The following is a 55,568-nucleotide window of genomic DNA, read 5'->3' on the forward strand; positions in this document are numbered from 1 at the left end:
CCACTAAGGCCGAAGCCTTCGTTCGACTTGCATGTGTTAGGCATGCCGCCAGCGTTCGTTCTGAGCCAGGATCAAACTCTCAGGTTCAGATCGCGACCGAAGCCACGACTGACAGGACCGCCTGAAGCGATCTCCTGAAACGTCGATACTGTTACAGTTTCTCTGCTCAAAAGATGCACAGACGATCCTCAATGTGCCGATCCCCATCAGGAACCCCGCACCCCAAGGCCGCAACGGCTACCAACTGCCGCCGCCTGCGCATCCCTTCTCACAACACGGTATTAACTTGTCAAAGAACCCGCCCGATGCAGAAACCGAAGGCCTCACCGAACCCCTGGGGTTCAGGTGACAAGCACCGGTTTGTCGGGCTTCCCGTTTCGCGGTACCAGTCGCTGCCGTTTCGGCGGCGCCGGCGTCGTTCGCGTCGGGAGGCGTCTTATATGCGGCCTCCCCCAAACCGCGCAAGCACTTTTTTCGTCAGATGGCAAAAAAGCGAAGCCGAATTGAGGGCCGCAAATTATCGGCCACCTAAGCAATGCGCAGCATTTCCCGCAGCTCCGCAATGCGCATATCGATACGGGCGCGTTCCGCCTCCAACCGTGCCAGTTCGGTTCGCTCGGCGGCAAGGTCGGGCAGCGTGACCGCGCGCAGCTGCTTCTTGAAGTTGATGATGTCCTGGCGGCGGATGTCCGGCCGGAACAGCCCCTGAGCGGCGGCTTGTTCACGCTCCTCCGGGTTCAGGAGGACCATCTCATAGACGGTCGCGTAGCTGGGCGGCAGGCTGTCGGTCGGCAGCAGTCCGTCGTCGATGGCGGCCGCAACCTTCATCAGCCGGTTGGCAGTGCTGTATCTGAAGGGAAGGTCGCGATCCACCATCGCCATGAATTCGCCATGCTCCAGCACGGTCTTGGCGTGGTTGAGATAACGGCCGATCGCCAGGAAATTCTCCTCCGCCTCGGTCCAGAGGCTGAGGATCACGTCGGCGAAATTCGCACGGGTGCGAAGTCTGCCCGGGGCCGGCCGCCGCGACAGACGCGGAGCCGGTGCCTCCGACGGAGTGAGGATGTCCGATACCTCGTCGGCGGTGACGATGCGCGGAGTCAGCTTCCTAGCCATGGATCAGGTCTTCCACGCTTGCCGCCAGTTCGGCGAAGTCGGTGCGCACATTGGCATCGTCCAACGGCAGGCCGGCGAAGGAATAGTTCTGGTAGGCGGTACGCAACGGGATTTCCGCCGGCAGCAGCGGCACCTTCAGAGCGGAGAGCTGTTCGCGGGCAAAGCCAGCGGCCTGGGCACGGCGGTTCACCTGCATCAGCACGACCGCAGCCGGGATGCGCGCCTGCGGGTCGCGGCGCTGTGCCATCTTCTGCTCCGCGATCACATGCTGATAGGTGCGGGCGGCCTCCAGCGCATCCTTGAGGTCGGGGCGCGACGGGATGAGCACCGCATTGGCGACACCGATGGAATGCACCAGCCCACGCGCCAGCACGCCGGCGACGTCGATGACGACCCAGTCCGCCCGCTGTTCGGCCTCGGTCGCTGCTTCGATGATGTCGTCCTCGTCGACAGTGGTGCAAGCGATCGGCGCCCCGGCCGCCTTGATCCACTGGGTCAGGTTGCGGTTCGGATCGATGTCCAACAGCTCTACCTTGCGGCCGGCCCGGCGCCAGTGGTCAGCGAGGCAGAGCGACAGGGTCGTCTTTCCCGGCCCGCCCTTCGTGCTGGCTGACGTGATGATCGGCATTGCTTCCCACCCTGGCTGAAGGTCAGGCCCGCAAGCTGCGCCAGAGGGGCGGCCAAAGTCAACGTACCCCATCGGCGGTAACAGCGTGCCTGACCCGGAGTGTGCCCCCCGCAGTCGGACGGTATTGTACCCAGCCTTCCCCATCGGAAGCCGCCCGACCAACTCGTTGCGGTGAAACAGATAAACTGCCGATGAGAAAAAATACGAGCCGGGCCGGCACGTGTCTTTTTCCACGCCGAAAAATAATAGCGGCACGATTTCCTGGTTTTCCCTTGCATTGCGGCTGACAAGCGCCCACATTCGGTTGGTCGAAGTTGCTCTGGGTTATGTGTTTTTCAGCTTTCAGAAGGCTGAACTTCCTGCCTTAGGTGAATTTGATGCTTGGCTCATGTTGAGCTTGGCAACCTGGGAAAGGACACTGCCCCATGGCCAACGGTACTGTTAAGTGGTTCAATTCGACCAAGGGTTTCGGTTTCATCCAGCCGGAAGACGGCTCCGATGACGTTTTCGTCCATATCTCCGCCGTCGAGCGTGCGGGGATGGGCAACCTGAACGAGGGCCAGAAGCTGTCGTTCGAATCCGTTCGCGATCCGCGCCGCGGCAAGGTTTCGGCCGAGAACCTGCGTGCGCTCTGAGCGCAGCGGAACGGTACGATCCTGATGCGATCCAGAAGGGCGGCCTCGGGCCGCCCTTTTGCTTTTCGCCCCTGCACTTTTCTCCCGGGTCCGGGACCGGAGTGGGCATGCCCCAGAAGAAAGCCGTTCCGACATCGCCCGCGGGTTCCGCCGATCCCTGGATGCGTGTCGCCCATATGGCCGGGCGGCTGGCAGCCACCGCCGGCACCGCTTGTTCCTCGAACCCGCACCCGCCCGACAGCGGCCTGGCGCGGTGCTGGTCCGCCGGCTGGGACAGCACAGGCCCCGCCCCGGCGTCACGGCAGGAAGAGCCCCGGCACAGGCTGCGGTCTCCCTCCCGGCCATTGTCCCCTCCCCCGCAACCAAAGCAGGATTGCAGCATGATCGACCTGATCGACAGACTCCCGGCCATGGCCGACGCCGACCTGACCACGCTGGCCTCCAATGCGGAGCGGCTTGCCCTCAATGGGACGCCGAAGCAGCGGACAGCGGCCGACGCCGCCCTGCCCGCCATCCGGGCGGAAGTTGCCGCACGGAAGGAGAAGCTGGCAACCCTTCCCTCCACGCGCGCGCCGCGCCGGAGCAAGAAGGTCGCGGCGACGGTAGACGCTCCCCAGTAGATGGTACACCCTCAGCCACGGGATTCTTGACCGGCGTAGCGTCTACCCCTACCCTCCCGCCCGGCTCATGTCGGGGAGGTGACGGTGAAGGGCGAGGAGTTGCGGACCTACCGCGAGGCGAAGGGGCTGTCGCAGTCCGAATTCGCCGTCTGGCTGAACGAACGGCTTCAGCGCCGCTACGACAAGCAGAAGGTCAGCCGCTGGGAGAATGATGCCGAGCGCATCCCGGCGGCGCTCGACGCGCTGATCAGGCGCGACGCGGCCGGCGTCGAGAAGCTGGGCGGCCCGGCGCTGGTCGTCGTCGTGGCGAACCAGAAGGGCGGCTGCGCCAAGACGGTGTCCGCCGTCAACATCGCCTCCGCCCTCGCCCTCCAGGGCTATGCGACGATGCTGATCGATTGCGATCCGCAGGCCAATGCCACGCAGCATCTCGGCATCGACTCCTACACGTTGGAGGCCGATGCCAAGACCCTCTACTACGTCATGCACGGCGACCTCGAATTGCGGGACATCCTGGTCACCGTCGAGGAAAGCGGACTGCGGGTCGCCCCCTCCTCCATCCGGCTGGCCGAGACGGAGGTCGAGCTGGGTAAGGAAGCCGGCGGCGACTTCATCATGAAGGAGAAGATCGCCGCGGCGAAGCGGACCTTCGACTTCATCATCATCGACACGCCGCCCAACATCGGCGAACTGACGAAGAACGCCATGGTGGCCGCCCACACCGCCATCATCCCCTGCCAGACGGAAAAGTTCAGCCTGCTGGGCATGGGCTTTCTGCTGGAGAATGTCGCCAAGATCCGGCGCCGGATGAACACCGCCCTGTCGGTTCTGGGCATCGTCCCGACGATCTACAAACAGCGCGAGCGCAACGACCGCGAGGTTCTGGAGCAGATCCAGGAGCAGTACAGTCCGCATCTGCGGGTGTTCGATCCCGTGCCGAAGGCCTCGGTCTATGCCCAGGCGACCTCGGTCGGCCGCGCCGCGGTAGAGGCGATGCCCGACGTCGCCGGTGCCGCCGTCTACCGCGACGTCGCCGCCGCCCTGGTCGAGGAACGCATCATCCGCATCAAGGAGGTCGAACGTGTCGCGTAGTCTGTTGGGGAAGGCGCAGAAATCCGCCCAGAGCGCCAACAGCACGGCCGCCGCCCGCGTTAAGGATGCGCTGTTCGGCCTCAGCCGCCATGCCCCCCATCTGGTCGAAGTGCCGGTGGACCGCATCGCTCCCAACCCGAACCAGCCGCGGCGCGAGTTCGACGAAGAGGAATTGCAGGGGCTCGCGGCCTCCATCGAACGTCATGGGCTGCAGCAGCCGATCGGCGTGCGCCAGATCGCTGACGACCGCTGGCAGCTGGTCTATGGCGAGCGGCGGCTGCGGGCGATGAGGCTGCTCGGACGGGAAACCATCTTCGGCATCCTGTTCACCGGCGACGACGACGAGGAAATCGCCATCGTCGAAAACCTGCAGCGGAGCGATCTGAACCCGCTGGAGGAATCCGACGCCCTGTTCCGTCTGGCGGAGCGGCATGGATATTCGCACCGGCAGCTTGCCGACGCGCTGGGCCGCAAGAAGACCTACGTCACCATGATGCTGTCGTTCCAGCGCCTGGCGCCGGCTATCCGTGCCGACTACGCCGCTTTGCGCCCGACCAAGTCGAAGCTGGAGGCACTGGCGGCGATCGAGGACCAGGACGAGCAGGTGCGGGCCTGGGAGAAGCTGAAGCGGTCGGATGCGGGCGCCCCGCCCTCCCCCGCAGTTGATCTTGTTTCAGCCTCGCCGGAGATGGCGGCGAAACGCGCATCGGTCAGCGCACCGGCCGGCGTGGCGTCCAGCGCGCTGCCCAAGCGTGCGGCGAAGCCGGTGTTCCAGGCGCGTGACGTGCTGAAGGAACTGCAGGAAAAGCCGCAGCGACTGTCGGAAACCGACCGTCAGGCTTTGCTGGAAATGCGGGCGGCCATCGACGCCGTACTCGAAGCCGCCACCAATTGAAGCTGGTCGGAATCCGACCACCTTGCGTGGCTTATGCAGGTGGTCGGATTCCGACCAGCAGGATCACCGCGGGGCAGGGGCGGGCAGGGTCATTCCGCCGTCCGATCCGTCATCCGCGCCCGTGCTCGCCAGCCAATGACCGATGGGCTTCTGTGGATTGTCCGACGCCTCGCTCCAACCGGGCGGGACGCCCTGCATGTCGGGCAGGCGGTGGGCGATACCCTTGTGGCAGTCGATGCAGGTGCGCTCGCCGCTGAACAGATATTGTTCGTGGATGCGCGCCGCCCGCGCCCCCTGCTTGGTGATGTCCATGGAGTCCGCGCTGTGACAGTTGCGGCATTCCAGCGAGTTGTTGGACTTCAGACGCGCCCATTCATGCTCCGCCAGTTCCCGGCGCATGGCGACGAACTTGTCGCGGGTGTCGATGGTGCCGAAGATCTTGCCCCAGACCTCCTTCGACGCCTGCATCTTGCGGGCGATCTTGTCGGTCCATTCATGCGGGACATGGCAGTCGGGGCAGGTCGCCCGCACACCAGACCGGTTGGTGAAGTGGATGGTCTGCTTCATCTCCTCATAGACGTTCGACTGCATCTCGTGGCAGCTGATGCAGAAGGCCTCGGTGTTGGTGGCCTCCAATGCGGTGTTGAAGCCGCCCCAGAAGAAAACGCCGGCCAGGAAGCCGCCCAGAGTCAGAAATCCCAGGCTGAGGGTGCGGCTGGGGCGGGAAATGGTCTGCCACGCCCGCCGCACCGAAACCGGAATGCGCGCCTTCATCGACGGTCTCCCCGGTCGGATGGCCGGCTGACCAGGGTGTCGAGGTCGGTGAAGGTGTTGGGGACGATGGGCTGCGCCGTCGTCTGCGGCACATGGCACTGCATGCAGAAATAGCGCCGTGGCGCGACGGCACCCAGCGTCTGGCCGTCACGGTCGACGTAATGGGTGATGCTGACCATCGGCGCCTGCACCGCCTCGGTGAAGCGGCGGCTGTGGCAGGTCAGGCACTGGTTGTTGTTCAGCGTAATCTGGTAATCGCGGACATTGTGCGGGATCACCGGCGGCTGTTCGGGGTAGTTGCGGGCGACCCGGCGGTCGTCGGTGACGTCGGGCGGGATCGGCGGGGTGTTGTTCTGCTCGACGAAGTTCACCGGCGGCCGGAAGGGCGAATCCAGCCGGCGCGGTTCGGCATTACCGCCGGCGCTTTGGGCCGACAGCATGGCCGGCACGAGGAAGGGGAGCACCGCCAGGGCGGCGAGGTGATGGGGACGCATGGCTCAACTCCTCCCTCAGACCGCGACGATCTTGACGGCGCACTTCTTGAAGTCGGACTGCTTGCTGATCGGGTCGGTGGCGTCCAGCGTGCACTTGTTGATCAGCCGGGCAGAGTCGAACCAGGGTACGAAGACCACGCCGCGCGGCGGCTTGTTGCGCCCGCGCGTCTCCACCCGCGTCTGCATCTCGCCGCGCCGGGACATCACCTTCACCTCCGACCCGCGGCGCAGGCCGCGCGCCTTGGCGTCGTCCGGATGCATGAAGACCAGCGCCATCGGCATCGCCTTGTACAGCTCCGGCACCCGCATCGTCATCGATCCGCTGTGCCAGTGCTCCAGCACGCGCCCCGTGACCAGCCACAGGTCGAAATCCTTGTCTGGTTCCTCGGCCGGTGGTTCGTAGGGGAAGGCAAAGATGTTGGCCTTGCCGTCCGGGTTGCCATAGAAGCGGACGTCCTCGCCCGGCTTGACGAAGGGGTCCAACCCCTCGCGGTAGCGCCAGCGCGTCTCCTTGCCGTCCACCACCGGCCATCGCAGTCCGCGCACCTGATGGTAGGTGTCGAAGGGCGCCAGATCATGGCCGTGGCCGCGGCCGAAACCGGCATATTCCTCGAACAGCCCCTTCTGGACGTAGAAGCCGAAATCCTTGGACTCGTCATTGGCGTAGTCGGCATTCACCTCCGACAGGGGGAAGCGGTCGACTTGGCCGTTGCGGAACAGCACGTCGAACAGCGTCTTGCCGCGATAGGAAGGATTGGCGTCCAGGACCTCCGCCGGCCAAACCTCGTCCGTGGTGAAGCGCTTCGAGAACTCCATCAGCTGCCAGAGATCGGATCGCGCCTCGCCCGGTGCGGTGACCAGCTGGTGCCAGAAATGGGTGCGGCGCTCGGCATTCCCGTAGGCGCCTTCTTTCTCCACCCACATGGCCGCCGGCAGGATCAGGTCGGCGGCCGAGGCGGTGACGGTGGGATAGGCGTCGGACACCACGATGAAATTCTCGGGATTGCGGTATCCGGGATAGGTCTCGTTGGCGCTGTTGGGGGCTGCCTGCAGATTGTTGTTCACCATGATCCAGTAAGCGTTGAGCTTGCCGTCCTTGAGCATGCGGTCCTGCTGGACGGCGTGGTAGCCGATCTTGGCCGGCAGCAGGTCCTTGGGCAGCTTCCATGCCTGCTCGGTGTGAGCGCGGTGGGTGGGGTTGGCGACCTGCATGTCGGCGGGCAGGCGATGGGAGAAGGTTCCGACCTCTCGCGCGGTGCCGCAGGCGGACGGCTGGCCGGTCAGCGAGAAGGGGCTGTTGCCGGGCTCGGAGATTTTCCCGGTCAGCAGATGGACATTGTAGACCATGTGGTTCACCCACACGCCGCGGACATGCTGGTTGAACCCCATGGTCCACAGCGACATGACCTTGGTCTTCGGGTCGGCATACATCTCGGCCAGCGCCAGCAGCCTTTCCTTCGGCACCTTAGTCAGCTCGGCGGTGTAGTCCAGCGTGTAGGTGCTGACGAACTTGGCGAAGGCGTCGAAGTCGATGGGTTTGGAATCCGCCGGGTCCTTGGCGTTCGCCGCCCGCACCTCCAGCACGCTTTCCGGGCGGAGGCCATAGCCGATGTCCTTTTGCCCCAGGCGGAAGTTGCAGTGCTTCTCGATGAACTCCTTATTCACCCGGTTGGTCTGGATGATGTGGTTGGCGATATAGTTCAGGATCGCCAGATCGGTTCCCGGCTCGAAGATCATCGGGATGTCGGCCAGCTCGAAGCTGCGGTGCTCGAAGGTCGACAGCACCGCCACCTTCACATGGCTGTGCGCCAGCCGGCGATCGGTGATGCGCGTCCACAGGATGGGGTGCATCTCCGCCATGTTGGAGCCCCAGAGGACGAAGGCGTCGGCATGTTCGAAATCGTCGTAGCAGCCCATCGGCTCGTCCATGCCGAAGGTGCGGATGAAGGCGACGGCGGCCGACGCCATGCAGTGGCGGGCGTTGGGGTCCAGGTTGTTGGTGCGGAAACCGGCGCGCATCAGCTTGGACGCCGCATAGCCCTCCCAGATCGTCCATTGGCCGGACCCGAACATGCCGACCGCATCCGGCCCCTTGGCCTTCAGCACGCGCTTCCACTGGCTGGCCATCTCGTCGAAGGCCCGGTCCCAGGAAACCGGCTGGAACTCGCCGTCCTTATGATACTTGCCGTCGCGCATGCGCAGCAGCGGCTGGGTCAGGCGGTCCTGGCCATACATGATCTTGGACAGGAAATAGCCCTTCACGCAGTTCAGGCCGCGGTTCACCTCCGCCTGCATGTCGCCGTGGGTGGCGACGACGCGGTTGTCCTTGGTCGCGACCATCACGCCGCAGCCGGTGCCGCAGAAGCGGCAGGGCGCCTTCGACCATTTCAGCGCCGTGTCCTCGCCCGCAACCATCGAACTCTGGGCGGCGGCCGGCAGGCTGATGCCGCCTGCGGCAGCGGCGGCGGCCACCGCCTGGGCCTTGATGAAATCGCGACGGTCCAACATGGGCGTTCCCCCTTTTCTTCTGGCATTCGGTTCAGGCGGGCAGGGCAGGGCGGATCAGGGTTCGGAAGGCACAACGCCCTCCCCATGGTCGACGTGGTGGAAGACCATGACCGCGGAGAACACGCCGTCCATCAGATGCAGCGCGGTCATGCGGTCGGCGATCCAGCCCTCATGCGGTCCTTCGACGGTGACCACCATCTTGCCGGGCTGTTCGATGTGAAGCTCCGTCCCGGGCATGGCCGCGATCGCCGCGCGGACCGTCGGCTGGCGGTCGTGGCGCACATGCAGCAGCAGCGAGGCGATGTGGAGTTCGCCGGCGGGCGCCAATCCAGTGGTGTCATCGAACGGCATGGGCTGGGCTCCCGGTCTGGTGGTCGAGGGTCACGGCACCGGCCGGACAGGCGGCGACGCAGGCGCCGCAGCCGGTGCAGGCAGCATCGTCGATGCGCGCATGGGCGGCCCCGCCCGCGGCGGGGAGGAAGCGGATGGCACCTTCCGGACAGGCGTCCTGGCAGCTGCGGCACACCACCCGCCGCACCGCCAGACAATCGTCCGTGACGGTCGCGCGTAGCGCCCAGGGTGCGGCGGTCCGATCGAAGATCGGCTCGGCACAGGCATCGGCGCAGGCGCCGCAGAAGCTGCATTCGCCGCGCGTGAAGTCGACTTCCGGATAGCCGCCGTCGCCTGGACGCAGGATCGCTTCCGGGCAGGCGTCGGCACAGGCGCCGCAGCGGGTGCAGAGCGCGGCGATGTAATCGGGACGCGACCATGGAGGATGGATCGGTGCAGGGCCGGTTGCCGGACGGCCCCGCAGGAAGCTCCGCCGTCCCCTGTCGATGGCATCGGCGGCCATGGGGGTGGCCTCCGTCAAACCGGCGGCGGACCGGGCGGACCCAGGATCATCTGCGACATCCAGACGGCGAAGCCATAGCCGCCGACGACAGCGATCGACAGCACCGGCCAGATGAACACGGCCAGCAGCAGGAACATCGCGATCTCGCGCCTGCGAACCCCCGGATCGACCGGCGGAACTGGTTCCGGCGAAAGGCGGGGATCGACAGAGTTGGAAGCATCGGTGCGGCGGGCTGGGCTGGGCTGTCGGGCTGCGCTCATGGAATGCGGCCTTCCGCTTTATCTCGGGCTGACCATTCCAACCGCAAATTGCCGGAAACGTCTCGCAATGGCGCCTTGCCCCTATGAGGTATGCCATCGGAGAGTCGGCAACTTCCTCTCGCGCCTGCGGAAAAGGCACTCCCCCCCAACTCACACTTTCCCTCAAAAGCTGTTGATCTGGCGCAATTCGCACAGCGGTCCGCCAAACTCTTGACCGCGGTCAAGAACTCCTCCGCCACCGCGCGCTTTCATGCCTCCCGAGACACCAATGCCAAGGGGCGAAAGCCGGAGGATGGCCGTCGTGAGGTTCGCGCGCTTACAACGTCGGGTGGGATCGGCCCTTGGATCGGCCATTATCGCCGTCCTTCTGCTGCTGACCGGCATCGCCGCGGCGCATGCCGCCGACAGCGGCCGGCTGCTGCCCTATCTGGCGAAGCTCCAGCCCGCCGACCTCGTTCCCGGCGCCGACCGCTTCGGCGCACCGGCCGCCAACGCCCCCACCGTCCCCGTCTACAAGGGCGATGCCGTGGTCGGCCATGCCTATCTCACCTCCGACTTCGTCAACACCACCGGCTATTCGGGCCGGCCCATCGACGTTGTGGTCGGGCTGACGCCGGACGGCACGGTGACGGGCGCGCGGCTGATGGACCATCACGAGCCCATCGTGCTGATCGGCATTCCGCCAGCCCGCATCAACGGCTTCATCGACGGGTATGTCGGCAAGAACGTGCTGGCGCTCGCCACCCAGAGCGCCGCCAGCCCGCCGGTGGACATCGTGTCGGGCGCCACCGTGACGGTGATGGTCATCGGCGATTCGATCATCCGCTCGGGCAAGAAGGTGATGACCGCCCTCGGCAAGACCGTGGCGGAGGCGGCCCCCACGGTGACGAAGACCATCGACCTGTCGAAAGACGCGGTGGAGGACTGGGCGACCCTGATCGGCGACGGCTCGGTCCGCCGCCTGACGCTGACGGTGGGGGAGGTGAACGCCGCCTTCGAGCGCACCGGCAAGGCCGAAGCCATCGCCCGCGCCGAACCCGGCAATTCCGACGACACCTTCATCGACCTCTACGCCGCCCTGGTGACCATCCCCTCCATCGGCCGCTCGCTGCTGGGCGATGCGGAGTACGAGGCGCTGACCAAGCGGCTGAAGCCGGGCCAGCAGGCGGTGTGGGTGGCGGGGCAGGGGCGCTATTCCTTCAAGGGCTCGGGCTATGTCCGCGGCGGCATCTTCGACCGGGTCGAGATGGTGCAGCATGAGGGCTCCATCCGCTTCCGCGACAAGATGCACAAGCGCATGGGCAGCACCGCCGCGGCCGGCGCCCCCGATTTCCCGGAAATCGGCCTGTTCATCCTGCCGGAAGGCACCGAGTTCAATCCGGCCGAGCCGTGGCGCCTGCAGCTTCTGGTGCAGCGGGCCGTCGCAGCACTGGACAAGGTGTTCGTCACCTTCGACCTTGGCTACCAGCCGCCCGACAAATACCTGAAGACCGAAAAGCCGGCCGCCGCGGCTACCGCCATTCCCGACCAGTCCGCCAGCCACAGCGCCGCCATCCAGGCCGCCGGCGCCGAGGCGGCGGAGGACGCCGCCGAAACGCCGCTGTGGCAGCGCATCTGGCAGAACCGGCGGGTCGACATCGCGATCCTGTCCGCCGCCATCCTGCTGCTGACCGGCATCTTCTTCTTCCAAGACCAGCTGACGAAGCGCCCGGCGCTGTATGAGCGGGTGCGGACGGCCTATCTCGTCTTCACGCTGGTCTGGCTCGGCTGGTACGCCACGGCGCAGCTGTCGGTGGTCAATGTCCTGACCTTCGCCAACGCCCTGCGCACCGATTTCCGCTGGGACTATTTCATGATGGACCCGCTGGTGTTCATCCTGTGGTTCTCGGTGGCGGCGTCTCTGCTGTTCTGGGGCCGGGGCGCCTTCTGCGGCTGGCTCTGCCCGTTCGGCGCGCTGCAGGAACTGGCGTCGAAGGCGGCAAAAAGGATCGGCATCCGCCAGATCACCGTGCCCTTCGCCCTGCACCAGCGCCTGTGGCCGATCAAGTACATCATCTTCCTGCTGCTGTTCGGCTTTTCGCTGCAATCGCTGGCGACGGCGGAGAAGGCGGCGGAGATCGAACCGTTCAAGACGGCCATCATCCTGCATTTCATCCGCGACTGGTGGTTCGTGGCATTCGCCGTGGCCCTGCTGGCCGCCGGTCTGGTCATCGAGCGCTTCTTCTGCCGCTATCTCTGCCCGCTGGGCGCGGCGCTGGCGATCCCCGGCCGGCTGCGGATGTTCGACTGGCTGCGCCGCTACAAGGAATGCGGCAGCCCGTGCCAGCGCTGCGGCAACGAATGCCCGGTGCAGGCCATCCATCCAGACGGCACGATCAACCCCAACGAATGCATCCAGTGCCTGCACTGCCAGATGCTCTACCACCACGACCACAAATGCCCGGTCATGATCCAGAAGCGGCAGAAGCGCGAGAAGTGGCAGGCGGCCGAGGCCAAGGCTGCGGCGGAGAAGGAAGCCGCCAATCCCGCCGCCGCCCAATCTGCCGCCCGAACCGCCGTTGCCACCGCCGATCCGGCCACCGGCCGGCTGACGCTGCGGCCCCACGGGCCCTGACCGCCATCCCCTCCTCATTCCCATAACCGGACCCGGTCGCAACGGGTCTTATGACAGCCCCGAAGCGGGGTCAGCGAAGGAGCAGACCATGTCGAACGAGACGAACAACACGGCAGGCGTCAACCGCCGTGCCCTTCTGGGCGGAACGGCGAAGGCGGCGGCGCTCGCCGGCCTGACCGGTGCCGTGGGCGGTGCCGCCGCCGGCGGCATTGCCGGGAACGCGCTGTTCGGCGCCTCCGCTGCCCTGGCGGCGACCCCGCAGGCCGGCCACCAGAGCGTCGAGGTGAAGCCCGGCGATCTCGACGAATATTACGTCTTCCATTCCGGCGGCCATTCCGGCGAGGTCCGCATCATGGGCCTGCCGTCGATGCGCGAACTGATGCGCATTCCGGTGTTCAACCGCTGCTCCGCCACCGGCTGGGGCCTGACCAACGAGAGCCGGAAGATCCTCACCGCCAACCTGACGGAAGAGACCAAGGCCTTCCTGTCCAAGCGCGGCGGCGAGTACCTGAACGGCGACCTGCACCACCCGCACATGTCCTTCACCGACGGGACCTATGACGGGCGCTACATCTTCGCCAACGACAAGGCGAACAGCCGGGTGACGCGCATCCGCTGCGACATCATGAAGCCGGACGTCATCCTCGAGATCCCCAACGCCTCGGCGATCCACGGCCTGCGCCTGCAGAAGTATCCGCGCACCGGCTATGTCTTCTGCAACGGCGAGCAGCGCGTGCCGACGCCGAACGATGGCAAGATCCTGGACGAGCCGAAGAAGTACCGGTCGCACTTCACCGCCATCGACGGCGATTCGATGAAGATCGCCTGGCAGGTGTGGGTCGACGGCAACCTGGACAACACCGACGCCGACTATCAGGGTAAATACGTCTTCTCGACCTGCTACAACTCCGAGGAAGGGGTGACGACGGCCGAGATGACGGCCAACGAGCAGGATTGGCTGGTCGTCTTCAACATCAAGCGCATCGAAGAGGCGGTGAAGGCCGGCAAGGTGGAGGTCATCAACGGCGTGCCGATCGTCGACGGCCGCCACGGCAGCGCCTACACCCGCTACATCCCGATCCCCAACAGCCCGCACGGCGTCAACACCGCCCCAGACGGCATCCACGTCACCGTGAACGGCAAGCTGTCGCCGACCGTCTCGGTCATGGACGTGCGCAAGCTGGACGAGCTGTTCGAGGACAAGATCAAGCCGCGCGACGTGATCGTCGCCGAACCGCAGGTCGGCCTCGGCCCGCTCCACACCGCCTATGACGGTCGCGGCAACGCCTACACCACCCTGTTCCTCGACAGCCAGGTGGTGAAGTGGAACATCGACAAGGCCAAGCGCGCCTTCAAGGGCGAAAAGGTCGATCCCATCGTCCAGAAGCTGGACGTGCATTACCAGCCGGGCCACCTGCATTCCTCCATGGGCCAGACCAAGGAGGCCGACGGCAAGTGGCTGATCGTGCTGAACAAGTTCTCCAAGGACCGTTTCCTCAACGTCGGTCCGATGAAGCCGGAGAACGACCAGCTGATCGACATCTCCGGCGACGAGATGAAGCTGGTGCATGACGGCCCCACCTTCGCCGAGCCGCACGACACGCTGATCGTCCACCGCTCCAAGGTCAACCCGAAGAGCATCTACACCCGCGACGACAAGATGTGGGAAGACGCCCGCATCCAGGCGAAGAAGGACGGGGTGGACCTGGACAACGACACCAAGGTGATCCGCGACGGCAACAAGGTCCGCGTCTACATGTGGAGCCGCGCCCCGGCCTTCGGCATCGAGGAGTTCACGGTGAAGCAGGGTGACGAGGTGACGGTCTACATCTCCAACATGGACGATGTGGACGACCTGACCCACGGCTTCACCATGACCAACCACGGCGTCTGCATGGAGATCAGCCCGCAGCAGACCGCGTCGGTCACCTTCACCGCCGACCGTCCGGGCGTGCACTGGTACTATTGCCAGTGGTTCTGCCACGCCCTGCACATGGAGATGGGCGGCCGCATGTTGGTCGAGCCGCGTTCGACCTGATCGGGGTTCAGTACCTATCCCTCGCGGAAGATTTCCCTCTCCCCCCGGGGAGAGGGGATCCGCCCCAAACAGGACCCTCCCCATGCTCCTCCGCACGGCGACCATCCTCGGCACGGTTCTGCTCGGCTCCCCCGCGCTGGCCGCCACCATCACGGTGGCTCCGGGCGAGCTGACCGCCGCCATCGCCGCAGCGAGCCCCGGCGACACGCTGCGGCTCGCCGCCGGCCGGCACAGCGGCCCGGTGAAGGTCGACAAGCCGCTGACCCTGGAAGGCGAACCCGGCGCCGTGCTGGACGGGGAAGGGAAGGGCAGCGTCGTCACCGTCACCGCCCCCGACGTCACGATCCGCGGGCTGGAGCTGCGCGACACCGGCACCAGCCTGTTCGATCAGCATTCCGGCATCTTCCTGAGCAAGACCGCCAAGCGGGCGGTGGTGGAGGACAACCGGCTGCGCGACACGCTGATCGGCATCTATGTCTGGGGGGCCGACGACAGCCTCGTCCGCCGCAACGACGTCACCGGCCGCACTGACCTGCGCGTGTCGGAGCGCGGCAACGGCATCCAGATCTGGAACGCGCCAGGCACCCGCGTGCTCGACAACAGCGTGCGCGACGCCCGCGACGGCATCTTCACCACCACCTCGCGCAAGAACCTGTTCGCCGGCAACCGGTTCGAACGGGTCCGCTTCGCCGTCCACTACATGTACACCAACGACTCCGAGGTGTCGGGCAACGTCTCGATCGGCAGCAGCGTCGGCTACGCCATCATGTATTCCAACAATCTGGTGGTGAAGGACAACCGATCGGTCGCCGACCGGGAGCACGGCTTCCTGCTGAACGCCGCCAACAGCGCGCAGTTCACGAACAACAGCGTCGCCGGCCGCTTCGCCGGCGCCGTGTCCGACAGCGGCGAGGCGCTGGCCGACAACGACATCCCCCATGACAGCGAAGCGATGGACGGCCGGCTGCGCAGCGGCACCTGGAAATGCGTCTTCATCTACAACGCCAACAAGAACCGCTTTGCCGGCAACAGGTTCGAGGGCTGCGAGATCGGCGTTCATTTCACCGCCGGGTCGGAGCGCAACAGCATGACCGGCAACGCCTTCATCGGCAACCGCACCCAGGTGAAGTATGTCGGCACCCGCTTCCTCGACTGGTCGGAGAAGGGGCGGGGCAACTACTGGTCCGACAATGCCGCCTTCGACCTGAACGGCGACGGCATCTCCGACGAGCCCTATCGCCCCAACGACGTGGTCGACCGCGTGATGTGGGCCTATCCGGCGGCCAAGCTGCTGATGAACAGCCCCGGCGTCCAAGTGATCCGCTGGGCGCAGAAGCAGTTCCCGGCCCTGCATCCCGGCGGCGTGATCGACAGCGCCCCGCTGATGGCGCCTCCCTCCATGCCCACACCCGTTCAATCCGCCGAAAGGAAACAGCCATGACCGACTTCACCGCAGAGGTGCGGGGCGTCACCAAGCGCTATGGCGAGACCGAGGCGGTGCGCGGTGTGGACCTGACGCTGGCGCCCGGCGAATGTGTTGCGATGGTCGGCCACAACGGCGCCGGCAAAAGCTCTCTCATCAAGCTGATGCTCGGCCTGACCACCCCAACGGCGGGCAGCATCCGCGTGCTGGGCGGCGATCCGGCCAGCGCCGCCTGCTCCCCCATCCGCCGCCAGATCGGCTTCCTGCCGGAAAACGTCGCCTTCCACCCCAACATGACCGGGCGGGAGACGCTGGACTTCTACGCCCGGCTGAAAGGCGCATCGCGCCGCGACAACGACGCGCTGTTCGAGAAAGTCGGGCTGGAGCCCGCCGCGATCAGGCGCCGCGTCTCCACCTATTCCAAGGGCATGCGTCAGCGCCTGGCATTGGCCCAGGCCCTGCTCGGCGGCCCGAAGCTGCTGTTCCTGGACGAGCCCACCACCGGCCTCGACCCGGCGCTGCGCCAGAGCTTCTATGCCATCGTCGCCGAGCTGCGCGACCAGGGCACCACTGTCCTGCTGTGCAGCCACGCCCTGACCGAGCTGGAGGGGCAGGCCGACCGCGTGGTGGTGATGAGCCGGGGCCGCAAGGTCGCCGACGGCTCGCTCGCCACCCTGCGCAGCCTCGCCCAACTGCCGGTCCGCATCCGCCTGACCCTGCCCGGCGACGACATCGACGCGCTCGCTGCGCGGGTAGGGCAGGGAGCCGCGCTGACCCGTCTGGCCGGCGGGGTGGTGGAGCTGGCCTGCGCCAACGACGACAAGATCGATCTGGTGCGCCGCATCGCCTGCGACGGCCCCGCTGTCGAAGATATCGAGATCGTCCAGCCCAGCCTGGACGAGATGTACGCCCACTTCCTGCGCCGGGAGGCTGCGGAATGAACACGCTACTCATCATCGCCGGCAAGGAACTGCGCGAGGCGACGCGCAACCGCTGGGTCGTCGCCACCACCCTGCTGATGGCGGCGCTCGCCCTGACGCTGAGCTTCCTCGGCTCCGCCCCCACCGGCACGGTCGGCGTCGGCCCGGTGGAGGTCACCATCGTCAGCCTGTCCAGCCTGACCATCTTCCTGCTGCCGCTGATCGCGCTGCTGCTGTCCTTCGACGCGGTGGTGGGCGAGATCGACCGCGGCACCATGACCCTGCTGCTGTCCTATCCGGTGGCGCGCTGGCAATTGCTGCTCGGCAAGTTCCTGGGTCATGCCGCGGTGATCGCGCTGGCCACCGTCGTCGGCTACGGCGCCGCCGGAGTGGCGATGGCGATGGGCAACACCGCCATCGCCACCGAAAGCTGGCGCGCCTTCGCCTCGATGATCGGGTCCAGCGTGATGCTGGGCGCCGCCTTCACCGCGCTCGGCTATCTCGCCTCCACCATCGTGCGCGACCGCGGCACGGCGGCCGGCATCGCGGTGGCGGTGTGGCTCTGCTTCGTCCTGCTCTACGACATGGCCCTGCTCGGCCTGCTGGTCGGCGGCAGCGGCATCGGGGTGGAGGCGCTGAACTGGCTGCTGCTCGCCAACCCGGCCGACGCCTACCGCCTGTTCAACCTGACCGGCTTCAAGGGCGTCAGCGCCTTCGCCGGCACCGCCGGCCTCGCCGCCCATGTCCAGCTGTCCGTCCCGCTGCTGCTGGCGGTGATGGCCGGCTGGATCGCCGCCCCGCTGGCGCTGGCCGCCGCCCTCTTTTCGAGGAAGCAGATCTGATGCGCACCATCCCCATCCTCCTCGCCGCCGCCCTGCTGCTGTCGCTGTCCGCCTGCAAGCAGGAGAGGGCGGAGGTCGCCCCGCCGCCGCCCGTGACCCTGACCGCCGACGCGATCGGCCATTACTGCGGCATGAACCTCGCCGACCATCCCGGTCCCAAGGGCCAGATTTTGGTCAAGGGGCAGCAGCGGCCGATCTGGCTGTCGTCGGTGCGCGACACCTTCGCCTTCACCATGCTGCCGGAGGAACCGAAGGAGATCAGCGCCATCTACGTCACCGACGTCGGCAGGGCCAAGGATCCCACCGCCCCCGACCTGACCGTCTGGGTCGAGGCCCGCAAGGCCTGGTACGTGCTGGGCAGCAAGCTTCGCGGCGGCATGGGCGATGCGGAGCCCTATCCCTTCGCCGAGGAATCCGCCGCCCGCGCCTTCGCCGCCGCCAACGGCGGCACGGTGCAGCGCTTCGCCGAGGTGCATGAGGACCAGATCCTCACCCCGCCGGCCGGCCCCGTCGCCGAGGGAGGCCACTGATGGCCGCAGCATTCACCAGACGCCGCTTTCTCGGCATCGGTGCGACCGCTGCCGGCCTGTCGCTGCTGCCCCACCGGCTGCTGCGCGCCGAGGGCGTCCCCGTCCGGGTCTGGCGCGGCGTGGCGCTGGGCGCCGACGCCAGCCTGACCATCGCCCATCCCGACCCCGCCGAGGCCGACCGCCTGATCGCGCTCAGCCTTGAGGAAGTCGCCCGGCTGGAGCGCGTCTTCAGCCTCTACCGCGCCGATTCCGCGCTCCGCCGTCTCAACCGTGATGGCCGGCTGGAGGCGCCGCCGACCGACCTCGTCCGCCTTCTGGCCCAGGCCGCCGCCTTCGGCCGCGACACCGGCGGCGCCTTCGACCCCACGGTGCAGCCGCTGTGGCAGCTCTATGCCGGCCATTTCACCCGGCCCGGCGCCGACCCCGCCGGCCCGCCGGACGCCGTGATCCGCGCCGCCCGCGCGCTCGTCGATGTCCGGGCGCTGCGCGTGGAGCCCGACCTCATCACCTTCGGTGCCAAGGGCATGGCGGTAACGCTGAACGGCATCGCCCAGGGCTACATCACCGACCGTGTTACCGAACGGCTGAAGGCCGAGGGCATGGACCGCGTGCTGGTCGACATGGGCGAGTTGCGGGCACTCGGCCATCACCCCTCCGGCCGCCCCTGGACCGTCGGGCTGGCCGATCCGGCCGACCCCGACCGGACGGTCGAGACGCTGGAGCTTGCCGACGGCGCACTGGCAACCACCGGCGGCTACGGCACCCGCTTCGATTCCGCCGGCCGCTTCACCCACCTGTTCGACCCCGCGAGCGGCGCTTGCGCCGCCCATTGGCAGGCGGTTACGGTACAGGCACCGGACGCCACGACGGCCGATGCCCTGTCGACCGCGCTTTCGGTGGTGCCGGAGGATCGGGTGCCTGCCATCCTCGCAGCCCATCCCGGCGTCATCGCCCGCTTCACCCACCCCGACGGCCGCATCCTGCGGTTGCCTGCTTGAGAGATCGGATCATCGTCATGGGAAGCTTCAGCCTGTTCCACTGGGCCATCGTTCTGCTGGTCGTCCTGCTGCTGTTCGGCGCCGGCAAGCTGCCGAGCGTGATGGGCGACTTCGCCAAAGGCATCAAGAGCTTCAAGTCCGGCCTGAAGGACGAGGAAGAGGAGCGCAAGCCGATCGCGTGATGGGGGAGGGGACGGCGTAATTGAACGTCGGCTCCGATGCCCCCACCCCAACCCTCCCCCGCTCTCAGCGGACCTACGGTCCGCCTGCCGCGTCAGCACAAAGCATAGCTTTGTGCGAGAGCTGGGCGGGGGAGGGAGCAGGTGCTTGTACGGGAGAGTGGCGGCAGTCCCTCCCCCGCCCAGCGGGGGAGGTTAGGTAGGGGTCTAACTTCCCCTCACGCCACCACCCGCAGCGCCCCCGCGGTGTCGTGGTAGAAGCCGTTCACCAGCGGCGCATCGATCAGCCCGCCCAGTTCCGCCGCCACCTCGGCCCCGTCGCGCCGGCCATCGAGCACCGCGCGGAACGCCTCGGCGACCCTCACCATGTCCATCGCCTGCGGCGACAGGCGGAAGCGCGAAACGCCCATCTCCACCAACTCCGCCAGTTCCGGCGCAAGACACAGGCAGCCGTGCGACATCGTCTGCGTGCCGTTGACCGTCAGGAAGGGCTGGCCGTCCATCGTCGTCACCGGCATGCCGTCCGGGTCGTTGCCGCAGACGAACTGGCAACCGTCCTTGTGCAGCCCATGGGCGCGCGCGTGATAGCAGCGGGCCGAGATGGCGAGCGGCGCCCGGCCCCAGGCCTGCACCTCCACCGCGACGCCCAACTCCCGCCCGGCCTTTGCCAGCGCCGCCACGGTCACAGCCGGCAGCTCGGCCGGCAGCGACACCGCCACCGCACCGCGCTCCGCCATCCAGGCCAGCGTCGCCTCGTTGTAGACGTTGATCGTCGGCCCGACGGCATGCGGCCGCCCGGCCAGCAGGGCCAGCGCGCCCATGTCGTTGGCCTCGACCAACCCGCCGTCCGCAAGCCCGGCTTCGGCGGACACGAGGTCGCGCATCGCCGACCGTTCGCGCTCGCTGCCGACCAGGATCGGGCTGGCGAGCCAGACGGTCTTGCCGGCCGCGCTCAGCCGCTCGACCACCTCGCCCATCGCCTCGGCGAAGAAGGGCGCCCGCTTGAAGCAGACGATCTCACCGACTACCACGGTGTCGACCGGGGCCTCGTCGGCGATGCGGGCGTAGAAGTCGCGCCAGCGGTCGACCGGCCAGTTGAACAGCACCGGCCCCAAAGTGAGTGACGCAGTCATTCCGTAATGCTCCTTGCCGCCCGATGCTCAGCGCCAGGCGCGGGTATAGGCACCGGTGGTCTGGGTTCCGCCCTCGACCATCGCCTGCAGATCGATGTGCGGCACCGGCCGGCCGGCGGCGAAGCTGTCCAGAGCCTCGCGATAGGCGCGGACGACGGCGCCGATATAGGCCTTGCCGCGCTGCCGCCCCTCGATCTTCAGCGCATGGACGCCGGCAGCCTTCAACTCGGGCAGCAGATCCATGGCGTTCAGGCTGGTCGGCTCCTCGAACAGATAGGCCGGCGCGCCGCCGGCGACGAAGCGGCCCTTGCACAGCGTCGGATAGCCGGCCTGCTCGCCCTCGCCGAAGACATTGATGGTGAAGCCGCCCAGCGTGGAGGCCAGCGCGCCGCCGCGCTGCTCGTAACGGACATGCGTGGCCGGGGAACAGACGCCCTGCTTGTTCGGCGACAGGCCAGTGGCATAGGAGGACAGCGAGCAGCGCCCTTCCGCCATCGGGCAGAGGCCGCCGAAGACGAACACCTCTGTCTCGACGTCGACCTCGGCATTCAGCTTGGCGATCTCCGGCACCGTCAGCACGCGCGGCAGCACCACGCGGCGCACGCCGAAGGCGTCGCGGTAGAGCCGGATCGCCTCCACATTGGCGGCCGAGGCCTGGACCGACAGGTGCAGGCGCAGGTCGGGATGGCGCTTGGCGGCATAGGCCAGCAGGCCCGGATCGGCCAGGATGACCGCATCCACCTTCAGCCGCGCCGCGTCGTCCACCGCCTTCTGCCAGGGACCGAGATTGCCCGCCTGCGGATAGGTGTTGATGGCGACATAGACCTCCACCTTGCGGGCGTGGGCATAGTCCACCGCGTCGGCCACATCCTGCCGGGTGAAGTTCAGTCCCGGAAAATTGCGGGCGTTGGTCTCGTCCCGGAAGCCGAGATAGACGGCGTCGGCCCCGGCATCGACGGCGGCGCGCAGAGCGGCCGGGGTGCCGGCCGGGCAGATCAGTTCGAAATTGTCCATAATTCTTACGCCTCCGCCCCCGGAACCGTCCCGGTCAGGCGGGCTTCGATCCGCGCGCCGATCCGCTCGATCCCGCGCCGCAGCGGCGGGGGCAGCAGCCGGTGCGCCGCTTCGACGCGGTCCAGCACCGGTCCGGCATTCCGGCGCAGCACCGGCAGGGCGCGGGCAAGCGGCCCGGCGATGGAGGCGGCGTCGGCCATCAGATCCATCTCGTCCTCGCCGTCCAACGTGTTTCGCAGGGCCAGGATCAGGGCGGTGTCGCCGGAGATGGTCAGCTCGCGCCGGAAGAACAGGGCATCGCCGTCGATCCGCCCCTCCAGCAGGTCGAGCAGCCGGGCATAGGGACCGCGGATGACGGCATCGGCCACAGCCGCACCGGTCCCGACCGCCCCGCGGGGCAGGGCATGCAGGGACAGCTCAGGCCCGACGCGCATCATCAGCGCGACCGGTGCATCCACCGGCTCGATCAGAACGCGGGCGTCCTGCATCTCGCGCAGTGCCTCGAAGGCGCGCGGATGGCGCTCCGCCAGCACGCGGAGAAGGCGGGCCAGCAGCGCATCGCTGACCCTCTCCCCCAACCGCGGGACGAGCCCGAGCCCCGCACGGCTCAGGCTGGCTTCGAAACGTCGGGCCCGGTCGTCGTCAATCGCGGTCGGTGCGACAGCGGGCTCACGCATGGGCTCACGCATGGGCGGAGTCCCTCCTTATCGGTCATTCCGCTACCCATCAAATCCGCTAATCGCCCGCAGTCATTGACCTCGGTCAAGTTTAAGCTTGAAAAGCCGGTCTCAGGCGGCGCTGGCCAGCCCTGCGCGGTCGATCAGGTCGTACAGTTCGCGGTCCTCGCGGCCGATGCGATGTTTCAGCGCAGCCACCACCTCGCGCGTCTCGCGGACGAAGGCGGCCGGATCCTTGGCGACCGCCACCGGGCCGGGCCAACGTGTGCGGTACAGGTCGAACCGCGCCCGCAAGTTCCCCATCTCCGCCTGGAAACGCGCCGCCGTGCTGCGCAGCTTCGCATCCGGGTGGGCGAGCAGGCGGGGGTATAGCGCGCTGTCCTCCAGCGACAGGTGGACGGCGAAGATGCCGAACAGCTCCCGCACCGTGGCGGTGAGCGCCGCCGTGTCCGACTCCACGGTCCTTGATGCGAGCAGCGCTTCGATGCGGCCGACCAGCTGGCCGACACCGGCATGGTGGTCGCGGTAGAGCGCGGTGCTGACGGTGACGTTGGCCATGATTTTGTCTCCAACCGTTGCCACCCTTCATGGGCGGCGTTGAAGCCAGCATGCCGGCCCGCCCGCCCGGCATCGTTGCGCCACAGCAAGCAGTTCTCCGAAAGATCGGGGTAACGCGGTCCCGGCCTCCGCGCACTACCTGACTGTCCATGCCGCCGACAGGTTTTGCGATACAGCAGCGCGAGGGAGGGGAGCATGACAGCGACACGACGGATGGTTCTGCAGGGGGCGATCCTGCAGGGTGCTCTGGCCGCGACAGCCATGGCGATTCAGCCGGCGTTCGCCCAAGCACAGGCCGCTCCGCAGGCCGGCGCACCGGCGATGCGGCGCATTCCCGCCACGGGCGAGGCGATTCCCCCCGTGGGGCTCGGCACCTGGATCACCTTCAATGTCGGCGACGACGACGAGCTGCGCGACGAATGCGCGGCCGTCATGGACGCCTTCTTCCGGGCCGGGGGCGGGATGATCGACTCCTCTCCCATGTACGGCTCCGCCCAGCAGGTGGTCGGATACGGCCTGCGCAAGCTGGGTCAGCCGAAGGGCCTGTTCTCGGCCGACAAGGTGTGGATTTCCTCCGGCAGCCGCGGGCCGTCGCAGATCGAACAGTCGCGCAGCCTGTGGGGCGTGCCGCGTTTCGATCTGCTGCAGGTCCACAACCTGCTGTCCTGGGAGGAGCATCTGCAGACGCTGTCCGCGATGAAGGCGGCAGGCCAACTCCGCTATGTCGGGATCACCACGTCCGAAGGCCGGCGCCACGACCTGCTGGAGACGATCATGGCCAGCCGGCCGCTCGACTTCGTGCAGCTCACCTACAACATCGTCGACCGTGAGGTGGAGGAGCGCATCCTGCCGCTGGCGGCGGACCGCGGCATCGGCGTCATCGTCAACCGCCCGTTCCAGCAGGGCGTCCTGCTGCGCCGGCTGTCCGGCCAGCCGCTGCCCGCCTGGGCCGGCGACATCGGCGCGTCCAGCTGGGCGCAAATCGTCCTGAAATTCATCATCTCCCATCCCGCCGTCACGGTGGCCATACCGGCGACCAGCCAGGTCGCGCATGTGCGGGAGAATATGGCCGCGATGAGCGGACCGATGCCCGATGCCGCGATGAGGAAGCGCATGGCCGACCATGTGAGGGCGCTCTGATGCCGGAATGGTGGACCTACTCCGCCGAGGATTTCCTGCTGTTCAGCCCCCGCGCCTACTGGCGGCTGATCGAACGCCACAATGAGGCACTCTGGCCGGCGCAGTTGTTGACGCTGCTGCTCGGCATCGCGATCCTGTGGTTCCTGCTCCGGCCCCGGCCCTGGTCGCACCGGCTGATCGCGGGCGGTCTGGCGGTCCTGTGGGGCTGGGTCGCCTGGAGCTTCCTGTGGGAGCGCTACGCCACCATCAATTGGGCGGCAGTCTACATGGCACCGCTGTTCGCGCTTCAGGCCGTGCTGCTGGCGTCGGTCGGAGGGCGGCTGCGCTGGTCGTTCGACCGGACAGGGCGTGGATCGGGAGGGCTGGCGCTGTTCCTCTATGCCCTTGTCCTGCACCCGCTGACGGCGCCGCTGCTGGGGCGCTCGATACGGGGAGCGGAGGTTTTCGGCATCACGCCGGACCCGACCGCCATCGCGACCGTCGGGCTTGTCCTGATGGCGGCCGGGCGCTGGTCGTGGCTGCTGCTCGTCATCCCATTGCTCTGGTGCCTTGTCGGCTGGTTGACCCTGTACGGTATGGGAGCGGCAGAGAGTTGGGTCCTGCTGGCAGCGGCGGGGACAGGGGCGGTGCTCGCCGTCCTGCCCACCACCCGCCGGCCCGGTCCGAAATGAACCCACCTGTGGGACGGCTCACAGCGCTGAAACGGGAATGCGCTCAGGATCGCTCCGACATCGCAATCGGCCTCCGGATGGAGCGATCCCATGACCGTCCTCTTCATCGCCATCGCCCTGTCGATCCTCAGCATTGCGCTGCTGGTCGGCTTCGACCTCTGCATCCATCTGCCTTCGGAGTTCACCGGGGCAAAGACCATTCCCTGCAACGGCGGAAGGCTTGGCGAGGACATCATGGGGTGATGGCCGGACGGGTTCGGCCGTCGGCGCCCTTACGGCTGGCCGCTGCCGCCGGCGGCACCATAGATGTGGCCGGTGGTGTAGCTGCCGTCCTCCGCCGCAAGCTGGACATAGATGCCGGCAAGCTCGGCCGGCTGGCCGGGACGGCCCAGCGGGGTCTGGCCGCCGAACTGCTTCAGCTTCTCCTGGGTGGCGCCGCCGCTGACCTGCAGCGGGGTCCAGATCGGGCCGGGGGCCACGCCGTTGACACGGATGCCCTTCGAGGCGAACTGCTTGGCCAGCGACTTGACGTAGTTCATCGTCGCCGCCTTGGTCTGGGCATAGTGGTACAGCTCCGGCGTCGGATCGTAGGACTGTTCCGAGGTGGTGCCGATGATGACCGAGCCGGGCTTCAGGTGCGGCAGCGCCGCCTTGATGGTCCAGAACGGCGCGTAGATGTTGGTCTTCATCGTCGCGTCGAACTCCTCGCTGGTCAGGTCGAGGATGGAAGTGCAGGCCTGCTGCCGCGCGGCGTTGCAGACCAGGATGTCGAGCCCGCCGAGCCCGGCGACCGCATCCGCCACCATCTGCCGGCAGAACGCCTCGTCGCGCAGGTCGCCGGGAATGGCGACGGCCTTGCGGCCCGCCGCCTCGATCAGCGCAACGACTTCGCGGGCGTCCGGCTCCTCGGTCGGGAAATAGTTGATGGCGACGTCGGCCCCCTCGCGGGCATAGGCGATGGCGGCGGCGCGTCCCATCCCGGAATCGCCGCCGGTGATCAGCGCCTTCCGCCCCGCCAGCCGGCCGGAGCCCTTGTAGCTGGTCTCGCCATGGTCCGGCGGCGGGTCCATGTCGCGGGCCAATCCGGGCCAGGGCTGCGACTGGCCCTTGAAGGGCGGCTGGGGATATTTGTACCGCGGGTCCCGCGGCGATACAGTGTCGTCACTCCGGTCCATGCGCGTCTCCTTGGTCGGGCGTCACACACAGAACCGGGCAGGGCCGGATTGGTTGCCGGCCGGGGCGGGCGGCAGCCATTCCGAAACCGGGAACGGCCGCCCCGCTCCCTGTCCTCAGCCGCACATGCCGCCACAGCAGGAGCCGTTGCGCCGCGCCAGCAGCCGCTCATAGGCGATGCTGACCACGCCGGCCGGCGGGATCACGCCCTGCAGCAGTGACAGCACGTCGGCCGCCAGCGTGCCCGGCGGGCAGTCCGTCACCTCGCAGACCGACGCGCCGCTTGCGTCCGGACCCAGCCGCGCGTCGTCGGCCGCGACCGCCACGTCGCCGTTGCGGTCGATGCGCACGCGCAGGCTGGTCGCCGCTGCCCCCTCGGGCCGGGCGATGCGGACCTGCCAGACCTCGGGACCCTGCTGCAGGTATTCCCAGGAGAAACTGGCGCCGAACAGGCTGAGGAGCTGGTGGTGCAGCGGGCGCGGGTCATGGTCGTTGACCAGCGAGAAGCCGTCGCCGGGGGTCAGATCCTGCACCGACTGGAAGATCAGCTGGTGGCGCTGGTAGGGCGGAATGGCGCGGAGGTCGAGCACCGGTTCGGCCTGCATTGCATGGGTTGTGGTCGGCATCGTCGTCCGTCTGGCTGTGGGGGAGCGGCAGGATCGCCATGCACCGCTGTAACCCGGATCGCCGATGCCTTCTTTGCTCCAGCACAAACGCCGGAGAGGGTTGGCGCCGGAGAGGGTAGGGACATCAGCCGCTCATCGCCGTGGCAAAGGTGCGGTCGTCGACAAATTGCCGTGCCGCAAAGTCCAGGCGAGGGCACCTGAAGCCGGCTGCCGGCAAATTTTGCAACCGAACCCTGCCGTCAGTACGCTTGGCGGTATAGGGCCAAGGCATCTTCATAGGTGACTTCGCGCGGATTGTTGATCAGGAGCCTTTGCACCTTCATGGCATCGGCAGCCAGCATCGGCAAATCATCGCGCCGCACGCCGACCTGCTCCAGCCGCTGCTCCATCGGCATGGCGGCGACCAGATCGCGCATGGCGCCGAGGAAGGCGTCCGTCGCCCTGGCCGGCGTGGCGAAGGCGCTGCCGGGCAGGATCGCCGGGGCGAGTTCGGCATAGAGCGTCTCGGCGGCGGGCCGGTTGAACTCCAGCACCGGTCCGAGCATGAGCGCGTTGCTCAGCCCGTGCGGCACATGGAAATGGCCGCCCAACGGGTAGGCCAGGGCATGGACCGCCCCGACCGGCGCGTTGGCGAAGGCGATGCCGGCGAGCAGTGAGCCCTGGAGCATGGCCGCGCGCGCGGCGACGTCGCGTCCGTCGGCGATGACGGTGCGGATGTTGCCGCCCAACAGGCTCAGCGCCCGCAGTGCGAGGCTGTCGGACAGGGGGTTCTTCTTGTGGCGGGTGGTGTAGGCTTCGATGGCGTGGACCATCGCATCGATGCCGGTCATCGCCGTGACGCGCGGCGGAAGCCCCAGCGTCAGATGAGCGTCCAGCACCGCCAGATCGGGATAAAGCAGGCTGGAGACCACCCCCTTCTTCTCGCTGGTGGGCGTGGTCACGATGGCGATCGGCGTCACCTCCGACCCGGTGCCGGCGGTGGTCGGTACCTGGATCAGCGGCAGGCGCGGCCCCCTGGCGAGACCGATGCCATAGATGTCCGGCAGATCCTGCGGCGTGCCGGTCAGCAGGGCGACCAGTTTCGCTGTGTCCAGCGAACTGCCGCCGCCGACCCCGATCACGCCGTCGGCCCCGGCGTCCCGCGCCGCCTGCACCGCCAGCGCGACCGACTGCTCGGGCGGGTCGGCCACGACGTCGGAGAACAGGGTGCAGACCGTCCCGGCGGTCCTGAAACCGGCCTGGACCGGCTCCAGCAGCCCGGCTGCGACCAGACCGGCGTCGGTGACGATCAGCGCGCGGCGGATCCCCAGTCCCTTTGCCATCTCGCCAAGCCGGGTCGCCGCCCCCGCCTCGCACACCAGCTTCGGGGTGGTTTCGAACACGAAGTCCATCATGTCTCGGTCCTCACCGGAAGGGGGAATCAGGCGTTTTCAGCCGGCGCGACCAGCCGTTCGAGCACGGCGCGAAGTTTCTCCGGCAGCGCTGCTGGGCGGCGCGTCTCGCGATCGACGTAGACATGCACGAAATGGCCGCAGGCCGCCGGGGTCGGATCGTCGTTGCGGAACAGCCCGACCTCGTAGCGGACGCTGCTGGTGCCCAGCCGCGCCACGCGCAGCCCGGCCTCGACCCGGTCGGGGAAGCTGATCGGCGCGTAATAGCTGCAGCCGGTGTCCACGACCAGTCCGATCACCGGGCTGTTTTCGATGTCGAGCGCACCGTTCTCGATCAGGTACTGGTTCACCACCGTGTCGAAGTAGCTGTAATAGACCACATTGTTGACGTGGCCGTAGGCGTCGTTGTCCATCCACCGGGTCGGGACGGTCTGGAAATGGGGATAGGCGGCGCGGGTGTCGTGCTTGCGGTCCATGCGGGTTCCTCTCTAGTCTCGGGTTCGATCTTGGGGGGTCAGGCGACTTCGAACAGGCCGGCGGCGCCCATGCCGCCACCGACACACATGGTGACGACGACATGGCGCACACCCCGGCGCTTGCCCTCGATCAGGGCGTGGCCGACCAGACGGGCGCCCGACATGCCGTAGGGATGGCCGATGGCGATGGCCCCGCCGTTGACGTTCAGCCGCTCGTCGGGGATACCGAGCCGGTCGCGGCAATGGATCACCTGCGCGGCGAAGGCCTCGTTCAACTCCCACAGCCCGATGTCGTCGACGGTCAGGCCGTGGCGCTTCAACAGCTTCGGCACCGCGAAGACCGGCCCGATCCCCATCTCGTCCGGGTCGCAGCCGGCAACGGCGATGCCCCGGTAGATGCCGAGCGGGTGCAGGCCCCGCCGTTCGGCCTCCGCCGCCTCCATCAGCACGCTGGCCGACGCGCCGTCCGACAGTTGCGAAGCGTTGCCGGCGGTGACGAAACGCCCTTCCTGGATTTGCTGGCCGTCGCGGAACACAGGCTTCAGCGCCGACAGTCCGGCCAGCGTGGTGTCCGGCCGGTTGCTCTCGTCACGGTCCAGCGTGACCGGGTGGCGGGTGGTCTCGCCGGTCGCCTTGTCGAGGCGGGTCATGGTGGTGGTGACCGGCACGATCTCCATGTCGAAGCGCCCGGCGTCCTGCGCCTCGGCGGTGCGGGCCTGGGACCGGGCGGCGTAGGCGTCCTGCGCCTCGCGCGGCACGCCGTAGCGCGCCGACACGATCTCCGCCGTCTCGATCATGGCCATGTAAACGTCGGGGCGGTGCTCGACCAGCCAGGGATCGCGCCAGCGGTCGACGTTCAGGCGTTCGGTCTGCACCAGCGACAGCGATTCCAGCCCGCCGCCGACCGCCACAGTCATGCCGTCGACGACGATCTGCTTGGCGGCGATTGCGATGCCCATCAGGCCCGAGGCGCATTGGCGGTCCACCGACTGTGCCGCCACCGAGGTCGGCAGCCCGGCGCGCAGTGCGCATTGCCGGGCCATGTTCATGTGGGTGGCGCCCTGCTGCAGCGCTGCCCCCATCACCACGTCGTCGATCTCGGCCGGGTCGATCCCGGCGCGGGCGACGGCATGAGCGATGGCGTGCCCGCCCAGGGCCTGCGCCTGGGTATCGTTGAAGGCGCCCCGATAGGCCTTGCCGATCGGCGTGCGGGCGGTCGATACGATGACGGCTTCCCTCACCGGTCTTCTCCCTGCTCGCCGCGTGCGTTCGGACCGGCGGCCTCCGCCGCGCGTTTCAGGATGCGGTCGACATGGCTCAGGCCGGCGTCGATCTCGTGCTGGTTGTCGAGCGACGCGATCTCGGCGAAGCGGGCGGCCACGGCTTCCGGCGTGCGCTCACCCTCGGGCAGGAAGACGCCGTCCGATTCGACGATGGCGAGCCGGGCGTAGGTGCCGGCGCCGGAGAGGATCACCGTGCGGCTCGGCGCCTGCTCCGACACCAGGAACAGCGCCGCCGGGGTGACGAAGTCGGGGTTCAGCCGGGCCAAGGCCGTCTCGTCGAGGATGTCGGACGTCATGCGGGTCGCCGCGGTCGGAGCGACCGCGTTGACGTGGATGCCGTTGCGCACCCCCTCCAGATGCAGGACGTTCATCAGCCCGACCAGACCGGCCTTCGCGGCGCCGTAGTTCGATTGGCCGAAATTGCCGTAGACGCCCGAGGTCGAGGTCGTCATCAGGACGCGGCCGTAACCCTGCGCCCGCATGATCGGCCAGACCGCATGGGTGACGTTGGCCGCCCCCATCAGATGCACGTCGACGACCGAGCGGAAATCCTCCAGATCCATCTTGGCGAAGCTCTTGTCGCGCAGGATGCCGGCATTGTTGATCAGCACGTCGATGCGGCCCCACAGGCCGAGGGTGCGCTCGACCATGGCGGCGACCTGCGCCGGGTCGGTGACGTTGGCGCCGTCGGCGATGGCCTCGCCGCCGCGGTCGCGGATCTCCGCAACCACGGTTTCGGCGGCACCCGAAGCGCCGCGGCCGTCGCGCCCGCCGCCCAGGTCGTTGACCACCACCCTGGCGCCGCGTGCCGCCAGTTCCAGCGCATAGCCGCGCCCCAGGCCGTTCCCCGCCCCGGTGACGATGGCGACGCGCCCGTCGAAGCGGATGCCGTCAGGCCCCATGCCGTTCGATTGATTGCTCATGCTGCGTCCACCTGTTCTTTCAAGAGGGTCAGAATGATCCAGTCGGCCGCCAGCGCCGGCTTGCCGCCGCCTTCGATCTCCACCGTCACCGCATAGCGTGCGACCAGTTCCCGATCCGACCGGCGGGTCGCCTCGCTCAGCACGAAGCGGGCCCGGACCCGCGCGCCGGCCCGGACCGGTGCCAGGAAGCGGACCCGGTCGAAGCCGTAATTGATGACCATCGCTTCCCCGGCAATCACCGGCAGCACGCCCGCGCCCATCGCGGTCAGCAGCGACAGCGACAGGAAGCCGTGGGCGATGGTGCCACCGAAGGGGGTGTCGCGGCTTGCGCGCTCGGGATCGACATGGATGAACTGGTGGTCGTCGATGACGTCGGCGAAGGCGTCGATGCGCTCCTGGGGGATCGCGAACCAACGCGACACGCCGATCTCGCCGCCGACGCGCCGCTCCAGGTCCCCAGGGGAAACAGGTTCGTTCATTGGGGGTCTTCCCATATCCGTTTGGCCGCTGATTGGCCGTTGATCGGATGCGGTCGCAGCAAAGTTCGCTTGCGCCACGCACAAAAAACATACCAAGTAGTATGTGAGCGGTCCGGTCCTGTCCAGGCAGAAATGTTGCCTGAGGCATGGATTGGTCCTAGCTTCGCCGAACCGACCGACGCCGCGCCGTCGCAGCGGGTCGGGGCGGGCGAAACGGGTTGGTCGTCGACGAACATATTGAGCTGGAACTGGATGATGAGCAGTGAAAAGAACCCGCTGTCGCCCCGCATAGACAAGACCGGGAACATCGACATCCTGACCGCCGCCGCCGAATGCTTCATGGAGCAGGGATACCATGCGACGAGCATCGACGATGTGGCCCGACGTCTGGGCGCCACCAAAGGCCGCATCTATCATTATTATCGCTCGAAGACGGAGTTGTTCTTCGACGTCCACCGCGAGGGGATGCGGCGCAACTTCGACGCCGTCACCCCGGTGATGAAGGGGCCGGAGCCGGCGGCGCGGCGCCTCAGCGCCATGTTCCGCCAGCACGCCCTCTCGATGATGGAGAATCTCGCTCTGGAGGCGGTGGTCGTGCAGGGCGTGGAGATGCACCGCTTCGGCGCCACGACGCCCGAGCAGCGCCGTACGCTGGCCGAGCTGATGACCGTGCGCAACGACTTCGAGAGCCTGTTCAAGCGGGTCGCCTACGAAGGCGTCGAGGACGGTTCGATCCGCACCAGCGACGTGTCGGTGGCGGTCAAGGTGGCGCTGGGCGCCATCAACTGGCTGTCGATCTGGTATCGCCCCCGCCCGGCGGAGACCCGCGACGACCGCGAGATCCTGGCCGACAAGATCGTCGATTCGATCATGCAGGGGCTGAACGCGCCGGACTGAAAATGGAGAAGCCCCCGATCCCGCATCGGGACGAGGGCTTCGATGTCCTTGGCAGGCCGCGGGCCCGTCAGGCGAGGGTTTCCCGCTTGAAGCGGATGCCCGCCGCCTCGCGGTCCCAGCACTCCTCCGTCAGCCCCTCGGCGCGCAGCGTGTGCTTCTGGAGCTTGCCGCTGGCCGTCTTCGGCAACTCCTCCACCACCCGCACATAGCGCGGCACCATGTAGTGCGCCACCCGCGCCGCCAGGAAGCCGACCAGTTCCGCCGGATCGACTGAGGCGCCGGGAACCGGGGCGACGACCGCCAGCACCTCGTCCTCGCCGACCGAGCTGGGCACCGCGACCGTCACCGCCTCGCGCACCGCCGGGTGGGCGCAGATTTCCGCCTCCAGTTCGAAGGAGGAGATGTTTTCGCCGCGGCGGCGGATCACGTCCTTCAGGCGGTCGACGAAGAAGAAGCGGCCGTCCGCCTCCATGCGGAAGGCGTCGCCGGTGTGGAACCAGCCGTTGCGCATGGCCGCCAGCGTCGCCTCCGGGTTCCGGTAATAGCCGGATCCGAGTGCCCATGGGCGATGGGAGCGGATGATCAGCTCGCCGACCGTGCCCGGTGGCAGCTCCGCGTCGTTGCCGTCGACCACGCGCAACTCGAAGCAGGGCCGCGCGCGGCCGCACAGGCCCGGCACCATCCCGTCCGGTCCAGCCGTCAGCGGGCTGGCGATCTCGGTCATGTTGTAGACGGTATGGAGTTCGACGCCGAAGCGCGCGCCGAAGCGCGGTGCGTCGTCGCCGAAGGGGACGATGAAAACCTTCCTGAGAGTATGGTCGCGGTCGTCCGGCTCCGGCGGCGCCTTCAGCAGGAAGCTCGCCATGACGCCGAGAAGCAGGACCACCGTGCTGCCGGTGTCGCGGATCGAGGCCCAGAACTCCGACGTCCGGAATTCCGGAACCATCGCCATGGAACCGCCCTTGCCCAGCATGCAATAGACGTAGAGCGTGCTGCCGCAATGGAAAATCGGCCCGCAGATCATGCAGCGGTCGTCCGCCGTGATGCTGTCGAAGGCGTCCGGCCCCATCGTGTAGATCTGGACGTAGGACGTCACGATCCCCTTGGCCGCCCCGGTCGTGCCCGATGAATACATGATCGCATGCGGATCCCAGGGCTGGATCGGCCGGTCGAGTTCCAGGTCGAGATCGGCGTCGGCGGGCGCGTCGACCAGCGGCGCGATGGTGACGCCGGGCAACGCGGGCGGATCCGAGTCCGCCGCGCCGACGGTCAGGACCGTAGCCAGAGACCCCCGGTCGATCTCCGCCAGGCGGCCGACCAAAGCCGTGTGGGCGATGAGGACTGCGGCGCCGGCATTGTCCAGCATGTGCTCCAGCGGGCGTCCCCGGCTCGCCGTGTTGAGCGGCACATAGACCGCCCCGAGATAATTGATGGCGAACCACGAGGTCAGCAATTCAGGCCCGTTCCCCATCCAGCACAGCACATGGTCGCCCTGGCGCACGCCTTGTGCGCGCAGGGCCGCGGCGCGGCGGCGGACCCGCTCCAGCGTCTTCCGGTAGGTCCACGTCTCGCCCCGCCAGAAAGCGACGAACACCGCGTCGGGCTGCCGCTCGGCCTGTCTTTCCAGAAGATTGCGCAAGACGCATTCGTCCGCCGTGGGGATCCGCCCCCGATCATCTCCGTGCATCGCCGAAAACCCTCCCTCTTCTTCCAACCTCGACGTCCGGCCGTGGGGCCGCCCACCGCCCGGCAGCGGCTGCCATCCATATGTTTGCATCACCAATCAAACGATTGCAACATACTCAGTAGAATGTTAGGTCATGAAGGCCGGCTCGGATGGCCGTCGGCTCGGAAGGAGAGGGGGCAAACGAGATGAGCTTTGTTTCGGTTGAGCCGTCGGACGGGGTGGCGCTGGTCCGCTACGACCGAGGCGGACGGGCCAATGCGTTGAGCGCGGCGGCGATGACGGAGCTGACGGACGCGGCCCGCCACCTGCGCGCCGACACCACCGTACGGGCGGTGGTGCTGACCGGCACCGCCGCGGTGTTTTCCGGCGGCATCGACCTGTCCGACCCGCAGCTCTGGCCGACCGGCGGGGATGTGCTGGAGCAGCATGCCGCCATCGAGCGCGGCCGGATCCTGTGCGACGCCTGGGCGGCGCTGCCCCAACTCACCATCGCCGCCGTCGAAGGGCCGGCGATCGGCGGCGGCGGGGTGCTGGCGATGGCGTTGGACTGGCGGGTTTTCGGGCTCGGCGCACATCTTCGCCTGCCGGAGGCCCGGCTCGGCTTCACCCTCGCCTGGGGCGGCCTCCCGCGTCTGGTGTCGCTGGTCGGCCCGGCGCGAGCAAAGCGAATGCTGTTCACCGACCTGCGCGTCGATTCGGGGCTGGCGCTCGAATGGGGCCTCGCCGACCTCGTCGCCGAGGACGGCGCGGTGGTCGCGGACAGCCTGCGGCTGGCCCGTGACGCGGCAACGGTCCCGCCGCTGATCTTGCGCATGACCAAGCGTGCCATCGACGCCCAGACCGACCAGACGCGTCTGGCCCATGGCGACAGCGACCAGTTCCTGCTCGGCCGCCTGCTGCGCGACGCCGCCGGGGCCTGAGCTTTTTTCAAAACAGCACAAGAACCGGGAGGATAAACGCATGAAGTCGCTCAAGACGGCCCTGCTCGCGGGCATGGCCACCGTTACCATAGCCAGCATTCTGATCGGCACGGCCCACGCGCAGGTTTCCGACAATGTCGTGAAGATTGCCGTGCTCGACGACATGACCGGCATCTACGCGGACCTCGCCGGGCGCGGATCGGTGGTCGCGGCGCAGATGGCCGTCGAGGATTTCGGCGGCAAAGTCAAGGGCGCGCCGGTCCAGGTCGTCTTCGCCGATCACCAGAACAAGGCCGACATCGCCGCCAGCGTCTCCCGCCAATGGATCGACCGGGAGCAGGTCGACGTGATCGTTGACGTCGGCAACTCCGCCGCGGCGCTGGCGGTGCAGGAGGTGACGCGCGAGACAGGGCGGGTTCACCTGAACTCCACTGCCGGCACCACCGAGCTGACCAACGAGAAGTGTTCGCCGACCGGCGTCCACTGGACCTACGATACCTACGCCCTCGCCAACGGCGCCGGCCGTGCCCTGACCCAGCAGGGCAACAAATCGTGGTTCTTCATCACCGCCGACTACACCTTCGGCCGCAGCCTGGAGACCAACACGTCGAACGCGGTCAAGAAGGCCGGCGGCACGGTTCTGGGCGCGGTGCGGGCGCCGGTCGCGACGCCGGACTTCTCGTCTTTCCTGCTTCAGGCGCAGGCGTCGGGCGCGCAGGTGGTGGCGCTCGCCAACGCCGGGGGTGACTTCGTGAACGCGGTGAAGCAGGCCAACGAGTTCGGGTTGACCCAGGGCGGCCAGAAGATGGTCGGCATGCTGGTCTTCCTGACCGACATCGACAGCCTCGGCCTCGAGGTGACCAAGGGGATGGTCATCACCACCGGCTGGTATTGGGACAGCGACGAGCGGACACGCGAGTTCGCCCGGCGTTTCGGCCAGCGGCACGAGGGCAAGATGCCGACCATGGCCCAGGCCGGCGTCTATTCGGCGGTGCTGAACTACCTGAAGGCCATCGATGCCGCCGGCACCGACAAGGGTCTGACGGTGGTCAACCAGCTGAAGAGCATGCCCATCGAGGACATGTTCGCTCGCAACGGGAAGGTCCGCGCCGACGGTCGCATGGTCCACGACATGCATCTTGTCGAGGTCAAGAGCCCCGCCGAATCCAAGGGCCGCTGGGACTATTACAAAATCCTCAGCACCATCTCCGGCGACGACGCCTTCCTGCCGCTGTCCGAAAGCAAGTGTCCCTTGATCAAGGGCTGAGGATGGCGGGCTGATGGCGCCGCGCCGGCTGCCGGCGCGGCGCGGGAACGGGAGGGAGGCGACGGACGCCATCGATGTCGATCGGCCCACCGGCAGACGTTGGCGCCACCGCGGCACCGGAGAATTTTCGCGCATCGTGGCGATGCACAGCGTAGATTCTGCCGGGTCGCAGGATGCCCCTCCACTCTATCCAAGGAGGTCGGTAGCTGGCGACCGATGGGGGAGACGACGGACCGTCCGCCACCCCAAGGCCGTCAAACACCCTGGAGCCGCCAAGCAGGAGACCGATCCGATGGCCGAAACCGCCGTAGGCCGCTTCACCACCGGTTCGCCGATGCGCCATGTGATGGTGATGACCGCCACCGGCTCGGTCGGGCTGATCGCGGTGTTCGCGGTCGATCTGCTGAACCTGTTCTACATTTCACTGCTGGGCGAACGCGAACTGGCGGCGGCGGTGGGCTTCGCCGGCACCGTCCTGTTCCTGCAATCGTCGCTGTGCATCGGACTGTCGATTGGCGCCGGAGCGCTGGTAGCGCGAGCGATAGGCGGCGGCCGGCGCGCCGAGGCGGAGAGGCTGGCGGGCTCCAGCCTGATCCTCACCGCGCTGGTCGCCGCAGTGGTCGGCCTGCTGACCTTGCCGCTGCTGGGGCCGGCGATGGATCTGCTGGGTGCCAGGGGAGCCACCAAGGACCTGGCTGTCGGCTATCTGACCATCCTGTCACCGACCCTGCCGTTGCTCGGGCTCGGTATGGGCTGTTCGGCGATGCTGCGGGCGCAGGGCGATGCGCGCCGCGCCATGACCGTCACGCTCTATGCCGCACTGTTCACCGCGGCGCTGAACCCGGTTCTGATCTTCGGCCTGCGGCTGGACCTGACCGGTGCAGCGGTGACGGTCGTGCTGTCGCGCTGCCTGCTCGCCGCCGTCGGCTGGCACGGTGTGGCGCGGGTGCACCGGCTGCTCGCCGCCCCGGGCTGGACCGGGCTGGTGAAGGATGCCGGGACACTTGCCGGCATCGCCGGTCCGGCGGTCCTGACCAATCTCGCCACCCCGGTCGCCGGCGTCTACGTCACCACCAGCATGGCCCGCTTCGGCGATGCGGCGATCGCCGGGGCGGCCATCGTCGATCGCATGGTTCCGGTTGCCTTCGGCACGATCTTCGCCCTGACCGGCGCGGTCGGCCCGATCCTGGCGCAGAATCTGGGCGCAGGCCGGCTCGACCGGGTGCGGGCGACCCTGCTGGCCAGCCTGGCGCTGATCGTCGTCTGGGTGTTGGCGGTCTGGCTGGGTCTGTTCCTTGCCCGCGACTGGGTGGTGATCGCCTTTTCCGCCGAGGGCGTGTCGGCCGATCTGGTCCGCCTGTTCTGCACCGCCGTGGCTGGCGGGTTCCTGTTCGTCGGCTTCCTCTTCGTCGGCAACGCCGCGTTCAACAATCTGGGCTTTCCACTGCTGGCGACCGGGTTCAACTGGGGCAGGGCGACGCTGGGAACGATGCCTTTCGTGGCGGTGGGCGGTTGGCTGGGCGGGGCGCCGGGGGTGCTGATCGGACAGGCGGCGGGATCGGTGCTGTTCGGTATCGCGGCGGTCTGGGTGGCGTTTCGGGTGACCGGACGGCTCGGCCATAAGCAGTTGGGCCGGACCGGAGGCGGCCCGGCACCGGAGGCCGTGATGGTGCCGGCCGACGTTCCGCTGTCCGACAAGGCGGCGGCCGCGCTGACCGTGCAGATCAACCGGCCGTGAGGCGGCACCGGGAGTGCCTCCACGGTGTCCTGCACCGAAGGTGAAGCGGAATTCCGCCATAGAGCGCGTACAAAACACGCACAGGATTCACGTTCCAGATTTCACCGATTTCCCAATGGAATCAAACGCAATCGCACTTTATGGTTCCTTCCAGAGAAGGGGCCGGCCGGGAACCGGCGGCGGCGAGATCGTCCAGCAGGGCGTCAAGCTCCAGCCCATAGGCCTCAGCCGCCTCCCGCACGGTCATGAAAGGCGCCATGGCGCAGCCGGGACAGGCGAGGCCGCGGCGAAGCAGGACCGGCACCACAGCGGGGCGCTCGCGCATCAGCTCGGCCATGGTCATGTCGGCGATCGTCATCTTGGCCACGGATGATGAGGCGGCCATGGCGGCATGCTCCTGCGCTGGGGACAGGCAGCCACCATAGCCGCCGGGCAGCGAGCGGTCTTTGCGCCACCGCAAGCGCCCCGCATTCGGCCCACCTATTCAGCCGTCCTGCATTCAGCCGCGCGGCGGAACCGGCGGCAGATCCTCGGCGATGGCGACCAGCGCGTGGGGCTTGCGGATCACCACCTGCTGCCGGCCGCTTTCGACGATCCCCTGGCTTTCCCAGGCCGACAGGGTGCGGCTGACGGTGTGCAGCGTGGTGCCGGTCATCTCCGCCACGTCCTGGCGCGACAGGGGGAAATCGATCTCCACCCCCGCCTCCACCCGCCGGCCGGCGTGACGCACCAGACGCAGCAGGGCATGCGCGATGCGGCGCTCCACCCGTTCGGTCGCGACCTCGCGCAGGCGGTTCTGCACTTCGCGCAGACGGCCGCCGACGATGGACAGCGCGTTGCGGGCGATGACGGGATGGCGGTCCATCAGTTCGGTCATCCCGGCGGCCGGCCAGGACAGCTCGACGCAATCCGCCACGGCGACAGCATCGGCCGGATAGAGGCCGTCGGTGAAGATCGCCAGCGTCCCGAACATCTCGCCGGGGCCGATGAAGCGCATCACCACCTGCTGGCCGTCGGGACCGGTCTGCACGATCTTCACCCGCCCGTCGATCAGCGCATGGCCGGCGGCGGCCGGCTCCCCCTGGGTGAACAGGGCGGCGCCGCGGGCATGCCGGCGCGGACGGGCGAGCGCCACCGCCTCGGCCAGCGCGTCGGCACCCAGCCCGGCGAACAGCGGCATGCCGCGCAGAACGGCGGGATCGGGGGGCGGGGGCATGGCGGTCGTCCTGGCTCGGTCCGGGTCTGGCCCGACAGTGTAGCGGCCAAAGCATACCCATTCGTAAGCGAATTTGTTGCCGGTCAAAGCGCGCCCGCCCGCCGGCCGCCAGAATGACCGGACCGGACCACCGAAGAGCCCGCCTCCCATGCATTCCCCCGCTCCCATCACCAGCGCCCCGATCACCAGTGCCCACCGCCTGATGTACCCGGCAGCCGCCATCTATGCCGCGCTTGCCGTGCCGTTGTGGCTGGCGGCGGTGTCCGGCCTGCTGCCGGTGGACTGGTCGCCGGCGCTGCATGCCCACGAGATGACGCTGGGCTATGCGCTGGCGGTGGTCGGCGGATTCCTGATGACACGGCTGTCGCGGCGGATGGTGGCGGTGGCCTTCCTGTCCTGGCTGGCCGGGCGGTTGGCGCTGCTGGGCGGATTGCCGGCGGTGGTGGCCCTGCCGGTCGGCATCGCCTATCCGCTGCTGCTGTTCGTGGTCGCCGGCCTGCCGTTCCTGCGCACCAGCCGCAGCGGACACAATGCAGTGTTCGGTCCGCTGATCGGCGCCTTCTTGGTGGCGGAGGCGCTGTTCTGGGCGTCGGAGCTCGGGCTCGTCCCGGCCGGCGGGATGCCGGTCGGGCTGCTGCTGATCGCGACGCTGCTGCTGACCATGGGCGGGCGCGTCATCCCGGCGGCCACGGCCGGCGCCCTGCGCCGCCGCGGCATCACCCTGGCGCAGCGGGTGCAGCCGCGGCTGGAGGCGATGGGCGTGGCCGGCGCCGCCCTCTGCCTGCTGTCGGCGGCGACCGGCCTGCTGCCGCCGCTGGGGGCCGCCGGTGCGGCGATGGCGGGGGCCAGCGCGCTGCTGCGGCTGGCCCGCTGGAAACCGCATCTCCTGCTGCGGCAGCCGGAGATCGCCAGCCTGCATCTGGGCTATCTCTGCCTCGGCATCGGCTGGCTGCTGACGGGTTTCGCGGAGCTCGCTGGTCTGCCGCCGGCCGCCGGCTGGCACATGCTGGGGGTAGGGGCGCTCGGCATCCTCGCCAGCGCCATGATGATCCGCACCACCCTGCAGCGGGAGGCGGAGCCCGAGCGCTTCCCGCCCGCCGCGACGGCCGCCGTCGCGCTGATGGCCACGGCCGCGGTTCTGCGCTTGGCGGCAGTCTGGTGGCCTTCGATGACGCTGCTGGCAGCGGCGGGTGCCTTCTGGACGCTCTCCCAGCTTCTGACCTCCGCCGTCCTGCTCACCCGGCCGAGGCGTGGAAAACGATGATCCCTCACCCCCGCTGCCAGATCCCCTTGCCCGGCAGCCGGTCGCGGTCGTGGCTGCGGTCGAAGTCCAGCGCCGGCCCCTTCGGCACGATCAGGGTCGGGTTGATGGCGGGATTGGTGTAGTAGCCCGCCTTGATGTGGTCGAGCTTCACCGTGTCGCGGATGCCCGGCCACTGGTACAGCTCGCGCAGATAGGCGGACAGGTTCGGGTAGTCCTCGATCCGGCGCAGATTGCATTTGAAGGCGCCGTGATAGGCGGCGTCGAAGCGCACCAGCGTGACGAACAGGCGCCAGTCGGCCTCGGTCAGATGCTCCCCCGCCAGATAGCGGCTGGCCGACAGATGATCCTCCAGTCTGTCGAGCGTGGCGAACAACCCGTCGAACGCCTCGTCGTAGCTGGCCTGCGACTTGGCGAAGCCGCAGCGGTACACGCCGTTGTTGACGCTGGCATAGACCAGTTCGTTCCAGCGGTCGATCTCTGGCCGCAGCGGTTCGGGATAGAGGTCAAGCCGGTTGCCGGTCAGGCCGTCGAAGGCGCTGTTCAGGATGCGGATGATGTCGGCCGATTCGTTGTTGACGATGCGGCGCTCCTGCCGGTCCCACAGAACGGGGACCGACACCTTGCCGGTGTAGGTGGGATCGCTCGCGGTATAGAGCCGGTAATGGTGGCGGAAGGGGCCGACGCCCTCGCCGGCATCCTGATCCTCGGCATAGACCCAACCATCCTCGCCCAGCACCGGTTCGGCGGCGGACAGGCCGATCACCCCCTCCAGCCCCTTCAGCACGCGGAAGATCAGCGTGCGCGAGGCCCAGGGGCAGAGATAGGAGACATAGAGGTGATAGCGTCCGGCCACCGCCGGCAGGGTGGGGCGCCCGGCGGCGTTCCCGGCGGCATCCCCGGCGGCATCAGGCGCGCCGTCCGGCGTGATCCAGTCGCGGAAGCGGGTCGGCTCGCGGTGGAAGGCGCCGTTCCTGATCTCGCTGGCCGCGATGTCGCCCTTTACCCAGACACCATTCACAAGCTGCGGCATCGCGGCCTCCAATCATCAGGGGAGTGGAAAAGGGAAGGGACCGGCGAACCGGTCCCCTCCACACTGCAACAGACCGGAACGGCCCTTCGGTCAGGACTTGACCGCCTCGATCTCGATCAGCAGCTGAATGTCGTCGCCGACGGCCGGGGCGCCGTACTTCATGCCGAAATCGGTGCGCTTCACCGTGCCGCGGGCGGAGAAGCCGGCGGTCTCCAGCTTGCTGGCCGGGCTGACGCCGTCCTTGTTGAAGGTGATGTCCAGAACAACCGGCTTGGTCACGCCCAGCATGGTCAGGTCGCCGTGCAGCTTGCCGGTCTTGTCGCCGGTCTTCTCGATCCTGGTGCTCTTGAAGGTCAGCTTCGGGAACTCCTTCGCGTTGAAGAAGTCGGGGGAGCGCAGATGCTCGTCACGCTTGGCGTGGTTGGTGTCGATGCTGGCGGAGTCGATGGTGACGGTGACCGAGCTCTTCTCGACCGCGTCCTTGTCGAAGCTGATGTCGCCGCCGACGGTGTTGAAGCGGCCGATCACGTTGGAGAAGCCGATGTGGTTGACGACGAAGGCAACGGCCGTGTGGGCCGGGTCGATCTTGTAGCTGACCGGGGCGGCGAAGGCCGGCGTCAGGGTGCCGGCGGCGGTCGCGACGAACAGGGCGGCGGCGAACAGGGTCTTCTTCATGAACGGAGCTCCGGGGATTGGGTTCGGATGATGGGGATGGAGGTTCAGTAGGGCGACGCTTCGCCACCGGTCAGCGCATAGGCCGTACCGATGGCGACCAGCGCCGGAAGGACCGCGACCACCGTGACGGCGGCCGACGAGGCGGCCCGGCCGACCGGGCCATGGCCCTGGGGAACGAAGCGGCTGACATGGCCGGCCAGCAGTGCCGGCAGCGCCAGCAGCAGGACGGCGGTCTGCGCCTGGGTGAAGAGGGTCAGCACGCCGGCCAGCAGAACCGCGATGCCGGTCGCAACCCGGCCCGACAGGCCCCAGCCATGGCGCTCGACCGGCCAGTTCCACAGCAGGAAGCCGCCGGCCGACGCCGCCAGAGCCAAAGCCATCTGGGCGATGGACGCCGATGAGCCGATCAGGGCCGTGCCGCCGACGGCCAGCGCCAGCGCCAGCAGCGAGGCGGCCGGCGCGGTCGGGCTCTCGCCCCTCTCCGAACCATGCGCCTGCGAACCGCGGGCAAAGGCGACCCACGCGGCGGTGGCGAGCAGGATCGCGAAGCTGACGGCCGCCGCCATGGAATCCAGGGCAGGCAGCGCGATCCACAGCAGCGAACCGGCCAGCCACACCGCCAGCGCCACCGAAACCGCCCGGCCACGCAGGCCCGCCGCATCGGCGGCGACACCCAGCAGCAGCCCGATGGCTGACGACCAGAACAGCTTGCCCATGCTCGACGGCGGGGGCAAAGCCGGAAGGCCGACCACCATCACGAAGACCACCAGGAACCCCGCCGCGATCCCGGCCGCCGCCAGCGGGCGGCGCAGCAGGTGCAGGGCACCGACGAGGATCAGGCTGACTGCCAGGGGCAGGGCGCTGGACTGGACGAAAGGATCTTGAAGCAACTCGGACATGCGGACGGCCGGCTTTGGATGGGGTGGCGCAGGATGCACTTGGTGCAGACCCTAACCTGTGCTCTGGTGAGCGCAAATTGGCGAGTTTTGCAAAAAGCATCTGCGGGAATGAGCGGGAATAAATGGGAATCGGTAACAATTGGGATGACCTGCGTTACCTGCTGGCCGTGGCGCGGCATGGCTCCCTGTCGGCAGCCGCGCGCGTCCTGGGGGTGAACCACAGCACGGTGCTGCGCCGGGTTACGGCGCTGGAACAGGCCATGGGCGCCCAACTGTTCGACAAGCTGCCCGGCGGCTATGTGCTGACCGCGGCGGGCGACGAGATGCACCGGGTCGCGCAGAAGATGGAGGAGGATCTGGCCGCCGCCAACCGCCTGCTGTCCGGCCGCGACACCCGGATCAGCGGCAGCCTGCGCGTGACCACCGTCGACATCCTGACGCTCTACATCCTGCCGCGCCACATCGCCGCCTTTCGCCGGCTCCACCCCGAACTGCGTGTCGATCTGGTGGCGGCGGAGGCGTCGCTCAGCCTGACCCGGCGCGAAGCCGACGTGGCGATCCGCGCCACCAGCCGCCCTCCGGAGAACCTCGTCGGGCGTGCCGTCTCCGGGCTGGCCTTCGCCGTCTATGGCGCATCCTCCTATCTGGAGCGGGCCGGGGATGCCGGCGACCTGGACCGCCATCCGTGGGTGGGGCTGGACGAGTCCTTCGAACACACCTCCCTCGCCCAGTGGATGAAACGGACGGTGCCGGCGGTGTCCATCGGCTACCGGGTGAATTCGGTCGCCGGGGCGGTGGAGGCGGTGCGGGCCGGGATAGGACTCGGCCTGCTGCCCTGCGGGGTGGTGGACCGCGACCCCGGTTTCCGCCGCATCGGCGATCCGGTACCGGAGGCCGACGCCAAGCTCTGGCTGCTGACGCACGAGGATCTGCGCCACATGGGACGCGTCCGCGCCTTCCTGGACTTCATGGCCGAGGCGCTGACGCGCGAACGCGACCTGCTGGAGGGGCGGTGTCCGTGGCGGGAGTGACTGAAAACGCCCTCTCCCGCCCCGGGAGAGGGAGGGGACCCGCCAAAGGCGGGGAGGGTGAGGGGTGATTCAAGAAACCAGAAGCGAATGGCTTCGCGCCTTGCCCCTCACCCTTCCCACCGCTTCGCGGTGGGCCCCTTCCCTCTCCCGGGGCGGGAGAGGGAGTTGTAAGGGATAGCCTGCCCCCGCCGCCGGGTGGACCACTGGAACTGCGGGTCGTCGGCGATCAGGTGGCGATGGTCGGACAGCCGGTTGCGCTCCAGCCAGCCGACGGTGGCTTCCAGCTCCGACAGCGTCATCTCGGAGCGCGCCTTCTTCATCAGCCGCTTCAGCACGGCGTTGTAGATGTGGTAGCCGGTCGGCCCCTCGGCGACGAGGTTGTTGTCCTCGTCCTCGATCACCTGCGCCGCGACCAGCTGGCCGATCCGCTGGCGCAGGTGATGCTCGGCGGCGCTCGGCGTCAGCGGCAGCTCTCCCGGATCGCGCGAGTGCGAGCCGAAATCCGGGCCGGGCGCCACCACGGCGAAGCTGAGCGCGGTGGCATTGGATTCCAACGGGATGATCTCCGGCTCACGGTCCGTGCTGCGCTCGAAGGGAAGCTCCTGCTGGGGGCGGCGGGTCTTCACCATGGCGCGGGTGCCCTGCTGGGTCTCCACCATGGTGCGGAACTGTTCGAACAGCGCGTCGGATGGGTGGTAGATCAGCGCCCGCTGCCGGTCATAGGGGCCGCCATGCGGGTCCACCCGCGTCGCCCGCGCGATCGCCTGTTCCAGCCAGGGGCGCGAGCGGATATGGGTCAGGCAGGCGACATGGGTGATCGACGGCGCGTCCAGCCCCTCATAGGCCATGGCGACGGAGACCAGCACCGCCGGCTCGGGCCGCAGGCGGAAGGCGGCCACCACCTCCTGCGCATCCCGGCAGTCGGAAATGGCGAGGCGCGCCATGCGGCCGGCCTGATCCCTCGGCATCCAGCCCTGCAGGGTCTCCAGATAGAAGCGCGCCGTCCCCTGATCGGGGGCGATCACCAGCAGCTTGCCCAGCCCCGGATCGTCGCGCCCGCGCGGCAGCTTCAGCTCCGCCCGCCGCTTCGCCCGATGCTCCCGGCAGGAGCGGTAGGCCTCGCGCAGCATCGCCTGGGCGAAGCCGGTGCGCAGCGCGGTGAACAGGGCATCGCGCGTGTTCTCCCCCGCCTTGGACAGCGCATCGACCCAGCGGTTGGTGCGCTCCGCATCCAGCCAGGAGGCGGACCCGTCCATCGCACCGAAGGTGACGGGCAGGATCGCCTTCTCGGCCAGCGCCTGCCGGCGGGAATAGCCGACGACCGCCCAGCCCGGCGCCTTGAAGTCGATCTCCCGCACCTTGCGGGTTCCCTGCGGCGCGCGGTAGGGCAGCCACAGGATCGGGCGGCCGTCGGCGCGCTCCAGCGTCCCGCTCATCAACAGCCGGGCCGACGCATTCTCAAGAAGCGGCAGGATGGACCGGCTCCAGGCGGTTTCCTCCTCCACCGCCGCCATGCGGTCGGTGTCGAACACCGCCGGCAGATGATGCAATTCGTCCACCGCCAGCAGGTAACGGTGACGGCGGAACTCCTGCAGATGCAGGTCCGGCGCCGCGGCCACCGCCTGATAGGTCGTGATGTAGCCCTGCAAGCCGCGGCAGAGGTCGCGCCCATTCTCCGCCGCGCGCAGGGCAATGTTGTGTCCCAACACCTCGCGCCAGCGCGGATCGACGAAGGCCTCTTCCGCCTGCTGGCGCAGGCTGTCGCGCGGCACGATCCAGCACACCCGGTCGATCCGCCCCGCCTTGTGCAGCGCCGCCGCCATGATGACCGGCAGCAGCGATTTCCCCCCGCCGGGCGTGACCGCCGCCAGAACGTCGCGAACCTCCGTCTGCTCCTGGCCGATGGCGTCGGCGATGGCGCTGACCAGTTGCTGATGGGTTCTCAGCTGCGGCATTCAACCCTGCTCTCGCTGTGGCACGAGGGAGGAGCAAGCCTAAATTCCCGCGAGTCCCCCGGTCATGGGTTCAATCGGAGGTGAGGGGCCCCATTGGGAGTAGCGCAGTCTCCGGTCGGGGGCAGCGATTCGCGCCGCACAAACCCTATGATGATGGCGGACCGCCACAGTCTGATGTGCGTACCTGAAGGAGCATGAACCAAGCGCTGCCATGCTCCAACCAAAAGGCCAGCCACGGCTCGTACCTCAAAATCTGAGTTGCGTACCTCAATCCCCGGGAATATGGTTTGCGGCATGAACAATCAAATCAACGATGCACCCCTGACCCTGCGCGACGTGGCGGCGGCGGCCGGCGTCAGCCTTGCGACGGCCGACCGGGTCATCAATGGACGGCCCGGCGTCAGCGCCAAGACCGCGCTCAAGGTGCATGAGGCGGTGCAGCGGCTGGGCTTCCGCCCGCTGGCGGCGGCGGCGGAGCTGGCGCGGTCGCGCTCCTGGCGTTTTGCCGTGGTCCTGCCCGGCGGCGGCAACCGCTTCATGATGGACATCGCCGACAATGTCCGCGCCCAGGCCGACTGGTTTCGCGCCCGGCGCATCGCGGTGGAGATCGTCGAGACCGACGTGTTCGACGCCGACACCCTGGCGGCGGAACTGGCCGGACTGCCGGGACGCTTCGACGCGGTGGCGCTGGTGGCGTTGGACCATCCGCGCATCCGGGCGGCCATCGACGATCTGGTGGAAGGCGGCATGGCAGTGGTAACGCTGGTGTCGGACGCCCCATCGTCGCGGCGCCAGCATTATGTCGGCATCGACAACATCGCCGCCGGCCGCACCGCCGGGTCTCTGGTCGGCCGTTTCCTCGGCCCCCCACGGAATGGCGGGGCAGGCGGCTCGGTCGGCATCGTCACCGGATCGGGCAGCCTGCGCGACCATGCCGAACGCCGCTTCGGCTTCGGGCAGGTGCTGGCGGAGGAATATCCCCACCTCACCCGCCTGATCCCGGTGGAGGGCCGCGACGATCCCGACCGCAACCGCGATCTGGTCCGCCGCATGCTGACCGACACGCCCGATCTGGTGGCGATCTACAACACCGGCGAAGGCTCCATCGGCATCGGCGAGGCGCTGGCCGAGGCCGGGCTCGCCCGCAAAATCCTCTGCGTCGGGCACGAGCTGACGCCCGCCACCCGCCGCATGCTGCTGGACGGCACCTTCGCCGCCCTGGTCGCCCAGGATCCGGGGCACGAGGCGCGATCGATGGCGCGGGTGCTCCACGCCCTGGTTACGGGCCAAGAGATCGTCGCGGCGCAGGAACACATCCGGGTCCAGGTCATCCTGCGCGACAACCTGCCCTGAAGGGGCATCAGAAAAGGTCGACCGTCATGTTTCTCGGGATCGACATCGGCACATCCAGCGTCAAGGCGGTTTTAACCGACGCCGACGGGACCGTTTCCGGCAGCGCGTCCCGCCCCTGCACCGTCTCCCGCCCCCATCCCCTGTGGTCGGAGCAGGAGCCGGAGGATTGGGTCGTCGCCGCCGTCGCCGCGGTGGACGAGCTGGCCGAACGGCATCCGGCCGCACTCGCCGCCGTGCTCGGCATCGGCTTCTCCGGCCAGATGCACGGCGCGGTGCTGCTGGGCGCCGACAACCGGGTGCTGCGCCCCGCCATCCTGTGGAACGACGGCCGCTCCCACCGCCAATGCGCGACGCTGGAGCAGACGCTCCCGACGCTGCGGGCCATCAGCGGCAACATCGCCATGCCCGGCTTCACCGCGCCCAAGCTGCTGTGGATGGCCGAGGAGGAGCCGGACATCTTCGCGGCACTCGCCAAGGTTCTGCTGCCCAAGGCCTATGTCCGCTGGCGCTTCACCAGTGCGATGGTGGAGGAGATGTCGGACGCCTCCGGCACGCTGTGGCTGGACGTGGGCCGGCGCGACTGGTCGGACGAGCTGCTGGCCGCCACCGGCATGACCCGCGCCCACATGCCGGATCTGGCCGAAGGCTCCGATGCCGTCGCCCGGCTGTCGCCCGATCTCGCCCGCCGCTGGGGCATGCGGGAGCCGCCGGTGGTGGCGGGCGGGGCGGGGGATTGCGCCGCCAGCGCCGTCGGGCTCGGCGCCATCACGCCCGGCGACGGCTTCCTCAGCCTCGGCACCTCCGGCGTGCTGTGGCGGACGACCGACCGCTTCCTGCCCAATCCGGCGATGGCGGTCCATGCCTTCTGCCACGCGCTGCCCGGCGTCTGGCACCAGATGGGCGTCATGCTGTCGTCCGCCGCCTCGCTCGCCTGGGCGGCCTCCACCCTCGGCGCGCCGGAGGCGGAACTGCTGGCCCCGCTCGGCGATGCGGTGGACGGTCCGTCGCCGGTCGCCTTCCTGCCCTACCTGTCGGGCGAGCGCACTCCGCACAACGACGCCACCGTGCGCGGCCTGTTCGCCGGCCTGTCGGCGGAGACCGGCCGCGACGCGCTGGTTCAGGCGGTTCTGGAAGGCGTCGCCTTCGCCGCCCGCGACAATCTGGTGGCGCTGGGAGAGGGCGCGCCCAAATCCTTCGACCTTGCCGGCGGCGGCTCGCGTTCGCGGCTGTGGGCGCGGATCTGCGCCGATGCGCTGGGCGTCACCATCCACCGCATCGAGGACGGCGAGGTCGGTGCCGCGCTGGGCGCCGCCCATCTCGGCCGCATGGCGGCGACCGGCGAGCCTCCCGCCACCGTCTGCCTCAAGCCCCGTCGCCTCGAAACCTTCACCCCCGATCCGGCCCGCGCCGAGGCGTACAGCCAAGCCTGGCTGCGCTGGCGCCGGCTCTACCCCCTTGCCAAGGAGTTCGCGTCTTGAGCACCGCCTCATTCTTCGGCGACCTGTCCCCGGTGGCCTACCGCGGGCCGGACAGCCGCGACCCGCTGTCCTACCGCTGGTACGACAAGGACCGCATGGTGCTGGGCAAGCGGATGGAGGACCATCTGCGGCTGGCCGCCTGCTACTGGCACAGCTTCTGCTGGCCGGGCGGCGACCCCTTCGGCGGCGAGACCTTCCAGCGTCCATGGATGCGCCCCGGCCAGGACCCGATGGCGGCGGCGCGCGCCAAGGCCGACGTCGCCTTCGAGATGTTCCGCCTGCTCGACGTGCCCTTCTTCTGCTTCCACGACCTCGACGCCGCCCCGGAAGGTGCCACGCTGGCCGAGAGCGTCGACAACCTGAAGGCCATCACCGAGCTGTTCGCGGCCAAGATGGAGACCGCCAAGGTCCGTCTGCTGTGGGGCACCGCCAACCTGTTCTCCCACCGCCGCTACATGGCCGGCGCCGCGACCAACCCCGATCCGGAGGTCTTCCTCTACGCCTGCGGTCAGGTGCGCGCGGCGCTGGAGGCCACCCATGCGCTGGGCGGCGCCAACTACGTCATGTGGGGCGGGCGCGAGGGCTACGAGACGCTGCTGAACACCGACCTGAAGCGCGAGCTGGACCAGATGGGTCGCTTCGTCTCGATGGTGGTGGAGCATAAGCACAAGATCGGCTTCGACGGCCCGATCCTGATCGAACCGAAGCCGCGCGAACCGACCAAGCACCAGTACGACTTCGACGTCGCCACCGTCTACGGCTTCCTGGAGCGCTACGACCTGTTGGCCGACGTGCGGGTGAACATCGAGCAGAACCACGCCATCCTCGCCGGCCACAGCTTCCAGCACGAGGTGGCGCTGGCGCTGGCGCTGGGCATCTTCGGCTCGCTCGACATGAACCGCGGCGACGCGCTGCTGGGCTGGGACACCGACCAGTTCGCCAACGACGTCAGCGAGCTGACCGTGGTGATGCACGACATCCTCAGGGGCGGCGGCTTCAGCACGGGCGGCCTGAATTTCGACGCCAAGATCCGCCGCCAGTCGCTCGATCCGGAGGATCTGCTGCACGGCCACATCGGCGGCATCGACGCTTGCGCCCGCTCCCTGCTGCAGGCGGCGCAGATGCTGGAGGACGGCGCCCTGACCGGGCCGCTGGCCGAACGCTACGCCGGCTGGGACGGTGCTGAGGGTCAGGCGATCCTGTCCGGCAAGCGCGACCTCGCCACGCTGGCCGACCGCGCGCTGTCCGGCAACCTCAACCCCCAGCCGCGCTCCGGCCGTCAGGAGTATCTGGAGAACATCGTCAATCGGTACGTCTAACCCCCGCAACAGAATCCCCTCTCCCCCCGGGGAGAAGGTTAGGGTGAGGGGGTCGCACAGCAAGGATCTTCAAGAATCCCGCACTTCCCGCTCCCTATCGAGTCCACGCCTTGCATCCCCCTCACCCCGACCCTCTCCCCGGGGGGGAGAGGGGGAAATCGGAGACTTCTCGTCGATCAACAAGGCCGCCATGACCGGACGGCCACACAGGGAGGAAACACGATGAAGCACCGCCTCGCCGCGACCGCCGCCGGACTGTTCCTGACGCTGGCCGCCGTGATCACCATGACCTCGACCACCGCGCTCGCCGCCGGCACCACCGTCGGCGTGTCCTGGTCCAACTTCCAGGAAGAGCGCTGGAAGACCGACGAGGCGGCAATCAAGGCGGTGATCGAGAAGGCCGGCGGCAAATACCTGTCGGCCGACGCCCAGTCCTCGCCGGCCAAGCAGCTGTCGGACATCGAATCGCTGATTTCCCGCGGCGCCCAGGCGCTGATCATCCTGGCGCAGGACGGCGACGCCATCCGCCCGGCGGTGGAGAAGGCGGCGGCGGAGGGCATCCCGGTCGTCGGCTATGACCGGCTGATCGAAATCCCGTCGGCCTTCTACATCACCTTCGACAACAAGGAAGTCGGCCGGCTCCAGGCCCGCAGCGTCTTCGCGCTGAAGCCCAAGGGCAACTACGCCTTCATCAAAGGAAGCTCCACCGATCCCAACGCCGATTTCCTGTTCGCCGGCCAGATGGAGGTGCTGAAGGCGGCCATCGACCGCGGCGACGTGAAGAATGTCGGCGAGGCCTACACCGACAAATGGCTGCCCGCCATCGCCCAGCAGAACATGGAGCAGATCCTGACCAAGACCGGCAACAAGGTCGATGCCGTGGTCGCCTCCAACGACGGCACGGCGGGCGGCGCCGTCGCGGCGCTGGCGGCGCAGGGCTTGGCCGGAACCGTGCCGGTGTCGGGCCAGGACGGCGACAAGGCGGCGCTGAACCGCATCGCGCTCGGCACCCAGACGGTCTCGGTGTGGAAGGACGCCCGTGAACTCGGCCGCCGCGCCGCGGAGATCGCCATGGATCTCGCCGGCGGCAAGAAGATGACCGACATCCCCGGCGCCACCAGCTTCGACGGCGGCCCGAAGAAGCAGAAGATGACCTCGCTCTTCCTCACCCCCATCGCCATCACCAAGGACAATCTGGGGCAGGTGATCGACGCCGGCTGGGTCACCAAGGACGTGGTGTGCCAGGGCGTCAAGCCCGGCAGCGTCAAGGTCTGCAACTGATGGCCGAGCCGTCCACCACCCTGTCCCCGGCGTCTTCTCCGGATGCGCCGGCCGGACGGCGGGCCGGCATCGGCGACGCCCTGCGCGCGCTGGAGCTGGACACCCGCATGGTCGGGATGATCGGGGCGCTGGCCGTCGTCTGGATCGGCTTCGACATCCTGACCGGCGGCGCCTTCCTGACTCCGCGCAACCTGTGGAACCTGTCGGTGCAGACCGCGTCCATCGCGGTGATGGCGACCGGCATGGTGCTGGTCATCGTCACCCGCAACATCGACCTGTCGGTGGGCTCCATCCTGGGCTTCACCGGCATGGTGGTGGGCGTGCTCCAGGCCCGCATCCTGCCGGAGATCTGGGGCTTCGACCATCCGCTGACCTGGGTGGTGGCGGTCATGGCGGCGATTGCCGTCGGCGGGGCGGTGGGGGCGATGCAGGGCGCCGTCATCGCCTATCTCGGCGTGTCGTCCTTCATCGTCACGTTGGGCGGATTGCTGGTCTGGCGCGGCGCCGCCTGGTGGGTGACGACCGGCCAGACGGTGGCGCCGATGGACGGGCTCTTCAAGCGGCTGGGCGGCGGGTTCGAGGGTGCCATCGGCGCCGGCCCCAGCTGGGCGGTCGGCATCGCCGCCATCCTGCTGTCGGTCGCCGCCATCCTGATGACCCGGCGGCGGCGGGCCGGCTTCGGCTTTCCCGTCCGGCCCTTGTGGGCGGAAGGGGTGGTGATCCTGCTGGTCGCCGCCGCCATCACCGGCGCGGTGATGGTGGTGAACGCCTATCCCCTGCCGGTCCCGGTGGTGCGCCGGATGATGGAAGCGCAAGGGATTTCCCAGGGGCTGGCCACAGACGGCACGCTGCCCTTCGTGGCCCACGGCTTCGCCATACCGGTGCTGATCGCATTGGCGGTGGGGGTGGGCGTGACCTTCCTGTCGCGGCGTACCCGCTTCGGCCGCTATGTCTTCGCCATCGGCGGCAATCCGGAGGCGGCGGAGCTGTCCGGCATCAACACGAAGCGCGTGCTGGTGATGGTGTTCGGGCTGATGGGGGCGCTGTGCGGCCTGTCCGCCTGCATCGCCACCGCCCGGCTGAACGCCGCCACCAACGCCAACGGCACTCTGGACGAGCTGTATGTCATCGCCGCGGCGATCATCGGCGGCACCTCCATGGCCGGCGGCGTCGGCACCATCCTGGGCGCGATGCTCGGCGCCATGGTGATGCAGTCCTTGCAGTCCGGCATGGTTCTGCTGGGGGTGGACGCGCCGATGCAGAACATCGTCGTCGGCATCGTGCTGGTCGCCGCCGTCTACATCGACACGCTCTACCGCAGGGGGATGAAATGACCGGCCTTGCAACGGCATTCCCGGCGGCGGAACCGCTGGTGGAGATGCGCGACGTCTCCATCGCCTTCGGCGGCATCAAGGCGGTGGACGGCGTCAGCATCGACCTCTATCCCGGCGAGGTGGTCGGTCTGCTCGGCCACAACGGCGCCGGCAAATCGACGCTGATCAAGATCCTGTCCGGCGCCTATGCCGCCGATCATGGTGAGATCCGGGTGAACGGCGAGCCGGTCCACCTCGCCAGCCCGCGCGACGCCAAGCGCTGCGGCATCGAGACGATTTATCAGACGCTGGCGCTGGCCGACAACGTGGACGCCGCCGCCAACATCTTCCTCGGCCGGGAGAAGCTGACGCCCTGGGGCACGCTGGACGACCACGCGATGGAGGCGGAGGCGCGCAAGGTGATGGGCCGCCTGAACCCGCATTTCCGCCGCTTCAAGGAGCCGGTGAAGGCGCTGTCGGGCGGTCAGCGCCAATCGGTCGCCATCGCCCGCGCCATCCATTTCGACGCCCGCGTCCTCATCATGGACGAGCCGACCGCCGCGCTGGGTCCCGCCGAAACCCAACAGGTGGGCGAGCTGGTGAAGCAGTTGAAGCAGGAGGGCATCGGGATCTTCCTGATCTCCCACGACATTCATGACGTGTTCGATCTGGCCGACCGCATCCACGTGATGAAGAACGGCAAGCTGGTCGGCACCGCCCGCGTCGCCGACGTGACGAAGGACGAGGTGCTGGGCATGATCATCCTCGGCAAATGCCCGCCGGGTGCCGTCCCCGGACCGGGCGCCGCCGGCTGACGGGTCAGCGCGGTACCGGTGACGACACCAGTGTGGCGGGCTGGAGTTCCTTCATGGCCGTTCTGCCTTCTGCTCCCTGGCGCAGCCACTGCTCGGCGGGCTCGAAGCGGGTCCAGCCGGGCACGTCGGCGGCCAGATTGACCTCCTTCCATTTCGGATGGCGCGGCGGCTTCAGGAACTCGTCGAACCTGCCGAAGAAGGCATCGACGAAGCGGGCGACCTTGCGGTGCCGTTCCAGGTCGCGTTCCCAGCCATAGACGGCCATGACGGCGCCGACGGCGACGGTGTCGACCTGTTCGCCGGGCTTGATCAACCCCTCATAGTCGGCGCTGGTCAGGCGCGACGGCAGATAGGTGTCGAGCAGGGCCGCGCTCATGGGGATCGACAGGAAATGCAGGCCGTCGCCCGCCTTCAGGTCGCGGAACAGGCGGGTCGGCTTGCCGGCGACATAGGCCATGGCCGCGATCTCGCCCCGCCGCAACTTCTCCAGCGCCAGGGACTGGTCGTTGCCCTGCGGCTCCACCTTGATGCCCAGAATGTCGAAGACCAGCGACGCCGTCATGTGCGTGCCGCTTCCCTGCACGTCGAAGTTCACCTTGCGCCCGGCGAGATCCTCGATGCGCGTCACGTCGGGTGCGGCCAGGATGTGCATTTCCTCGTTGTAGAGCTTGGTGATGTATTTGACGCGCCGGTCCAGGTTGGGCAGAAGCCGTTCCCGCTTGGCATAGGCCAGCACGTCGGACTGGACGATGCCGACGTCGATCCCCTTCAGCAGAACGATGTCCTTGAGGTTCTGGACCGACCCCTTGCCCAGCATCGGCAGGACGCGCAATGCGTCGCCGTCGTCGAGCACTGCGGCCAGATCGGCGGCGATCCGCACATAGGTTCCCTCGACCCCGCCCGACACGATCCCGACGGTCCCGCCATTGGCGCTGACGCCGCGCGGATCGGCAGCATATGCCGGATAAATGGCGCCCGCGAACAGGCACGCTCCCAGAAGAAGAATGCGGACGATCGATGCCTTCATGATGGCTCCCTCCCTGGTTCCCGACATCTTGCTACCTGGATTTGCCGGCGAGCCAGACTGTCAGCTTTTGCAGTTGCTGTTCCGCGTCGCCGCTGCCGGCGGCGACCGCCCGGCGGTACCAGACCGCGGCCTGTTCGGGATCGGATGGAAGCCCGCGGACGCGAAGCCGCTCGTGAATCAGCGGATCGTGGGTCCGGCCGAGCGCCAGGGCCGCCGCCGCATTGCCGGTCTCGGCGACCATCTCGTAATAGAGCCGCGCCCCGGCCAGATCGCCCTGCGCGAACAGGTCGTCGCCCCGCTTCATCAGCGTCGTCTCCGCAACGGCGGAGGGAAGACGCGCCGGGCGCTGCACCGCCGCCTCCCGCGGCTGCGCCCGCTCCGGGGCCGGCTGCGGGGCGGCAACCGGCGGAGCGACCGCCACGGCGACCGTGGTGACAGGGGCGATGACCACCGGCTCCGGCGGGGCAGGGGGTGGGGAGGCCACGGCCGGCTGAACGGCCGCCGGCGCATCGACGGGCGGCGGGGTGGCGGCGATGACCGGGGTTTCCGGCACGATTTCCGGTGCCGCCGCCGGGGCAGGAGCCGATACCGGCACGACTGCCGCCTCGACCGGCTGTTCCGGCGCCCATGCCGGCGCAGGTTCGGGTGCCGCCTCCGCGACGGGATCCGGCGCGGGTGCAACGGCGTCGCTTCCGGACGGCTCCGGCGCAGCCTGCGGCGCCGACTGTCCGGATGCCGCCGGGTCCGGTTCGGCCCTGTCGCCAAGCGCTGCGGTCTCGATGCTCTGCGACGAGCCGCCCTGGGCGGGCGGCGGGGTGCCGTCCGGTTCCGGCGTGGCGGCGCTGTCAGCTGCGGCGGTCTCGGTGGCCGTCGGCAGGATCGGTATCGTCAAATCCCGGGCCTGCTTGGCGATCACGCCGCCGCCGTGATCGGTCACCGCGGTGAGGTGCAGCGTCACGCTGCCCGCCGTCTCGGGGGGCAGGGTCATGGTGAGACCGGGCAATTCCTCCAGCCGCACCCGCCACGTGTCGTCGGCGATCTTATCGCCGCCCGACAGGGTGGTCCCCGGTGGCAGATCGTCGATCAGCACATAGGTGATCGCTTCATGCTGTGGGTTCGGCTGCCCATAGGGCGAGGTGACGGCGATGGACAGCAGGGTGGGCTGTCCCGGAATGCCGCCGGATGCCTGTGCCGCGATGAAGGGGATCAGCCGCCAATCCGTCTCCGCCTCGCCCCCCTTCTGGATCACCGTCGTCCGGGTGGGGGCCGCCTCCGCCTGCGGCATGGGGGCGGGTGCCTTCTCCCGCGTTCCGAGCCAGGATTCCAGCGTGTTGTCCACCGGCCCCTCGGCCGCGCCGGTCCACACGAGGCAGCAGCCGGTTCCGAAGGCATCGGAATTGAGCCGGGCGGACACATCGGCCGGTTGAAGGGGAAGCGCAA

General features: G+C 68.3%; 55 protein-coding genes and 1 rRNA gene. 27 read left to right on the forward strand and 29 right to left on the reverse strand.

The genetic code is table 11. The features are described 5' to 3' along the window. The 3 genes from J2Y49_RS14380 to J2Y49_RS14390 all read right to left on the reverse strand — a co-directional run. A 16S ribosomal RNA gene (locus J2Y49_RS14380) occupies window positions 1-87 on the reverse strand; the annotation flags it as partial. 441 nt (window positions 88-528) lie between these two features. Next, entirely contained in the window at window positions 529-1,116 is a 588-nt protein-coding gene (locus J2Y49_RS14385; protein WP_310115532.1) for a DUF3102 domain-containing protein, read from the reverse strand. Continuing rightward, a complete protein-coding gene (locus J2Y49_RS14390; RefSeq protein ID WP_310115533.1) occupies window positions 1,109-1,744 on the reverse strand; it encodes a ParA family protein in 636 nt (211 codons plus the stop codon). The genes J2Y49_RS14385 and J2Y49_RS14390 overlap by 8 nt, the downstream gene beginning before the upstream one ends. Window positions 1,745-2,169: 425 nt before the next feature. Here J2Y49_RS14390 and J2Y49_RS14395 point away from each other — a divergent pair, with 425 nt between their 5' ends. The 4 genes from J2Y49_RS14395 (at window position 2,170) to J2Y49_RS14410 (ending at window position 4,986) form a co-directional block, all read left to right on the forward strand. After that, complete coding sequence (locus J2Y49_RS14395; RefSeq protein WP_014189265.1) at window positions 2,170-2,379, forward strand: cold-shock protein; 210 nt, start codon at window positions 2,170-2,172, stop codon at window positions 2,377-2,379. Between the two features lie 380 nt (window positions 2,380-2,759). Beyond that, on the forward strand, window positions 2,760-2,999 hold the full coding sequence (locus J2Y49_RS14400; RefSeq protein ID WP_310115534.1) for a hypothetical protein: 240 nt from the start codon (window positions 2,760-2,762) through the stop codon (window positions 2,997-2,999). Between the two features lie 78 nt (window positions 3,000-3,077). Then, the gene (locus J2Y49_RS14405) at window positions 3,078-4,091 is read left to right on the forward strand and encodes an AAA family ATPase (protein ID WP_310115535.1); all 1,014 of its coding nucleotides are present in this window, start codon (window positions 3,078-3,080) and stop codon (window positions 4,089-4,091) included. Continuing rightward, on the forward strand, window positions 4,081-4,986 hold the full coding sequence (locus J2Y49_RS14410) for a ParB/RepB/Spo0J family partition protein (protein WP_310115537.1): 906 nt from the start codon (window positions 4,081-4,083) through the stop codon (window positions 4,984-4,986). Before J2Y49_RS14405 ends, J2Y49_RS14410 begins: the two co-directional genes overlap by 11 nt. Before the next feature lie 63 nt (window positions 4,987-5,049). On the opposite strand, the gene J2Y49_RS14415 is transcribed toward J2Y49_RS14410, so the two are convergent. The 6 genes from J2Y49_RS14415 to napE are packed head-to-tail and all read right to left on the reverse strand — an operon-like array spanning window position 5,050 to window position 9,875. After that, the gene (locus J2Y49_RS14415) at window positions 5,050-5,760 is read right to left on the reverse strand and encodes a cytochrome c3 family protein (RefSeq protein ID WP_310115538.1); all 711 of its coding nucleotides are present in this window, start codon (window positions 5,758-5,760) and stop codon (window positions 5,050-5,052) included. Next, window positions 5,757-6,254 carry a nitrate reductase cytochrome c-type subunit gene (locus J2Y49_RS14420; protein WP_310115539.1) on the reverse strand — a complete coding sequence of 166 codons (498 nt, stop codon included), beginning with the start codon at window positions 6,252-6,254 and terminating at the stop codon, window positions 5,757-5,759. The genes J2Y49_RS14415 and J2Y49_RS14420 overlap by 4 nt, the downstream gene beginning before the upstream one ends. 15 nt (window positions 6,255-6,269) lie before the next feature. Then, on the reverse strand, window positions 6,270-8,762 hold the full coding sequence (napA, locus tag J2Y49_RS14425) for a periplasmic nitrate reductase subunit alpha (RefSeq protein ID WP_310115540.1): 2,493 nt from the start codon (window positions 8,760-8,762) through the stop codon (window positions 6,270-6,272). Between the two features lie 54 nt (window positions 8,763-8,816). Next, window positions 8,817-9,113, reverse strand: a complete 297-nt coding sequence (locus J2Y49_RS14430) for a chaperone NapD (RefSeq protein ID WP_310115541.1) — start codon at window positions 9,111-9,113, stop codon at window positions 8,817-8,819. Next, complete coding sequence (napF, locus tag J2Y49_RS14435) at window positions 9,100-9,615, reverse strand: ferredoxin-type protein NapF (protein WP_310115542.1); 516 nt, start codon at window positions 9,613-9,615, stop codon at window positions 9,100-9,102. The genes J2Y49_RS14430 and napF overlap by 14 nt, the downstream gene beginning before the upstream one ends. 14 nt (window positions 9,616-9,629) lie before the next feature. Beyond that, window positions 9,630-9,875, reverse strand: a complete 246-nt coding sequence (napE, locus tag J2Y49_RS14440) for a periplasmic nitrate reductase, NapE protein (RefSeq protein WP_310115543.1) — start codon at window positions 9,873-9,875, stop codon at window positions 9,630-9,632. A gap of 292 nt (window positions 9,876-10,167) precedes the next feature. On the opposite strand from napE, the gene J2Y49_RS14445 reads away from it, so the two are divergent. The 8 genes from J2Y49_RS14445 to J2Y49_RS14480 all read left to right on the forward strand — a co-directional run bounded on the left by J2Y49_RS14445 (window position 10,168) and on the right by J2Y49_RS14480 (window position 19,422). After that, on the forward strand, window positions 10,168-12,489 hold the full coding sequence (locus J2Y49_RS14445; protein ID WP_310115544.1) for a 4Fe-4S binding protein: 2,322 nt from the start codon (window positions 10,168-10,170) through the stop codon (window positions 12,487-12,489). An 88-nt stretch (window positions 12,490-12,577) separates the two neighbouring features. Then, window positions 12,578-14,527 carry a TAT-dependent nitrous-oxide reductase gene (gene nosZ / locus J2Y49_RS14450; protein ID WP_310115545.1) on the forward strand — a complete coding sequence of 650 codons (1,950 nt, stop codon included), beginning with the start codon at window positions 12,578-12,580 and terminating at the stop codon, window positions 14,525-14,527. Between the two features lie 82 nt (window positions 14,528-14,609). Continuing rightward, window positions 14,610-15,968 (forward strand): nitrous oxide reductase family maturation protein NosD, encoded by a 1,359-nt coding sequence (locus tag J2Y49_RS14455; RefSeq protein WP_310115546.1) that lies wholly within the window; start codon window positions 14,610-14,612, stop codon window positions 15,966-15,968. Further along, window positions 15,965-16,891 carry an ABC transporter ATP-binding protein gene (locus tag J2Y49_RS14460; protein ID WP_310115547.1) on the forward strand — a complete coding sequence of 309 codons (927 nt, stop codon included), beginning with the start codon at window positions 15,965-15,967 and terminating at the stop codon, window positions 16,889-16,891. The genes J2Y49_RS14455 and J2Y49_RS14460 overlap by 4 nt, the downstream gene beginning before the upstream one ends. Continuing rightward, window positions 16,888-17,712 (forward strand): ABC transporter permease subunit, encoded by an 825-nt coding sequence (locus J2Y49_RS14465; RefSeq protein ID WP_310115548.1) that lies wholly within the window; start codon window positions 16,888-16,890, stop codon window positions 17,710-17,712. The genes J2Y49_RS14460 and J2Y49_RS14465 overlap by 4 nt, the downstream gene beginning before the upstream one ends. Continuing rightward, the gene (locus J2Y49_RS14470; protein ID WP_310115549.1) at window positions 17,712-18,242 is read left to right on the forward strand and encodes a nitrous oxide reductase accessory protein NosL; all 531 of its coding nucleotides are present in this window, start codon (window positions 17,712-17,714) and stop codon (window positions 18,240-18,242) included. Before J2Y49_RS14465 ends, J2Y49_RS14470 begins: the two co-directional genes overlap by 1 nt. Beyond that, window positions 18,242-19,240, forward strand: a complete 999-nt coding sequence (locus J2Y49_RS14475) for an FAD:protein FMN transferase (protein ID WP_310115550.1) — start codon at window positions 18,242-18,244, stop codon at window positions 19,238-19,240. Before J2Y49_RS14470 ends, J2Y49_RS14475 begins: the two co-directional genes overlap by 1 nt. A 17-nt stretch (window positions 19,241-19,257) precedes the next feature. Beyond that, a complete protein-coding gene (locus tag J2Y49_RS14480; RefSeq protein WP_310115551.1) occupies window positions 19,258-19,422 on the forward strand; it encodes a twin-arginine translocase TatA/TatE family subunit in 165 nt (54 codons plus the stop codon). Between the two features lie 215 nt (window positions 19,423-19,637). Here J2Y49_RS14480 and J2Y49_RS14485 read toward each other — a convergent pair whose 3' ends face one another. The 4 genes from J2Y49_RS14485 to J2Y49_RS14500 form a co-directional block, all read right to left on the reverse strand. Continuing rightward, window positions 19,638-20,552 carry a U32 family peptidase gene (locus tag J2Y49_RS14485; protein ID WP_310115552.1) on the reverse strand — a complete coding sequence of 305 codons (915 nt, stop codon included), beginning with the start codon at window positions 20,550-20,552 and terminating at the stop codon, window positions 19,638-19,640. Between the two features lie 27 nt (window positions 20,553-20,579). Then, entirely contained in the window at window positions 20,580-21,566 is a 987-nt protein-coding gene (locus tag J2Y49_RS14490) for a peptidase U32 family protein (RefSeq protein ID WP_149225125.1), read from the reverse strand. A 5-nt stretch (window positions 21,567-21,571) separates the two neighbouring features. Continuing rightward, window positions 21,572-22,255 (reverse strand): SCP2 sterol-binding domain-containing protein, encoded by a 684-nt coding sequence (locus tag J2Y49_RS14495; protein WP_310115553.1) that lies wholly within the window; start codon window positions 22,253-22,255, stop codon window positions 21,572-21,574. 99 nt (window positions 22,256-22,354) lie between these two features. Beyond that, window positions 22,355-22,801 carry a hemerythrin domain-containing protein gene (locus J2Y49_RS14500; protein WP_310115554.1) on the reverse strand — a complete coding sequence of 149 codons (447 nt, stop codon included), beginning with the start codon at window positions 22,799-22,801 and terminating at the stop codon, window positions 22,355-22,357. Window positions 22,802-22,996: 195 nt separating this feature from the next. On the opposite strand from J2Y49_RS14500, the gene J2Y49_RS14505 reads away from it, so the two are divergent. From J2Y49_RS14505 to J2Y49_RS14515, 3 genes are all read left to right on the forward strand, one after another. After that, window positions 22,997-23,941, forward strand: coding sequence for an aldo/keto reductase (locus tag J2Y49_RS14505; RefSeq protein ID WP_310115555.1), 945 nt, complete (start codon window positions 22,997-22,999; stop codon window positions 23,939-23,941). Beyond that, window positions 23,941-24,612, forward strand: a complete 672-nt coding sequence (locus J2Y49_RS14510; protein ID WP_310115556.1) for a DUF6064 family protein — start codon at window positions 23,941-23,943, stop codon at window positions 24,610-24,612. Before J2Y49_RS14505 ends, J2Y49_RS14510 begins: the two co-directional genes overlap by 1 nt. 90 nt (window positions 24,613-24,702) lie before the next feature. Then, window positions 24,703-24,855: a hypothetical protein gene (locus tag J2Y49_RS14515; protein ID WP_310115558.1), complete on the forward strand. Its 153-nt coding sequence runs from the start codon at window positions 24,703-24,705 to the stop codon at window positions 24,853-24,855. Window positions 24,856-24,884: 29 nt separating this feature from the next. On the opposite strand, the gene J2Y49_RS14520 is transcribed toward J2Y49_RS14515, so the two are convergent. The 7 genes from J2Y49_RS14520 to J2Y49_RS14550 form a co-directional block, all read right to left on the reverse strand. After that, window positions 24,885-25,787, reverse strand: a complete 903-nt coding sequence (locus J2Y49_RS14520; protein WP_310115559.1) for an SDR family oxidoreductase — start codon at window positions 25,785-25,787, stop codon at window positions 24,885-24,887. Between the two features lie 114 nt (window positions 25,788-25,901). Continuing rightward, window positions 25,902-26,411, reverse strand: a complete 510-nt coding sequence (locus J2Y49_RS14525) for a DUF2249 domain-containing protein (protein ID WP_310115560.1) — start codon at window positions 26,409-26,411, stop codon at window positions 25,902-25,904. A gap of 239 nt (window positions 26,412-26,650) precedes the next feature. Further along, a complete protein-coding gene (locus J2Y49_RS14530; protein WP_310115561.1) occupies window positions 26,651-27,805 on the reverse strand; it encodes an iron-containing alcohol dehydrogenase in 1,155 nt (384 codons plus the stop codon). A 26-nt stretch (window positions 27,806-27,831) separates the two neighbouring features. Then, a complete protein-coding gene (locus J2Y49_RS14535) occupies window positions 27,832-28,278 on the reverse strand; it encodes a thioesterase family protein (protein WP_310115562.1) in 447 nt (148 codons plus the stop codon). Window positions 28,279-28,316: 38 nt separating this feature from the next. Beyond that, the gene (locus tag J2Y49_RS14540; RefSeq protein WP_310115563.1) at window positions 28,317-29,519 is read right to left on the reverse strand and encodes an acetyl-CoA C-acyltransferase; all 1,203 of its coding nucleotides are present in this window, start codon (window positions 29,517-29,519) and stop codon (window positions 28,317-28,319) included. Next, window positions 29,516-30,484: an SDR family NAD(P)-dependent oxidoreductase gene (locus tag J2Y49_RS14545; protein WP_310115564.1), complete on the reverse strand. Its 969-nt coding sequence runs from the start codon at window positions 30,482-30,484 to the stop codon at window positions 29,516-29,518. Before J2Y49_RS14545 ends, J2Y49_RS14540 begins: the two co-directional genes overlap by 4 nt. Then, window positions 30,481-30,963 carry a MaoC family dehydratase gene (locus J2Y49_RS14550; RefSeq protein WP_310115565.1) on the reverse strand — a complete coding sequence of 161 codons (483 nt, stop codon included), beginning with the start codon at window positions 30,961-30,963 and terminating at the stop codon, window positions 30,481-30,483. The genes J2Y49_RS14545 and J2Y49_RS14550 overlap by 4 nt, the downstream gene beginning before the upstream one ends. A gap of 255 nt (window positions 30,964-31,218) precedes the next feature. Here J2Y49_RS14550 and J2Y49_RS14555 point away from each other — a divergent pair, with 255 nt between their 5' ends. Continuing rightward, the gene (locus J2Y49_RS14555) at window positions 31,219-31,860 is read left to right on the forward strand and encodes a TetR/AcrR family transcriptional regulator (protein WP_310115566.1); all 642 of its coding nucleotides are present in this window, start codon (window positions 31,219-31,221) and stop codon (window positions 31,858-31,860) included. Window positions 31,861-31,927: 67 nt separating this feature from the next. Here J2Y49_RS14555 and J2Y49_RS14560 read toward each other — a convergent pair whose 3' ends face one another. Then, on the reverse strand, window positions 31,928-33,499 hold the full coding sequence (locus J2Y49_RS14560; protein ID WP_310115567.1) for an AMP-binding protein: 1,572 nt from the start codon (window positions 33,497-33,499) through the stop codon (window positions 31,928-31,930). Window positions 33,500-33,732: 233 nt separating this feature from the next. On the opposite strand from J2Y49_RS14560, the gene J2Y49_RS14565 reads away from it, so the two are divergent. From J2Y49_RS14565 to J2Y49_RS14575, 3 genes are all read left to right on the forward strand, one after another. After that, on the forward strand, window positions 33,733-34,467 hold the full coding sequence (locus J2Y49_RS14565) for an enoyl-CoA hydratase/isomerase family protein (protein WP_310115568.1): 735 nt from the start codon (window positions 33,733-33,735) through the stop codon (window positions 34,465-34,467). Window positions 34,468-34,507: 40 nt separating this feature from the next. Next, a complete protein-coding gene (locus tag J2Y49_RS14570; protein ID WP_310115569.1) occupies window positions 34,508-35,734 on the forward strand; it encodes an ABC transporter substrate-binding protein in 1,227 nt (408 codons plus the stop codon). A 292-nt stretch (window positions 35,735-36,026) separates the two neighbouring features. After that, on the forward strand, window positions 36,027-37,472 hold the full coding sequence (locus J2Y49_RS14575) for an MATE family efflux transporter (protein ID WP_310115570.1): 1,446 nt from the start codon (window positions 36,027-36,029) through the stop codon (window positions 37,470-37,472). A gap of 121 nt (window positions 37,473-37,593) precedes the next feature. Here J2Y49_RS14575 and J2Y49_RS14580 read toward each other — a convergent pair whose 3' ends face one another. Both J2Y49_RS14580 and J2Y49_RS14585 read right to left on the reverse strand, forming a co-directional pair. After that, window positions 37,594-37,932, reverse strand: coding sequence for a DUF1858 domain-containing protein (locus J2Y49_RS14580; protein WP_310115571.1), 339 nt, complete (start codon window positions 37,930-37,932; stop codon window positions 37,594-37,596). A gap of 39 nt (window positions 37,933-37,971) precedes the next feature. Then, window positions 37,972-38,688 (reverse strand): Crp/Fnr family transcriptional regulator, encoded by a 717-nt coding sequence (locus J2Y49_RS14585; protein WP_310115572.1) that lies wholly within the window; start codon window positions 38,686-38,688, stop codon window positions 37,972-37,974. Window positions 38,689-38,836: 148 nt separating this feature from the next. On the opposite strand from J2Y49_RS14585, the gene J2Y49_RS14590 reads away from it, so the two are divergent. After that, complete coding sequence (locus tag J2Y49_RS14590; protein ID WP_310115573.1) at window positions 38,837-39,952, forward strand: NnrS family protein; 1,116 nt, start codon at window positions 38,837-38,839, stop codon at window positions 39,950-39,952. Window positions 39,953-39,956: 4 nt separating this feature from the next. Here J2Y49_RS14590 and J2Y49_RS14595 read toward each other — a convergent pair whose 3' ends face one another. The 3 genes from J2Y49_RS14595 to J2Y49_RS14605 form a co-directional block, all read right to left on the reverse strand. Next, window positions 39,957-40,982 (reverse strand): glutathione S-transferase family protein, encoded by a 1,026-nt coding sequence (locus J2Y49_RS14595; RefSeq protein WP_310115574.1) that lies wholly within the window; start codon window positions 40,980-40,982, stop codon window positions 39,957-39,959. 90 nt (window positions 40,983-41,072) lie between these two features. Continuing rightward, window positions 41,073-41,657, reverse strand: coding sequence for a YceI family protein (locus J2Y49_RS14600; protein ID WP_310115575.1), 585 nt, complete (start codon window positions 41,655-41,657; stop codon window positions 41,073-41,075). A gap of 44 nt (window positions 41,658-41,701) precedes the next feature. Beyond that, window positions 41,702-42,556, reverse strand: a complete 855-nt coding sequence (locus tag J2Y49_RS14605) for a hypothetical protein (RefSeq protein WP_310115576.1) — start codon at window positions 42,554-42,556, stop codon at window positions 41,702-41,704. A 122-nt stretch (window positions 42,557-42,678) separates the two neighbouring features. Between J2Y49_RS14605 and J2Y49_RS14610 the strand changes: the two genes are divergently transcribed. Beyond that, on the forward strand, window positions 42,679-43,587 hold the full coding sequence (locus tag J2Y49_RS14610) for a LysR family transcriptional regulator (protein WP_310115577.1): 909 nt from the start codon (window positions 42,679-42,681) through the stop codon (window positions 43,585-43,587). Window positions 43,588-43,694: 107 nt separating this feature from the next. Here the strand turns inward: J2Y49_RS14610 and J2Y49_RS14615 are convergent, their stop codons facing one another. Further along, window positions 43,695-45,542, reverse strand: a complete 1,848-nt coding sequence (locus tag J2Y49_RS14615; protein ID WP_310115578.1) for a DEAD/DEAH box helicase family protein — start codon at window positions 45,540-45,542, stop codon at window positions 43,695-43,697. Window positions 45,543-45,836: 294 nt separating this feature from the next. On the opposite strand from J2Y49_RS14615, the gene J2Y49_RS14620 reads away from it, so the two are divergent. The 6 genes from J2Y49_RS14620 (at window position 45,837) to J2Y49_RS14645 (ending at window position 53,101) form a co-directional block, all read left to right on the forward strand. Further along, entirely contained in the window at window positions 45,837-46,895 is a 1,059-nt protein-coding gene (locus J2Y49_RS14620; RefSeq protein WP_310115579.1) for a LacI family DNA-binding transcriptional regulator, read from the forward strand. Window positions 46,896-46,921: 26 nt separating this feature from the next. Next, complete coding sequence (xylB, locus tag J2Y49_RS14625; protein WP_310115580.1) at window positions 46,922-48,373, forward strand: xylulokinase; 1,452 nt, start codon at window positions 46,922-46,924, stop codon at window positions 48,371-48,373. Beyond that, window positions 48,370-49,692 carry a xylose isomerase gene (gene xylA, locus J2Y49_RS14630; protein WP_310115581.1) on the forward strand — a complete coding sequence of 441 codons (1,323 nt, stop codon included), beginning with the start codon at window positions 48,370-48,372 and terminating at the stop codon, window positions 49,690-49,692. The genes xylB and xylA overlap by 4 nt, the downstream gene beginning before the upstream one ends. Window positions 49,693-49,914: 222 nt before the next feature. Then, window positions 49,915-50,973, forward strand: coding sequence for a D-xylose ABC transporter substrate-binding protein (xylF, locus tag J2Y49_RS14635; RefSeq protein WP_310115582.1), 1,059 nt, complete (start codon window positions 49,915-49,917; stop codon window positions 50,971-50,973). Next, the gene (locus J2Y49_RS14640) at window positions 50,973-52,307 is read left to right on the forward strand and encodes a sugar ABC transporter permease (RefSeq protein ID WP_310115583.1); all 1,335 of its coding nucleotides are present in this window, start codon (window positions 50,973-50,975) and stop codon (window positions 52,305-52,307) included. The genes xylF and J2Y49_RS14640 overlap by 1 nt, the downstream gene beginning before the upstream one ends. After that, entirely contained in the window at window positions 52,304-53,101 is a 798-nt protein-coding gene (locus J2Y49_RS14645) for an ATP-binding cassette domain-containing protein (protein WP_310115584.1), read from the forward strand. Before J2Y49_RS14640 ends, J2Y49_RS14645 begins: the two co-directional genes overlap by 4 nt. A 4-nt stretch (window positions 53,102-53,105) precedes the next feature. Here the strand turns inward: J2Y49_RS14645 and J2Y49_RS14650 are convergent, their stop codons facing one another. Beyond that, entirely contained in the window at window positions 53,106-54,128 is a 1,023-nt protein-coding gene (locus J2Y49_RS14650; RefSeq protein WP_310115585.1) for a TAXI family TRAP transporter solute-binding subunit, read from the reverse strand. 31 nt (window positions 54,129-54,159) lie between these two features. Beyond that, window positions 54,160-55,494, reverse strand: a complete 1,335-nt coding sequence (locus tag J2Y49_RS14655) for a hypothetical protein (protein ID WP_310115586.1) — start codon at window positions 55,492-55,494, stop codon at window positions 54,160-54,162. Window positions 55,495-55,568 lie beyond the last annotated feature (74 nt).

It is taken from the genome of Azospirillum sp. BE72 (genome assembly GCF_031455875.1).
In the GTDB taxonomy this organism is placed as follows: Bacteria; Pseudomonadota; Alphaproteobacteria; order Azospirillales; family Azospirillaceae; genus Azospirillum.

Coding starts and splice junctions, on each gene's coding strand:
- J2Y49_RS14385 (WP_310115532.1), bottom strand. CDS start 1,116: ATGGCTAGGAAGCTGACTCCGCGCATCGTCACCGCCGACGAGGTATCG.
- J2Y49_RS14390 (WP_310115533.1), bottom strand. CDS start 1,744: ATGCCGATCATCACGTCAGCCAGCACGAAGGGCGGGCCGGGAAAGACG.
- J2Y49_RS14395 (WP_014189265.1), top strand. CDS start 2,170: ATGGCCAACGGTACTGTTAAGTGGTTCAATTCGACCAAGGGTTTCGGT.
- J2Y49_RS14400 (WP_310115534.1), top strand. CDS start 2,760: ATGATCGACCTGATCGACAGACTCCCGGCCATGGCCGACGCCGACCTG.
- J2Y49_RS14415 (WP_310115538.1), bottom strand. CDS start 5,760: ATGAAGGCGCGCATTCCGGTTTCGGTGCGGCGGGCGTGGCAGACCATT.
- J2Y49_RS14420 (WP_310115539.1), bottom strand. CDS start 6,254: ATGCGTCCCCATCACCTCGCCGCCCTGGCGGTGCTCCCCTTCCTCGTG.
- napA (WP_310115540.1), bottom strand. CDS start 8,762: ATGTTGGACCGTCGCGATTTCATCAAGGCCCAGGCGGTGGCCGCCGCC.
- J2Y49_RS14430 (WP_310115541.1), bottom strand. CDS start 9,113: ATGCCGTTCGATGACACCACTGGATTGGCGCCCGCCGGCGAACTCCAC.
- napF (WP_310115542.1), bottom strand. CDS start 9,615: ATGGCCGCCGATGCCATCGACAGGGGACGGCGGAGCTTCCTGCGGGGC.
- napE (WP_310115543.1), bottom strand. CDS start 9,875: ATGAGCGCAGCCCGACAGCCCAGCCCAGCCCGCCGCACCGATGCTTCC.
- J2Y49_RS14445 (WP_310115544.1), top strand. CDS start 10,168: ATGGCCGTCGTGAGGTTCGCGCGCTTACAACGTCGGGTGGGATCGGCC.
- nosZ (WP_310115545.1), top strand. CDS start 12,578: ATGTCGAACGAGACGAACAACACGGCAGGCGTCAACCGCCGTGCCCTT.
- J2Y49_RS14455 (WP_310115546.1), top strand. CDS start 14,610: ATGCTCCTCCGCACGGCGACCATCCTCGGCACGGTTCTGCTCGGCTCC.
- J2Y49_RS14460 (WP_310115547.1), top strand. CDS start 15,965: ATGACCGACTTCACCGCAGAGGTGCGGGGCGTCACCAAGCGCTATGGC.
- J2Y49_RS14465 (WP_310115548.1), top strand. CDS start 16,888: ATGAACACGCTACTCATCATCGCCGGCAAGGAACTGCGCGAGGCGACG.
- J2Y49_RS14470 (WP_310115549.1), top strand. CDS start 17,712: ATGCGCACCATCCCCATCCTCCTCGCCGCCGCCCTGCTGCTGTCGCTG.
- J2Y49_RS14475 (WP_310115550.1), top strand. CDS start 18,242: ATGGCCGCAGCATTCACCAGACGCCGCTTTCTCGGCATCGGTGCGACC.
- J2Y49_RS14480 (WP_310115551.1), top strand. CDS start 19,258: ATGGGAAGCTTCAGCCTGTTCCACTGGGCCATCGTTCTGCTGGTCGTC.
- J2Y49_RS14485 (WP_310115552.1), bottom strand. CDS start 20,552: ATGACTGCGTCACTCACTTTGGGGCCGGTGCTGTTCAACTGGCCGGTC.
- J2Y49_RS14490 (WP_149225125.1), bottom strand. CDS start 21,566: ATGGACAATTTCGAACTGATCTGCCCGGCCGGCACCCCGGCCGCTCTG.
- J2Y49_RS14495 (WP_310115553.1), bottom strand. CDS start 22,255: ATGCGTGAGCCCATGCGTGAGCCCGCTGTCGCACCGACCGCGATTGAC.
- J2Y49_RS14500 (WP_310115554.1), bottom strand. CDS start 22,801: ATGGCCAACGTCACCGTCAGCACCGCGCTCTACCGCGACCACCATGCC.
- J2Y49_RS14505 (WP_310115555.1), top strand. CDS start 22,997: ATGACAGCGACACGACGGATGGTTCTGCAGGGGGCGATCCTGCAGGGT.
- J2Y49_RS14510 (WP_310115556.1), top strand. CDS start 23,941: ATGCCGGAATGGTGGACCTACTCCGCCGAGGATTTCCTGCTGTTCAGC.
- J2Y49_RS14515 (WP_310115558.1), top strand. CDS start 24,703: ATGACCGTCCTCTTCATCGCCATCGCCCTGTCGATCCTCAGCATTGCG.
- J2Y49_RS14520 (WP_310115559.1), bottom strand. CDS start 25,787: ATGGACCGGAGTGACGACACTGTATCGCCGCGGGACCCGCGGTACAAA.
- J2Y49_RS14525 (WP_310115560.1), bottom strand. CDS start 26,411: ATGCCGACCACAACCCATGCAATGCAGGCCGAACCGGTGCTCGACCTC.
- J2Y49_RS14530 (WP_310115561.1), bottom strand. CDS start 27,805: ATGATGGACTTCGTGTTCGAAACCACCCCGAAGCTGGTGTGCGAGGCG.
- J2Y49_RS14535 (WP_310115562.1), bottom strand. CDS start 28,278: ATGGACCGCAAGCACGACACCCGCGCCGCCTATCCCCATTTCCAGACC.
- J2Y49_RS14545 (WP_310115564.1), bottom strand. CDS start 30,484: ATGAGCAATCAATCGAACGGCATGGGGCCTGACGGCATCCGCTTCGAC.
- J2Y49_RS14550 (WP_310115565.1), bottom strand. CDS start 30,963: ATGAACGAACCTGTTTCCCCTGGGGACCTGGAGCGGCGCGTCGGCGGC.
- J2Y49_RS14555 (WP_310115566.1), top strand. CDS start 31,219: ATGAGCAGTGAAAAGAACCCGCTGTCGCCCCGCATAGACAAGACCGGG.
- J2Y49_RS14565 (WP_310115568.1), top strand. CDS start 33,733: ATGAGCTTTGTTTCGGTTGAGCCGTCGGACGGGGTGGCGCTGGTCCGC.
- J2Y49_RS14570 (WP_310115569.1), top strand. CDS start 34,508: ATGAAGTCGCTCAAGACGGCCCTGCTCGCGGGCATGGCCACCGTTACC.
- J2Y49_RS14575 (WP_310115570.1), top strand. CDS start 36,027: ATGGCCGAAACCGCCGTAGGCCGCTTCACCACCGGTTCGCCGATGCGC.
- J2Y49_RS14585 (WP_310115572.1), bottom strand. CDS start 38,688: ATGCCCCCGCCCCCCGATCCCGCCGTTCTGCGCGGCATGCCGCTGTTC.
- J2Y49_RS14590 (WP_310115573.1), top strand. CDS start 38,837: ATGCATTCCCCCGCTCCCATCACCAGCGCCCCGATCACCAGTGCCCAC.
- J2Y49_RS14595 (WP_310115574.1), bottom strand. CDS start 40,982: ATGCCGCAGCTTGTGAATGGTGTCTGGGTAAAGGGCGACATCGCGGCC.
- J2Y49_RS14600 (WP_310115575.1), bottom strand. CDS start 41,657: ATGAAGAAGACCCTGTTCGCCGCCGCCCTGTTCGTCGCGACCGCCGCC.
- J2Y49_RS14605 (WP_310115576.1), bottom strand. CDS start 42,556: ATGTCCGAGTTGCTTCAAGATCCTTTCGTCCAGTCCAGCGCCCTGCCC.
- J2Y49_RS14610 (WP_310115577.1), top strand. CDS start 42,679: ATGGGAATCGGTAACAATTGGGATGACCTGCGTTACCTGCTGGCCGTG.
- J2Y49_RS14615 (WP_310115578.1), bottom strand. CDS start 45,542: ATGCCGCAGCTGAGAACCCATCAGCAACTGGTCAGCGCCATCGCCGAC.
- J2Y49_RS14620 (WP_310115579.1), top strand. CDS start 45,837: ATGAACAATCAAATCAACGATGCACCCCTGACCCTGCGCGACGTGGCG.
- xylB (WP_310115580.1), top strand. CDS start 46,922: ATGTTTCTCGGGATCGACATCGGCACATCCAGCGTCAAGGCGGTTTTA.
- xylF (WP_310115582.1), top strand. CDS start 49,915: ATGAAGCACCGCCTCGCCGCGACCGCCGCCGGACTGTTCCTGACGCTG.
- J2Y49_RS14640 (WP_310115583.1), top strand. CDS start 50,973: ATGGCCGAGCCGTCCACCACCCTGTCCCCGGCGTCTTCTCCGGATGCG.
- J2Y49_RS14645 (WP_310115584.1), top strand. CDS start 52,304: ATGACCGGCCTTGCAACGGCATTCCCGGCGGCGGAACCGCTGGTGGAG.
- J2Y49_RS14650 (WP_310115585.1), bottom strand. CDS start 54,128: ATGAAGGCATCGATCGTCCGCATTCTTCTTCTGGGAGCGTGCCTGTTC.